Raw genomic sequence first — 55,716 nt, 5'->3', positions numbered from 1 at the left:
GGATGGCCCGGGCGGAGACCAAGATCGCCGGCTACGAGCGGCTCCGCGCCCGGCTCCTGGACGGCCGGTTCGAAGACGACTACCTCGCCGAGGCGGAGCGGATCGGCCCGTACCTGACGCTGATGCGCGGCCTGTCGTTCGAGCGCGAGAACCTGCGCTGGTGTGAACAGTCGCTGAAGGCACTGGACCGGCGGAGCTGAGCTGTCCGATGTGGACCGGTTGTACGGCTCTTGTACGACCGGGTCCCACCATGGTTCCCATGTCACTGCACCGTCTCGCCCAGGCCGCGCTGGCCGCCGGCGTGCTCGCGGGCCTGGTCGCCGCTCCGGCGGCCGCCGCCGCGGCTGCCCCGGCCACCCTGCCTGCCGACCAATACACCCTGACCGCCAACTACAACCAGTTCGACGCGGTGAACAGCGCCCTGGTGTCGACGCTGGGCACCGCCGCCGTCCACACCGTGATGGAGAACGCGAACCACGACCGCGCCGCGCTGCCCTCGTCGTTCTCCGTCGCCGGGCTCTCCACGGGGTTCCGCTTCGACAGCGACGACAACTCCGACTGCGCCAACTACCCGCAGGGGATCACCACCAGCCGCGACGCCGTGGGCACGGCGAACGGCGGCAACTACGACGGGCACCAGCTCGTCGCGGTCAGCTGGTACACCAAGGACGGCTGCAGCGGTGACCAGTCGCGCAGCCGGATCACCCTGGCCGACTGGGACGCCGACTACCCCAACAAGTACCGCAAGATCCTGCTCGTCGAGCCCACCGGCACCGCGGACGCCCCGGACTTCAAGGACATCCCGATCCACGCCGGCGGCATGTCCTGGTACGGCGACTACCTCTACGTCGCCGACACCGGCAAGGGCATGCGCGTGTTCGACATGCGCAAGATCCTCAAGACCAACAACGGCGGCACCGCCGACCAGATCGGCCACCAGAGCGGCAGCACGTACTACGCCCACAACTACGCCTACGTCCTGCCCCAGGTCGGCACGATCTCCTCGAAGACGACCTCGGGGACGAACCTCGCGTGGTCGTCGATCTCGCTCGACCGCGTCAGCAAGTCGATCGTGATGACCGAGTACACCTGCTCCTCGGGCTGCACGGACTACCCGAACCGGGCGCCGCGGGCGATCCGCTACCCGTTCGCCGCCACCGGCACCTTCGCCGCCACGACCACGGCGAGCCAGGCGCTGCAGCTGCCCTGGTACAAGCTCAACGGCGTGGCCTCGCACAACGGCCGCTGGTGGTTCAACTCCTCCGGCTCGAAGCAGCTCTACTACTGGAAGCCCTCGGCCGCCGCGCAGACGTTCTCGTGGGTGGGCAGCGGCGAGAGCATTTCGTACTGGGAGGACGACACCAGCGCCGACCTGCTGTGGTCGCTGCAGGAAGGCGCGGGCAGCCGCAACGTCTTCGCGGTCACCCAGGCCACCTACGGCGGCGGCTGAGCCGGCCCGATCGCGAACGGCCCGTCCGGGACACCCCGGGCGGGCCTTTTCGTGACCCTGCGAGGGTGTGGTTGCCACCCCGCTCGCCTGCCCATACTGGCTCCATGGAGGCCAGACGAGGACTCGGCGAGTTCCTCAAGACCCGCCGATCCCGGCTGCGGCCCGAAGACGTCGGCCTGGCCACCTACGGCGACCGGCGCCGGGGACCGGGCCTGCGCCGCGACCCGGCCACGCGCTGTTCGCCGGGCACAGCGCGCTGGAGGTCGAGCGCCGCGGCGGCGCCTTCGCGGTCAACCGGTGGGGCCCGTTCCCGCGGCGATGACCACCCGGTGAGATCCGGATCACGTCGGCGTGGCTCGGCGCGCCTCCGGGGCCGGTGCCTGCCATCCTGTGCCGTCAAGAGGTAGCGGACGAGAGGACAACCCCGTGGGCATCATCGCCTGGATCGTGCTGGGTCTCATCGCCGGGGTGATCGCGAAAGCCCTCATGCCGGGCAAGGACCCGGGCGGCTGCATCATCACGATCCTGCTGGGCATCGCCGGCGCGTTCGTCGGCGGCTGGATCGGCAAGACGCTGTTCCACACCCAGCTCGGCACGTTCTTCGACCTGCGCACCTGGGGCCTGGCCATCCTCGGCGCCCTGATCATCCTGGCCGGCTACCGGCTCATCTTCAACCGCCGCGACTGACGCGGGCGGTGGGGGCGCCCGCGCGGCGCCCCCACCGGTCCCGGCTCAGTTCAAGGTGACGCCGTACGCGCTCAGCGCCTCGCCGACCGGCTGGAAGTACGAGCTCCCGCCGCCCTTGCCGGACGTGATGCCCAGGCCGACGCTGCCGGCGAACAGGCAGCCACCGGAGTCGCCGGGGTTGACCAGCGCGCTGGTCTGGATCAGCTGGTACACCGAGCCTTCGGCGTAGTTCACCGTCACGTTGGTCCGCTGCACCGAGCCCGAGGTGAGCTGGGTGGTGCTGCCGCTCTTGCTGATCCGCTGCCCGACGGTCGCGGTGCCGGCGGAGGTGATCCGCTGGGTGGCGCCGTTCCACAGGGTGACCGCGCCGGGCGCGCTGCCGGTGGTGTTGCGGATGAGCCCGTAGTCGTTGGTCGGGAAGCTGGCGCCCTGCGACGGGCCGACGTTCCACTGCGACACCGCACGGGTGCAGTGGCCGGCGTCGATCAGGTAGTTCTGGCCGCCGCGGTTGGTGTTGAAGCCCGCCGAGCACCGGGTGCCGCCGCCGGTGATGGCTTCGCCGTTGTAGATCGCGGTGTGCATCTCGCCGGCGACCCGCTCCACGCGGACCAGGTCACCGAGCGAGGCGGCCGCCTTCACCAGGGCGTCGGTGCCCTTGGCCGCGTCGGCCAGGGTCAGCACGACCTGGTTCGCCTTCGGGTCGAGCCCGATCGAGGTGTGTGCCACCGCGGGCAGCGCCTGCAGGGCGTCCTGCGCGCTCGCGAGCGCGGTGCTGGAGTGCTTGACCAGCCGGGCCTGGGCGCCGGCGCGTTCGACCTGGTCGGCGGTGGCCTGGTCGAGCACGTTGACGACGGGCTTGGCGGCAGCGTCGAGGTAGCCGTCGGCGGCGCGGGCCCCGAGGGACGCGGTGACGCGCTGCAGAGTGTCGACGCTGGCTGCCTGAGTACGCAGCAACGCGACGGCGGCGGACTCGCTGATCCCGGCTTCCGCGGCGAGGGAAGCGACGGCTTCGCTCTGCACGGTGGCGGAGTAGCCGTCGATGGTGGCGGCGGAGACGGGCGTGAAGAAGCCGATGGCCGCGGCGGCGGCCACCAGTGCGGCGGCGGAGCGGGCGAGGAGGTGGTGTCCCGGGGACGTTCTGCGCATGCCGGTAACTCCCTTTCGCGATCGCGGGCGAAGCCGGCGCGAGGGGTGGCCGCGCCGGACGAGCCGGCGCACGTGGCCGGCACCGGGTGATCCGGTGGGTCGAGGGTGAGCTGTGGCCTCGAGGGGCGGTAGCGACTTTCGTCGTATGGGACAAAAGATAGGTACCGGGCAATTCGCCCAGAGCCGGTTCGCGCAGAGCACCCGGACAGTCCCCAGCGCCCGGCCCGGGCAGCGGAGATGTTGGCGCGCAGTGGTTTTTGAGCTGACGTGAACGAGAATCCACTGTTCGCACGAAGGTGCCGGCGGCCTCGCGTGTCTATGCTGGATCGCGGCCAGGCTCTCGGTTCCGGGAAGACGCGCGACATGAACGACCAGCGGCAGGTGCTCGTCCGGGCGGAGTCCCGGCACGTCGTCGTCTCCGACCTCGACGGTGATCCCGAGACACTCACCTACCCGGGTGTCACGCTCACCCGGGTCAACGCCGGGATCCCGGACGAAGGCCTTTGGCTCCCGATGGGCGACCGCCCGAGCGAGGTCGACGACGAAACCCTCATCGAGGCGCTGCGCGCGGCCTTCCTCTGGCGGATCGGGTCCCCACGGCGCTCCAGGCCGGAGGAGTAACGGCCGCTGCACCGGGTAGCCCCTCCTGCGAAGGAGGAGTCACACGGTGCGAGTGAACTGGGGCACGGCGCACGAGCCGGGGTGGCAGGTGCTGGACGTGGCCGGAGCCGGCCCTGCCGCGCTGACCTCCGCACGCCGGTGGGCGGAGGAGAAGCTGGCTTCCCTCGCGGAGGCCGATCGGGTCGACGCCGTGATCGTGGTCGGCGAGCTGCTGGAGAACGCCTACGTCCACGCCACCGGCCCCCACCAGCTGCGGCTCCACCTCGCCCACGACCCGTGCGTGCTGACGGTGGCCGTCTCCGACACCGGCACCGGAGAGCCGCAGCTGCGGGTACCGGGCCGCTCCGGCGGCCGAGGCCTGCTGCTCGTCGACGAACTGTCCCTCGCCTGGGGCGTGAGCCACCACGACGACGGGAAGGTCGTCTGGGCGCGCCTGCCCTGCGCGGGCTAGACGGGTAAATGCGTAATGCCTCAATCACGGAGCTGGGTGGTCATCCCGTCGCCTGAGGCCGTCAAATCACTTTGAGCCGGGCCCGCAACCCAATGACCAACACGAGATGACAGCGCAAGCTTGCGGGCCCGGCTCAAAGTGATAGGCCTCAATCAGGCGACGGGATGACCACCCAGCGGCCCACCTCCTCCGCGTGGGGTGGGAGCGTTAGCCGTGGTCATCCCGGAGCCTGCCCGTCCGGCGAGGACAATCTTTAGAGCCGCGGCAGCAGTGTCCCCCGCCCGCAGCCATCGCGCTGCGGAGGTGAACAGGATCGTTCACCAACCGGACTTACGCATCACCCGGCTAGCGGCCGTTCCAGTGCACCGTCGCCGGCGGCTCGAAGTACCTGCGCAGGTGCTGCTGCTCGGCGCGGTCCTGCACCGGCAGCCGGAAGACCGAGCCGTCCGGCCAGGTCAGTGTGCTCTTGCCGAAGCTGAGCTCCGGCGCCTGCGGCCTGCGTGCCTCCCAGACGATGCGCGGCGGCGGTGCGTCGGCCGGGTCCGTGTAGGTCGTTCCGGTGTCGACCACCGCCAGGCACGACGGCGAGCACGCCAGCCACGCACCCTTCACCGGCCCGAGGCGGTCGGCCAGGTCGAGCGCCATCGCGTTCGCCGGGCCCGAAACGCCGATCGTCCGCTGGAACGGCAGTCCCGGCCGTTCGCCGTGGGCCAGGGCGAAGACGCCGAACACCGCGGCGCCGATCCCCCGCAGCACGTTCCAGAAGAACCGCCGGACGAGCCGCTTCCCCACGACGGTGCCGTCCCGGCGGCGGCCGGGGACGTCGTAGCCCACGTCGGTGTCGCCGAAGTGCAGCACGATGACCGGCTCGCGCCACCGGTCGCGCACCAGCGCCTCGACCCGCTCGCGGTGCCCGGGCCGGACCCGGGTTTCCTGCGACCGGCGTTCGACGCGGTCGTGGAACTCGGCCGCGCGGACGTCTAGATGTCGAGGTCCTTGCGCGTGTCCTCCGGGCTCCGGTCCCCGCCGATCTCGCTCTTGTCGAACCACGGTTCGTCCCCCTCGGGTGTGACGGCTTCCTTGCCTTCGGCGAACGCGCCCTTGCCCGCCCCGATGCCGGCCTTGACGCCCGCCCCGGCGAGGAGCGGCTTGACGCCGGCCGAGGTGCCGAACATCGTCGTGAGCGCCCGGTTGCTCGGCTGCCAGCCCTGGGCGACCGCGCCGAAGCCGAACTTCGTCTCGCCCGGCATCACGCCGATGCGCAGCTTGCGGGCGAACACCTCGAGCTTCCCGGAGTACCTGACCAGGAACTCCATGAACTTGTCGAGCAGCTTGCCGAACTTGCCGAGGTAGCGCGTCACCTTCTGCAGCACGCTGGCCGCCTTGGCGATCGACGCGGTCATCGCGGCCGCCACCGAGCCGCCGAAGCTGATCACCGACGCGGCCAGCGCGGGCAGCCACAACGTGATCAGCCAGGACACCAGCTCGGTGATGATCCCCTTGATCACCTCTTCGATGACCACCATGACCATCGACCACATCTGCAGCACCTCGGCCACCGAACCGGCGGCCGAGCCGATCCCGCGGATCCCCGAGGAGAAGTCGCCGAGCGCTTCCTTCGCCGCGTTGCCGGCGTCGTCGACCCACTCGGCCAGCGCGGTGTCGCCGGTGCGCTCGAAGTCGTCGGCGAGCGCGACGAACCCCTGGGCGATCGTCACGAAGTTCTCGGAGGCGTGGCCGATCGCCGGGCCGTCACCGGTGACCTGGTGCAGCGCGTCCTGCAGCGGCTGGACCAGTTCGAGCAGCATGTTCAGGCCGTGGCTGACCAGCCAGCCGATCGGGTCCATGGCGAAGGTGACCATGTCCGCGGCCGCGGCGCCGACGAACGCCGCGCCGTCACCCACCAGCGCCGCCCCCGCGGACGCCAGCTCGGCCGGGCCGTCGGCCTCCGCGGCCTGCCGGGCGTGCTCGCCGATCTTCTTGCCCGCCTTGTAGGCGGTGCCGGCCACCGGCACGTAGCCGGCCGCGCGGTCGAGGTTGGCGCCCATGCTCTCGTCGTAGGCCCCGACGTCCAGCGCGTCGGCGATGCTCTTCTTCGGCTCGGTCATTCGCCCTGCCCGATCGCGTCGATTTCCGCCTCGTACCGGCCGAAGGCGACCTTCCCGGCGTCTTCGGTGCCCTGGTACATCTCCGCGGCTTTGGTGAGCTTCGTGGTGAACCCGTCCACGCCGTCCTTGAGGTCGGTCAGCAGCGACCGCAGTTCGGCGAGGCGGTCGGTGTAGCCCTGCTTGGCCCAGAGGCCGACGAGCCCCCAGGCTTCGTTCGTGACGTCGGCGGCGTCGATCTTGGCGCCGAACTTGTCCGCCTCCTGCTCGTAGAACGGCAGCTGCTTGGCGTAGGCGGAGATCGCCCCGATGTTCGTCTGGATTCCGTCTGGCATCGCGGGTTTCCCTAGGATCGGCGGAGGATGGGGCCCTGGTCGAAGTCGTCGTCGTCCCCGGCCGCGGGCCGGCGGACGGGCCGCGACGGCTGCCGCGGCTGAGGCTCCGACGCAGGCTCGGCCGCCGCGGTTCCGAACGCTTCCGCCTGGGCTTCGCGCACCTGCGCCGAGACGTCCACGCCGAACGCGTCGCCGAAGGTCTCGTCCACGATGCCGGCCTGCTGCTGCGCGGCCGCGGCGGCCGCCCGGCGGATGGTGGTCATGATGGTCGCGGCCAGCTGCCCCGCTTCGACGCGCGTGGCGCCGGCGGTGAGCCGCAGGTCGGTGATGGTCCCGCCGGCCCCGGCGGTGACGGTCACGGTCCCGTCCGGCGAGGTGACGGTGGTCTCCAGCCGGGCGATCCGCTCCTGCATGTCACCGACACCGGCGAAGCGGGCCTCGGCCTGGCGCACCTTGTTCTGGAAGTTCTGGAACTGGGCGATCAGCTCGTCCATCTGGGCGGACATCGTGTCTCCCTTTGTGCGGTTCAGGGCTGTGCGGTTCAGGGCTGTGCGGTTCGGGGCCTGTGTCCGCATCATGACAGATCCGGTTCGCCGCCGATCGCGTTTCGCGCCGATCGCGTGTCCGGAAGACGGCGAGCGCGCCCGCGGTGTCACGCCGGGCGCCGGCAGTTCCGGTCAGAGGCAGGGCGGCCGGTAGCCGTCGACGCGCAGGCCGCGGAACTCCAGCTCGTTCGGCGTCTTCCCGACGAACACCAGCCCCCGCGCCTCCTTCAGCGCCGAGGCGAACGAGTACGACGGCGTCCCCAGCTCCGGCAGCGACGTCCACTCCCGCGGCGAGAAGCCGAAGAACCTCGTCACCAGCCGCCCGCCCGTCGACGGCACCGGCGTCAGCCACTTGTCGCCACCGCTCCAGTGGGACGCCGGGCGCAGCTGGACGTACAGGTCGCCGGTCGCGCGGTAGGTCAGCAGGAAACCCGCCGACCGGGACAGGTCGGCCTGTGCCTCGAACCGGTTGCCCAGCCACACCACGGCCACGTGCCACTCGGCGTTCAGGAACGTCACCTTCGCCGTGTACCGGCGCCCGGCGGGGACGAGCAAGCTCCCGGTGGCCGGGACCGTCGTTCCTTCGCCGCTGGCCAGCCACTGCTGCAGCCGGTCGATCGACGGGGTCGCGCACTCGCGGCCCGGCGACGCGGTGGCCTGCGGCGTCCCGGTCAGCGGGACCACCAGCAGGACAGCCAGGGCGGAAAGTGTTCTGGCGAAAGGAAACCGGCCGCGCATTCCCGGCAAGCTAGCACCGACGCACGCCCAGCACCACCTACCCGGCCGGGCCGGCAGGCCGCCCGGCTAGGCTCTTCGTCGGCGAAAACGACCATTTTCGCCGAGGCAAGCGCACCACGACGCGGGGAGAACAACCCATGCTGGACCGAGCGGTCATCGATGCCCTCTTCCCTGCCGACCTGCCCGGACCCGAGCACTGGGAGCAGCAGTACCCCGCCCGGCAGCTGCCCGAGGGTGCACTGGTCACGCGCCTCGGCCCGTCCCCGACCGGGTCCCTCCACCTGGGTGGGGTCTACGTCGGCCTGATCGACCAGGACGTCGCCCGGCGCTCCGGCGGCCGCTACCTCGTGCGCATCGAGGACACCGACCAGTCCCGCGAGGTCGAGGGCGTCCTCGACCAGTTCGAGCGCGGCTTCTCCTACTTCCACCTCGCCGCCGACGAGGACATCCACCGCGGCGGGGACTACGGCCCGTACCAGCAGTCGGCCCGCGAGCGGATCTACCTCAGCTACGTGCGCGAGCTGCTCCGCCAGGGCAAGGCGTACCTCGACTTCGCCACCAAGGAGGAGCTGGCCGCCATCACCCAGCGGCAGCAGGCCACCAAGCTCCCCACCGGCTACTACGGCAGCTGGGCCATCTGGCGCGACGCCGACCCGGCCGACGTCCAGGCCAAGCTCGACGCCGGTGCCCCGTACGTCGTGCGGTTCCGCGCCCCGGACGACACCGGCGCCCGCGCCCGGTTCACCGACGCCATCCGCGGGCCGCTGGAAGCCGAGGCCAACCGCAACGACGTCGTCATCCTCAAGAGCTCCGACCAGAGCCCGCGGCTGCCGACCTACCACTTCGCGCACGCCGTCGACGACCACCTCATGCGGGTGAACCTGGTCATCCGCGGCGACGAGTGGATCTCGTCGGTCCCGGTGCACCAGCAGCTGTTCGACGCGCTCGGCTTCGAGCCGATCACCTACGCCCACATCGCGCCGCTGATGAAGCAGGAGGGCGGCAGCAAGCGCAAGCTGTCCAAGCGCAAGGACCCGGAAGCGTCGGTCGACTTCTTCATCGAGACCGGCTACCCCGCCGAAGCCGTCCTGTACTACCTGCGCGGCCTGGTCAACGGCCGGCTCGCGGAGATGCCGCTCGAGCAGGCGCTCGACGAGCCGATCAACCTCGACGAGTGCGGCGTCGCCGGCCCGCTGGTGGACCTGGTCAAGCTCGACGACATCGCCGCCGACCACATCGCCACCCTTCCGGGTGCCGCGATCCTCGACGCCGTCCGCGGCTGGGCCGAGCGGTTCGACCCCGAGCTGCGCCGGGTCCTCGACGAGGAGCCGGAGCTGGCCCTGCGCGCGCTGGCCGTCGAACGCGAGGGCGCGGAGAACCCCCGCAAGGACCTGAAGAAGTGGAGCGAGTTCCGGGCCGTGTACGGCTTCTTCTTCCCGCAGCTCCACGCCGCCGTCACCGGGCCGGAAGACGAGCGCATCGCCGCCCTCGGCGTCGACCCCGCGGTCGTCCGGGCCGTGGCGCACGACTTCGCCGCGGACTACCGCCAGCTCGACGACGGGAGCGAGTGGTTCGACCAGATCCGCGCGGTCGCGGCCAAGCACGGGTTCGCCCGCAACGCCAAGGAGTTCAAGAAGAACCCCGAGGGCTTCCCCGGCTCCATCCGGGAGGCCTCGCAGATCATCCGGATCGCCCTCACCGGGTCGACCCGCAGCCCCGACCTGCACGCGATCACGCAGGCGCTGGGGCAGGACGAAGTGCTCGGCCGGATCGCCGCGCTGACCAAGTAGGGCCCGCGGGGCTCCGGCGCGTCAGGCGCCGGAGCCCTCGTCCTCGAACGGCCGGAAACCGAAGCGCACCACGCTCGCCGGCTGGGTCCTGGCTCCGCTGTCGACCACCGCGGTGATCAGGCCGGCCGCGTCCTCCCGGTCCAGCCGGGCCAGCAGGCGGGCGAGCGCTTCCGGGGCGCCCACCGGTTCCGCCGGCGACTGGACCAGCGTGCGGTGGAGGATCCCCACGTCCCAGCCGTCCACACTGCCGCTGCCCGCCGGGACCCGGAGGGTCGCGTCGAACAGCCAGCGCGGCGGCTTCCCGGTCAGCGCCGGGGTCGCGTGCGCCGTGAGGCCGACGACCTGGTCGGCTCGGATCAGGCCATCGCTGAGCGTCGCGATCCACACGTTGGTCAACGCCATGGATCAACGGATAACAGCCCCGGCCCGGCTCGGCAAGCCCACCGGCTCACTCCGGCTGTTCGGTCTTCGTCTCCTCCATCATCAGCAGCGCGCCGTGGCTCTCCCCGTTCGAGCTGCGCAGGGCGCTGCACAGGAGCCGGACGACCGCGGCGCGGCCGCGCCGGTTGATCGCGTCGAGCACCAGCTCACCGTGGTAAGCCGGGTCCGAAAGCGCCTCGCGCACCACCGGGCGGACTTCCCCGACCGGCAGGCCGATGTCCAGGTTCAGCAGGTGGATGCCCTCGGCTTCCTCCCGCCGCACGCCCCACAGGTCCTCGGCGCCGCGGTTCCACGCCTTGATCCGCATCTCGGCGTCGATGACCACGATGCCGGCCCGGATCGAGGTGAGCACCGACTCGAGGAACTCGTTCACCTCGTCGAGGTCGAGGCTGCGCTCGCGCAGCGCGTCGTTGATCGTCTGCAGCTCGTCGTTGGTGGACTGCAGTTCCTCGTTCATCGTCTCCAGTTCCTCGTTGGTGGACTGGAGCTCCTCGTTGGTCGTCTCCAGTTCCTCCACGGTGGACTGGAGTTCCTCGTTGGTGGTCTCGAGCTCCTCGTTGGTCGACTGGAGCTCCTCGTAGGCCGACTCCAGCTGCCGGTTCGTGTGCTCCAGCTCGGTGAGCAGCTGGCGCGCCCAGCTGACGTCGTGGAACACGACCGAGACGCCGAGCAGCGCCTTGCTCTTGTTCACCAAGGGGTTGACGTGGACCTCGTACCACACGGTCTCCCCGGCCCGGCGCCACTCCACGTCCTTGATCCGCAGCGACCGGCGCTCCAGCCGGGCCTGCTCGACGTAGGCGCGCAGCGCCACCGGGCGGTAGGAGACGTCCAGATCGCGCAACGGCCGCCCGATGTCGCGTTCGGACAGTCCGAACGCGACTTCCGCCTGGGCGTTGATCAGCGCCGTCGTCTCCGCCTCGGTGACGACGATCTGCGCCACCGGGCTCGCCGAGAAGGCGTGCTCACGCAGTTCTTCGAGACCGGAGATGTCCTGCGCGCGCCGCTGCGGGTAGCTGTGGGAGACGAAGTGGTGGTAGCTCACGGGCGCGTCGACCGCCTTGCGGAACACCCGCCGCTTGAGGTTCACCGGCTCGAAGATCCGGGTGTGGGACAACAGCATCTCGGCCTTGCCGAGGAACAGCACCCCGCGGGGGGCGAGGGCGAAGTGCAACCGCTCGAGGATCTTGGTCTGGGTCTCGGCGTTGAAGTACATCAGCGTGTTGCGGCAGACGAGCAGGTCTATCCGGGAGATCGGCGCGTCCTGCACCAGGTCGTTGCGCCCGAAGATCACCGAACGCCGGAGGTCCTTGCGGAAGCAGTACCGGCTGCCCTGCAGCTCGAAGAACTGCTCGAGCTGCGCTTCGGTGAGCCCTTCGACCTCCGCCGGGGTGTAGGCCGCGAGCCGGGCCTGCGCCAGTGCTTCGTCGTCGACGTCGGTGGCGTAGATCTTGACCCGCTGCCGGAACGCTTCGACCCCGAGCGCTTCGGCGAAGAGCATCGCGAGGCTGAAGGCCTCCTGCCCGGCCGCGCAGCCGGCGCTCCACACGCGGATCGGCTCTTCGGGGCCGCGCTCGGCCAGCAGCGCAGGCAGCACGTGCTCGCGCAGGTGGTCCCACGCGTCGGGATCGCGGAAGAAGCCGGTCACGTTGATCAGGATCGTGTTGAACAGCGCGACGAACTCGTCGGCGTTGACCTGGAGCTGGTCGATGTAGTCCGCGTAGCTGTCGATCTCGACCTGGCTCATCCGGCGGCGGACCCGGCGCATCAGGCTGCTGCGCTTGTACCCGGTGAAGTCGAAGCCCCGCGACTCCTTGAGGTAGGTGAGCACGGACTCGAACTCACCGTTGGGTTCCTTGGGCTCGGTCACGGTCCGACACGCTACCCGGCCGGACGGTCACCGACGGTGCGGGCACCGGGAAGCAGCACCGCCCAGACCACCTTCCCGCCGGCCCACGACCGGCTGCAGCCCCACGTACGGGCGATCTGCGCGACCAGCTTCAGCCCCATGCCCGGCTCGAACGGGGACAGCCGTTCGAGCAGCACGGCCGGACGCGTGTCCTCATCGGCCACGGCCACCGTGCACACCCCGCGGCGCAGATCGAGCCGCAGCTTCGGTTCGGACGTGGTGTGCCGCAGCACGTTCTCGACCAGCTCGGTGGCGATCAGCCGGGCGTCTTCGGCGAGTTCGGGCACCTCCCACTCGCGCAGCCGGGCCGTGACGAACTCGCGGATCTGCGCCGAGGTGCCGTCGGCGCGCGGGAACACGCTTTCGCACCGGCGGCGCACCGGGTGACCCAGTGCCGCCACGGCCGCCGCCACGCCGGAGCAGACCGGCACGTACCGGTCGACGGCGTGGCGGCTGAGCACCTCCTGGTGGCCGGCCCCGGCCGCGAGCGTGAACGGGATGCCCGGCCAGTCACCGATCCGCATGGCGACCAGGGAGAAGACGCTCACCAGGGACGGGTCGGCGATGGTCAGCGCGCTGATGTCGGCCACCAAGCCGTCCGGCGCGTCGGTGGCGATCTTGAGCAGGCCGTCGCGCAACGTCGGGTAGGAACCGAGGTTCAGCTCACCCGTCGCCCGCACGACGGTCGCGTCCTCGTGACGGTCGACGGCCAGCCGGACCGCGGTGAAGCTCATGGCGACGACGCCTCCTCCGCCCGGCCGGGCTGCGGCGCGGGTTCCTTCTCGGCACGGCCGGTCGTCTCGAGCAGGAACCGGCGCAGCGTATCGGCGGCCGCGGTCGCTTCGGACTCGGACTCGGCGTAGCGCTTGGCCAGCCCTGCCGGTCGCCGCCCGGCGACCTGCGCGGCCAGCTTCCGGGCCAGGGTCGCCTTCTCGTCGAGCGAACGCAGCGCCGTCTCCAGCGCGGCCAGGAATTCGCTGTCGTGGGCGGTGAGCAGCGCCTGGGTCGACCAGGCGTGCCCGATCCGGCAGCGGTACCGGCCGGCCGGGTCCACCTCGGTCAGGGTGCCCCGGCAGTCGGGGCACGTGTAGACCGAACCGCTGTCACCTTCGGACGGGACGAACGTCCCGGCCCGCACGGTGTCGCGCGCAATCCGGTCTTCGAGCAGGAGCAGGTCCGACGGCGGCGGCACCTCCGCCGCCGCCACCGGTGTGCCGACCAGCTTGTCGAGCAGTGCGCCGACGTCGGCGGCCCGGACCACGTGCTCGGTGTCCACCAGGGACAGCGCGCTTTCCGGCATGCCGGTGTAGAGCGCGTCGGCGGGATCCTGGACCACGGCGACGCCGCCCTGGTCCACGATCGCGCGCAGCCCGGCAGCGCCGTCGTCCAGCACTCCGGAAAGCACGACTCCGATCACCTTGGGTCCGCCGGTCAGCGCGGCCGAGCGGAAGGTCGCGTTGATCGCCGGCCGGTGCCCGTTCTCCGTCGGCCCCCGGCTCAGCACCAGCAAGCCGTCCTCGGTGAGCAGGTGCCGGTCGGGGGGTGCGACGTGCACGGTGCCCGGCTCGATCGGCACGCCGTGCAGCGCCGTCCGGGCCGGCAGCGGGCCCGCCCGGTCGAGGATGCGGGCCAGCGCGCTCCCCGCCTCGGCGTGGAGGTGCATCGTGACGAGTACCGCGCCCGGGAAGTCCGGCGGCAGCGCCGACATCACCCTCCGCAGCGCCTCGACCCCGCCGGCCGAGGCGCCGACGACCACGAGGTCTCTCCGGAAGGGCGGCACCGCGCCCACCTCCTCACTCCTCACCTCACGGTAGTGGAGGCCGTCCACTACCTTGAGTAGCCCCCGCCGAGCGGGCTAAACCACGGCTGCGCCCGCGACCGGCGCCCACGTGGCCGACGATGGCCTCGGCGACTCGCGGCAGCGGGAGCACCGAGCCGGCCAGGCCCGTGCCGATGGCGGCGCCGGGCATGCCGAAGTGCCCGGACGTCGGCTCGTCCTGGGCGAACACGGTGCCGCCACAGACGACCACGACCACACCGGGCACGAGTTCGCCGCCGTCGACGGCTTCGGTCACCCGCAGTGCCGTGCGGCCGGCCAGGATCGACGTCAGGTGACTGAACCGGAGGGGATCCTGGTGCCGGGCGACGAGCACCGCCGCCGGGAGATCGGCGGGGAGCGGGCCGAGAACCCGGGTGAGGGCGTCCAGGCCGCCGGCCGAGGCGACCAGGGCGACGACCGGGAAGCGCGCCGCGGAGCCGATGGTCACCGGTGGTCACCGCCGACGACGACCGGCGAAGCCCGCCGCGCAGCCGGACGGTCCCGCACGGGGTTCATCGTGGCACGGGAGGAGCCCCGCCGACCAGCGAACCGGCTTCGGCGCGGACGTGAGATGCTCGACGGCGCAGGCAGGCCGAAGGCGGGAGGCGCAGCGGGTGACCACCTGGATCGACGTGATCAACTTTGTCCGGACGCGGTACGAGGTCCTCGAGGAATCGGAGGACTGGCTGCGGTTCCGGCTCGAGGGCCCGCGGGACCGGACCCAGCAGGTGACGGTGCACCACCTCGCCGAGCTCGACGGCGGCTCGTGGATCGAGATCTCCTCGCCGGTCGGCTGGGCCGACAAGCTCGACCTGCGCCGGCTGCTCGAGCTGGCCGGCGGCTCGGCCGTCGGCGGCGCCGCGGTGGTGGACGGCGTCGCGCTGCTCAAGCACACCGTGCCGCTGGAGGAGCTCAGCATCCAGGAGGAGTTCGAGCGCCCGCTCAAGGCGGTCGTCGCCCGCGCGGACGCCTTCGAACACGAGCTCACCGGCACCGACGAGTTCTGAGGCGTCCGCACCGGACGCGTCAGCCGGACCGCCGGGCCCGGTCGGTCCGGCGCCGGTTCTCCTTCTCCAGCGCGGCGACGAGCTCCTCTTTGGACATCCGCGACCGGCCGGGGATGCCGAGCTGCTTGGCGCGCTGGTAGAGGTGCTGCCGGCTCGCGGTGGCGTTGACGCCCCCGTGGGTCGGCTTTTCGGGCTGCCCGGCACCCCCGGCGGCCTGTTCGTCGGACGGGCCGCGTTCGGGCTTGGGTTCCCAGTGGTCGCCGACCTTCTCGAAGGTGTGCTTGAGGGCCGAGTAGGCGGTCTGCTGGGCCCGCCGGCCGGGGCCGTAGGTGTCGAGCGCGGAGTCGTGCGCGGCCACCCAGGTGTCCTGGGCCTTGCGCGGCGACCGCAGCAGGGTGCTGGGCAAGTCTTCGCGTCCGGGCATGTCGCCTCGGCTACCCGGGCCACCACCCGCCGAAACGCCCACCGCCCCGATGCCCCACCAGTCACGCATGATGCCCCGTCAATCACGCGAGATGCCCGAACCGACCCTCCAGGCAAGCGCCCCGGCGGGACCTGTCCGGGAGGACCGGAGCCTCGTGCGCGGGCGATCCCGGGGTCGGGCATGCTGGTGACCACTGTTTTCGGGGTCGAGGGGACGAGAGGGCGAAAATGGGTGTTTCACCCGATTTGACGATTCCGGCGAGCGTCGAAAGCCCGGCACCGCCGCAGCCACCCGCGTCGCCCGTGGCCCGGTGGCTGCTGGAGCACCGGGTCGCGCCGGTCGGCCGCGCGGGCGGTGAAGACCACGGCACGCCGCAGGCCTGGTGGAAGGTCATGTGCCTGACCGGCGTCGACTACTTCTCGACCCTCTCCTACCTGCCCGGCATCGCCGCGCTCGCCGCCGGGGCGCTTTCGCCGCTGGCGACCCTCCTGATCGTCGCGCTGACGCTGCTCGGCATGCTCCCCATGTACCGCCGGGTGGCCCGCGAAAGCCCGCACGGCCAGGGTTCGGTCGCGATGCTGGAGAACCTCCTGCCGTTCTGGCGCGGCAAGCTCTTCGTCCTCACCCTGCTCGGGTTCGTGGCGACGTCGTGGATCATCACGATCACGCTGTCCTCGGCGGACGCCACCGTGCACATGCTGGAGAACCCGTACCTGCCGGGCTTCCTGCACGGCCACGCGGTGCTCATCACCGTCGTGCTGCTGCTGATCCTCGGCGGGGTGTTCCTGCTCGGCTTCAGCGAGGCCGTCGGGGTCGCCATCCCGCTCGTCGCGGTCTTCCTGCTGCTCAACGCCGTGGTGACGGTGGCGGGCGTGATCGACCTGCTCGGCGACCCCGCCGCCCTCTCCCACTGGACCGACGCGCTGACCGCCGGCGGCGGCGGGTTCTCCGGCGTCATCGGGCCCGCCGTCATCGCGTTCCCGATGCTGGTGCTGGGGCTCTCCGGGTTCGAGACGGGCGTCAGCATGATGCCGCTGGTCGCGGCCGACGGGAAGTCCGCCGAGGAGAAGCTGGAATCCCGGATCCGCAACACGCGGAAGCTGCTCACCGCCGCCGCGCTCATCATGTCGGTGTTCCTGATCGCGACGAGCTTCGTCACCACCGTGCTGATCCCGGCCGACGCGTTCAAGGACGGCGGCGAGGCCAACGGCCGCGCGATGGCCTACCTGGCCCACCGCGAACTCGGCGAAATCTTCGGGACCGTCTACGACGTCAGCAGCGTGCTGATCCTGTGGTTCGCCGGCGCCTCGGCGATGGCCGGGCTGATCAACATCGTCCCGCGGTACCTGCCCTCCTACGGCATGGCGCCGGAGTGGGGCCGCGCGGTCCGGCCGGTGGTCGTCGTCTACACGGTGATCAGCATCCTCATCACGATCGCGTTCGGCGCCGACGTCAACGCCCAGGCCGGTGCCTACGCGACCGGCATCCTCGCGATGATGGTCTCCGGCGCGGTGGCGGTCAGCATCTCGGCGATCCGGCACCGGCAGCGCGGGGCGGCGGCGGGCTTCGTCGTCCTGACGCTCGTCCTGCTGTACGCGCTCGTCGAGAACGTCATCGAAAAGCCCGACGGGATCGCCATCTCGGCCCTGTTCATCCTCGGCATCATCGTGGTCTCGCTGGTCTCCCGCGTGTCGCGGACGACGGAGCTGCGCGCCGACCGCATCGAGTTCGACGACGAGGCCCGCCGCTTCATCGCCGATTCGCTGGCCCACGACGGCGCCCTGAACCTGATCGCGAACAAGCGCCAGGGCGGCGACCACGCGGAGTACTCCGCCAAGGAAGCCGAACAGCGCGGGATGAACCCGGTGCCGGGCGCCGCGGACATCCTGTTCCTGGAGATCGACGTCGTGGACCCGTCGGAGTTCAGCAACGTCCTGCAGGTGCGGGGCGTGGAGGTCGACGGCCACCGGATCCTCCGCACGGACAGCCCCGCGGCACCCAACGCGATCGCCGCGATCCTGCTCACCCTGCGCGACGTGACGGGTGTCCGCCCCCACTGCTACTTCGAGTGGTCCGAGGGCAACCCGCTCGGGCACCTGTTCCGCTACCTGCTGCTCGGCCGCGGTGACACGGCACCGGTGGTCCGGGAGATCATCAGGAGCGTGGAGAAGGACCCGGAGCGCCGCCCGGGCATCCACGTCGGCGGCTGACGCGGCGGGCCGGTGGTTGCTCGACGCTCCGGCGTGCTCGCCGGAGCGTTCCGAGCCGGCTCACCGATCTGACGGCAGCACGCGGAGCACAGATCCCCCGCCGTCGGCTGACGATCGGGTGCGCTACCGGCGTCCCGCGGGTGGCGGGCCGGCCCGCCGGACCGGTGCCCGGGCCGGGCCGCGGCCGTCCTGCGGGCGTGGTCCCGGGGAGGTCGCCCTCCGGGGGACGTCACGGGGCCAGGAGCCGAAAAGATCAACCCGCGAACATGAGCCGTTCGTCCGGCGCAGTGCTCGCCGGAGCGTTCCGAGCCGGCTCACTGAGCCCGGGCGGGGACTCCGGGCCAGACCTGCCGGAGCAAAGTCTGCGGAGCACAGATCTCCGCCGTCGGCTGACGATCGGGTGCGCTACCGGCGTCCCGCGGGTGGCGGGCCGGCCCGCCGGACCGGTGCCCGGGCCGGGCCGCGGCCGTCCTGTGGGCGTGGTCCCCTGGCCGGTGCCCGGGCCGGTCCGCGCGCCGGTGGTGGGCCCGCCGGGCGGGGCGCCCGCGCCGGGCGTTCCGACTCCGGGACCGGACGCGGCCGGTTGACCCAGGAGTCGAACAAGAGGATCAACCCCGCGAACAGGGCGAAGCCGACCCCCAGCCCCCAGTGGATCAGCGCCCCGAGGATCCCGGCGACGAGCAGCACCGGCAGGACCGCCATCAGGCAGAACGGGTCGATCCGGCCGAATTTCGGGCGTGAGGCCCCATCGCGGGGACTCACCGTGCGGTCTCCGGGTTCCTGCGCGCCATTCCAGCAGTATGCAACGGCGCCGCCCGGCCCTGCCACCGGGGCGGCCAAGCGGGCCGGGTCATGATCACCCGCGGTGACCGAGCCGGACGTCGCAGTGGTGAACAACGCGGTGGCAGACAGAAACGGACAGGATCCGGGCGCATCCGGGGAAACACCGCCGGTCCGTGCTGCAATGGCGCCGTCGCGGAAAGGGGCAGGCATGAAAAACGGCTTCCCGCAGCGGTTCGGACACGCACTCCTGGCCATGGTGACGGCGTGCGGCGCGCTCGCCGGCGCCGCCCCGGCCACCGCGAGCCCGGCGCCTCCTTCGCTGGCGTTCGCGAACCCGGACAGCCAAGCGCTGTTCGGGGGCGCATACGCCGCCGCCCTGCAGAACCTGTTGCGCACCAACACGATCGGATACGACGCGCGCTACGACCGGAGCGGGCTGCTGGATCCGGCCACCGGCATCGTCCGCGCCGGCGGCGGCTACGCCCAGCCGTGGACGCGCGACGCGTCGGTCAACAGCTGGAACGCCACCAGCCTCCTCGACCCGGCCCTGGCGGAGAACACCCTGTGGGCGGTGGTCGACAAGGACGCCGGCGGCGCCCTGCGCGTGCAGCAGGACGACCAGCAGTGGGACCAGGTGGTCTGGGTCACGGCCGCCTGGCACCACTACCTCGTCACCGGCGACCAGGACTTCCTCCGGAACGCCTACCGGACCGCGACGAGCACGCTGACGATCCGCGAACACGCCACCACGGCCGGCTTCAACGCGGCCTACGGCCTGTTCACCGGGGCCTCCTTCTTCAACGACGGCATCGCCGGGTACCCCGCGCCGCCCGCCGACGCGACCGAGTCGGTCGGCACCGGGAGCATGCCGTGGCCCGGGGTGGCGACCGGGATGTACCTCAGCACGAACGAGCTCTACTACGCCGCCTACGTCAACGCCGCGAACATGGCCGCGAAGCTGGGCCGGCCAGCGCCGGAGATCGCCGGCTACCGCGGGAAAGCCACGGCGCTGCGAACCGCGATCAACCAGCGCTTCTGGAACCCCGCCACCGGGCTGTACGACTACCAGCTGCTCGCCGACGGCTCCCGCGGCGCCTTCCAGGAAGGCACCGGGCTGGCGTTCGCCCTGGTCTTCGGCATCGCGAACCCGGCGCAGGCGCGCTCGATCCTCGGCCACGCGCGGGAACTGCCCTGGGGCATGCCCGACACGTTCCCGAACTGGGCGCGCTACAGCGACGCGCAACCCGGACGGCACAACGCCATCGTCTGGCCGCTCGTCCAGGGCCTGTGGGCGAAAGCGCTGGCGGGGCAGGGCGAAGTGAACGCGTTCGCCTCCGAAACCGCGCGCCTGGCCAAGCTCGCCGCCGGCAACAGCGGTTTCTGGGAGATCTACCACGGGACGTCGGGGGTCGTCGACGGCGGCTGGCAGCGGCTGGGCGACACGGTGAAGTTCCACTGGGGTTCCGAACCCGACCAGACCTGGTCGGCCACGGCGTTCCTCGACATGGTCCACACCGGCCTGTTCGGGCTGACCTTCACCGAGCACGGCGTGTCGTTCGCACCGCACCTCCCGGCCGGCTGGGGTGAGGTCACCCTGCGGAACCTGCGCTACCGCGGCGCGAACCTCACCATCGCCCTGCACGGCGCGGGCAGCGCGATCGCGTCGTTCGAAGTCGACGGCCGGCAGGCCCCGGCCGCCATCCCGGACACGCTCACCGGCGACCACACGATCGACGTCACCCTGACCGGCGCATCCGCCGCCGACCGGGACGGCGACGGCGTGGCCGACGCCCAGGACCGCTGCGCCGACACCGCCGGGACGTCCGCACTGGGCGGCTGCCCCGACCCGGCGCACCTCGAAGCCGAGGACGCCCGCAACACCGGCGGCGTGAAGACGAACGTGAACCACACCGGCTACTCGGGCCGCGCGTTCCTCGACGGCCTCTGGGCGCAGGGCGCGGCGACGTCCTTCACCCTGCACCGCGCCACGACGGCGCCGGAGCGCGTCGCGCTCACCGTGCGGTACGCCAACGCCAACAACGACACCCGGACCATGACGCTCTCGGTGGACGGGCAGGCAGTGCGGCAGGTCGGCTTCCCGAAGGTCGCCGACAGCTGGGACGCCTGGGGCACGACGACCTTCGCCGACGTCCCGCTCACCGGCCGCGACCCGGTGGTGACCCTGTCCTACGCGGCGGGCGACACCGGCGCGATCAACCTCGACTGGCTCGAACTCCGCCGTTAGCGGACCGCGAACACCATCCCGATGTCGGCGGCCTCCTGGACGGGGTCCTGCACGGCCTCGACCGCGAACCCGCGCGCGGTGAAGACCTCCCGGACGGTCTCGCGGTGGCGCCGCCAGCCTTCGACCTCGACGACGGCTTGGCGGACCAGCGGCCAGTGCCGGTCTTCCAGTCCCCGCAGGACGTCGAGTTCGGCGCCTTCGACGTCGACCTTGAGCAGGTCGACGCGCTCGATCGCCTGCTCGTCGAGCACCGCCGACAGCGGCCGGACGCGGACGCGGTGCGTCTCGAGCTCCCGCATCGCCCGCAGCTGCCGTCCGACGATCCCCCGCAGGATCGGCGCGGGCACGCGACGCGGCCCGGCGCCCAGCCCGCCCCGGCGGATCATCTCGACGATGCTCGCGGTGACGCGCCGCCGCTCGGCCTCGATGTTCCCCGCGTCCCGCAGCGACGAGGAGAAGATGGTCGCGGCCGGGAAGTAGCTGAAGTCGAGCTCGTCTTCGTCGGCCGCCAGGCCGTAGGGCAACGCCGTCAGCCGGCCGCCGAAGAACTCTCGGCCGTTGCGCTCCAGCGTCGCGTGCAGGGGCGGGAGGGGCTCGAACGCGAGGATCCGCACGTCGCCGTCCAGCCGTTCGTACACGGCCGCGGAAAAGACGCCGACGTTGGCGCCGACGTCGAGCACGGTCGCGCCGGGGGCGAGCTCGACGCCGTGGGCGAAGTAGGCGCCGACTTCCTCGCGCAGGAAGGACACTTCCCAGGCGTTGACGCTGTGCAGGTCGATCGTGTCCATGGTCACGCGCAGAGACTTACCAGCAACGCCCGGTGCGGGGCACCCCCGTTCGGCGGCTACACCACCGGCCGGTCGATCACCGCCCGCCGGCAGCCCGGCGTTCGCCCTCGATGTGCAGCGCCGCCTGTTCCGGTCCCGACGCCGGGGCCGAACCCGCGTCCACGCCCACCTCGTCCGGCTCGGTGTCCACCGGCGGCCCGTCGCCCGCCACGGGTTCCAGCTGGACCGGCTGCTCCGGTGACTCGCCGGTGTCCTCGTCCACCGCCCCGCCCGCCCGGCTGTCGATCCCAGTCGTGGCCTCGGCCGCCGGGTCCGGGAGCTCCTCCGCGATCCGGTCGCCCAGGCCGCGCGGGTGGGCCTGCTCCCACGGCGTCATGCCGTACTTCGTCACGCCCGACCAGTGCTCCGGCGGGTCCATCCCCTCTTCGAGCGGATCGGTGCGGAGGCGGTCTTCGTCGAGGTCCTCGGCGCTGTTCAGGGCCGCCGGGTCCGTCTCGACGGCGTCCGGCCCGCCGGTGTCCTGCGGCGGGTCGTAGCTCTGGTCCGGTTCGGTCATGTTCCCCGGGCTTCCCACTGACGCGTCCGCGAAACACCGGCCGGGGCTTTGCGCACCGTCCCCCGGGGTAACCGCCTCCCATGAGTGAATCCGAGGAACGCCCCCTCACCCCCGACGCACCGGCCCCGCCGGGCACCCCCGAGCTCGACCTCGACGTCGAAATCCCCGAATCCGGCCGGCCGCGGAAGGAACCCGACACTCAGGACGCCGGCGAAACCGAACCGCCGAGCTGAACCGGGGGCCACGGCCGCGCCGCGGTCATCAGGCCGATCATGCCCGCGACCAGGCGCAGCTGGTCCACCGTCCGGATGTCCGCCTCGACCAGCCGGGGCGAACACACCAGCACGGCCAGCGCCTGCGCCCGCGACAGCGCCACGTTCAGCCGGTTGCGCGACAGCAGGAAGTCCAGCCCGCGCGGCAGGTCGACCGCCGACGACGACGTCATCGTCGCGATCACCACCGGAGCCTCCTGGCCCTGGAACCGGTCGACCGTGCCCACCCGGACGCCCGGGTACCCGGCCTCCTCCAGTGCCCTGGTCACCGTGCGGGCCTGCAGGTTGTACGGCGCGACGACGAGGATGTCGTGGTCTCCCAACGGCCGCGCGGAGCCGCGGTCCGTCCACATGCGACCGTGCACTTCGGACACGAGCTGCACGACCCCGGCCGCTTCCTCCACCGATCGGGTGGTGTTGCCCCGGTGGTCGACCTCGCTCAGGTACAGCCCGGCGTCGATGCCGTCCAGCGCGCGGTCCGCGGCCGACGGGTGGGCGTGCAGCCGCCCGGCGTAGGACAGGTTCGACACCGGTTCGCAGACCGCCGGGTGCATGCGCCGCGTCTCGTCGAGGAAGTACCCCAGTGCCGCGGGCATGATGTCGGCGTCGCCGATCAGGTGGCCGAGCGCCGAGGCCTCGGCGCCCGCCGGGTGCGTGCCCTGCACCACCTGCGGCAGCTGCTGCGGGTCGCCCAGCAGCAGGACGTTGCGGGCGCACATCGACACCGCGAGCGCGTCGGCCAGCGCGAACTGGCCGGCCTCGTCGATGATCAGCAGGTCGAAGGGCTCCTCGCGGACCGCCGCGTTGGCGAACGTCCACGCCGTGCCGCCGACCAGGTGCCCGGTGTCGTGCTCCTGCCGCCACTTCACCAGCGCCGGGTTGCTCTTCGGCTGCTCCCACGGCGCGGCCGGGTCCGGTGTCTTCTTCGCACGCTTGGCGCAGGGCAGCTCCGGCGCGCTCTTCATGGCCGCGCTCAGCACGTTCTCCACCGCCTTGTGGCTGGTCGAGGTGACCGCGACGGTGCGCCCGGCTCGCACCAGCCGGGCGATCAGCCGTCCGGCGAGGTAGGTCTTGCCCGCCCCCGGCGGCCCCTGCACCGCCAGCGCCGAACCGTCGAGCTCGTCGACCGCTTCGATCACCGTGGCGACCAGGTCCTCGCCGGGCGCGGGCAGCGCCGCGCCGCCGCGAAGCCGCGGCGGAGTGCGCCGGAGCAGGTCGACGCCGGGGTGCCGCGGCAGCTGCGGGAGGGCGTCGACGACCAGGCGCGCGAGGTCGGCGACCGCCTCGTCCTTGGGCGAGGGCCGCACCGGGCTGCCCGGCAGCACCGCGCTCGGCCGGTCGTTCGTGGTCGCGTCCGGCGGGCAGCTCTCTTCCAGCGTCAGCTCCACGGCCGACGCGGCGACGACCTTCGCGTCGCGGGCGGTGTCGCCGTAGCGCAGCCGCACGTCGTCACCGGGGGCGAACGGGTGCGGCCGGTCGGGGTCGCACGCCAGCTGCAGCGTCCGCTTCGCCGTGCGCGCCCGCCCGGCCGGGGGCACCCACTCCCCCGCTTCCAGCGAGACCGGCACCGCGCAGGCGGTGTCCACCTCGAGGTCGCCGAGGGGCGCGGCGAGCTGGCGGAAGTACTCCCACCACGCCGGGTTCGTCTCGCGGCGGTGGTAGCCGACGGACGCCGCCAGCAGCGCGCGGGCCCGTTCGTCGGGGGTGAACCGCCCCGGGTCGTCGGGCAGGCCGTCGAGCAGGGGGTCGACCAGCGCGGCCAGCTGCGCGGCCCGTTCGGCGCGCCGCTCGGCGGCGACGTCCTCTTCGGCCGCGCGCAGCAGCGCGTCCTCCGCGGATTCCGCCGCCGGCTCCGGGAGCTCGATGCCCGCGTCGGCGCGCACCCGGTGCAGGAACTCGAACAGCCGCTGCGCGGAGGCGCAGTCGTCCTCGGTGTTTTCGCCGATGCGGCGCAGCACCTCGTCGGCGCGTTCCGGCTCCCCGGACTGCGCGAGCGCCAGGTACTCCTCGTACGCCTCGACGTCGGACACCGCGGTCTTCCCGCGGGCACCGGGCTGGTAGAGCGGCTCGAGGTGCCGGATCGAGTACGACCGCTGCGACACGCGCAGCGCCTTGCGCACCACCGCGTGCAGGTCCACGACCGCGCCGCTGCGCAGCAGGTGGTCGACGGTCTCCTCGCGGGTGCCGTGCACCGCCGCCAGCCGCTTGATCGCGGTGACCTCGTACGGCGCGTAGTGGTAGACGTGCGAGCCCGGGTGCTCGGCGACGCGGGCGGCGGCGAAGTCGACGAACTCCTCGAACGCCCGGCGTTCCTGGGCGCGGCTGTGTGCCCAGAACGGCGTGAACTGCCGGTCGCCGAACGCGCCGAAGAGGTACTCCAGCCCTTCGCCGGCGAGGGCGTGCGGATCGCCCGCCAGGTCGACGAACACGTCACCCGGTGCCGGGGACGGCAGGGCGGCCAGCTCGTCCGGGTCGACGATCTCGTAGGCGACCTCGCCGGTGGCGTCCTGCCGGACCTGCAGCGCCGCCTGGGCGCGCAGGGTGGCGAAGGCCGTCGCGGACAGGTCCCGCGGCCGGTCGGCCGGGCCGGCCGCGGCCAGCGCGTCGATCGAACCGAGCCCGGCGGCCACCAGTTTGCGCCGCTGGTCGCCGCGCATCCCGGCCACGAGCGAGAGGTCCCGGTCGGCTTCCCGCGCCGACGTGCAGTGCTGGGCGAACCCGCAGCCGGCGCAGGCCGGGCGTTCGTCGGCCCACAACGGCACCGGCAGCCGCGGCGGCCGCCCGGCCAGCCGGGTCCGCAGCCGGGCCACCAGCGGCCGGAAGTCCTCGACGCGCAGCGTCCGGGTGCCGCCGTCGGTCAGCCGGAGGTGCAGGTGCGGCCCGGCGGGCCGGCCCGCCCGGGTGATCGCGTCGGCGCACGCCGTCAGCCGGACCACCGCGGCGGGCGTCGCCTGCCGGACCGGCTTCGCGTCGTGGACCTCGTAACGGCCTTCGGCGTCCTGGACCAGGAAGTCCGCCTGCGCCGTGAACTCGCCGTCGAGGAAGACGGCCCGGTGGACCACCGGCACGCCGGACCGCAGCGCCTCTTCCGTCGCCTTGGCGGCGAGCGCGGTGTCCTCGACGTCGATCTCGGCGACCTCGCGCCCGTCGGCGCGGAACCGCGCGAGCATCGCCGCCGCGTGCCCGCGGCGCGGGCCCGGTTCGGCGAGCGCGGGCCGTGGCGCTCCCGGCAGGTCCGCGGCCAGCGCCTGGACGAGGACGCTGCGGTGTTCGCAGTCGAGCAGGTCGGCGAGATCGTCGGGGGTGAGCATCGCCGCGCAGTCTGACACGGCGGATCACCCGGGCCGGAGCACGCCGTCCCGACACGCCGAAACTTTCGGGAATCCCCGCTATATCGCCAATTCTTGACAGTGCGGAACCCGCCCGCAATAGTGCGAGAAGCGAACTAAATACCCGGCGGACACGATGGGGGAAACCTTGTCTCTCAGCGACGAGAACGGTCTGCGGCGGCGATCCTTCCTGATCGGCAGCGGAGCTGCCGTGGCCACTTCGATGTTCGGTGGCGTTCCGGCGCAAGCGAACCCGCCGGGCGCCTTCCCGGGCGACTACGACGGCTCGGACCTGTGGCTGCGGTACGAGCCGGTCGACGATCCCGGCCTCCTCGCCCGGTACCGGGCCGCGCTCGGCGCGATCGTCGTGGAGAACGCCGGGCGGACCCCGGTCCACCGCCACACCGCGAACCTGGCCATGGCCCCCGGCTCCACCGAGCACCTGGTGCGGAGCACCCTGGAAGCGGCGCGGGACGAACTCGTCCGCGGCCTCGGCGGGTTGCTGGGGCGGCCGGTGCCGGTGCCGGGCGGCTGCCCCGACCGCGCGGTGGTCGTCGGCACCCCCGACAGCTCTCCGCTGGTGCGCGGGCTCGTCCCCGCGCGCGACCTGACGCCGCTCGGCACCGACGGCTACCTCATCCGCTCGCTCTCGCGCGGCGGCCGCCGGGTGGTCGCCATCGCCGGCAACACCGATCTCGCCGCCCTGTACGGGACGTTCGCCTTCCTCCGGCGGCTCCAGGCCCGGCAACCGGTGGCGGACCTGGACATCCGGTCGGTCCCGAAGATCAACCACCGGTACCTGAACCACTGGGAGACTGAGCGGCTCTACGCCGGGAACAACCCGGCCGGCACGGGCGGGCTGAACGGGGAAACCGGGGCGATGTTCGACTTCACCGCCACCGGCGCGTCCGCCGCGCTGAACCTGCCGGTGATCCTCGACCGGTACCTCGTGGCCGCACGGGCGATGGCTTCGGTGGGCATCAACGGCATCACGATCAACAACGTCAACGCCAACAGCTTCTACCTCACGCCGGCCGCCATCGAGCAGGAAGCCGCGCTGGCGGACGCGCTGCGCCCGTACGGGATCAGGCTGGCGGTCTCCATCAACTACGCGGCCCCGACCGACGCGCGGTTCGCGCCCGACACGCTCACCCGCGAGCAGCTGGATCCCTACAGCGCCGAGTTCCAGGGCTGGTGGACGCGCCGGGCCCGGCAGCTGCAGGCCGCGATCCCCGACTTCACGGGCTTCACCGTCAAAGCGAACTCCGAGGGCCAGCCGGGCCCCCAGGACCTGGGCTACGACCACGGCGACGGCGCCAACGGCATGGCGGCGGCGGTGGCCCCGCTCGGCATGCGGATCTTCTGGCGGACCTTCGTCTACAACGCCGACGTCGATCCGGACCGGCTCAAGCGCGCCTACCTGGAGTTCGGCCCCATCGACGACGAGCCCCAGCCCGACGGCACGATCGGCCGGTTCGCCGAAAACGTGTTCCTGCAGACCAAGAACGGGCCGCTCGACTACCAGGCCCGCGAGCCGGCCAACCCGCTGTTCGGCCGGATGGAACACACCAACCAGGCCATCGAACTGCAGGTCACCCAGGAGTACACCGGGCAGAACACGATGCTGTGCTACCTCGGCCCGTTGTGGGAAGAGGTGCTCAAGTCCGACACCCACGCGACCGGCCCGGACGGCAGGCTGCTGGCGAAGCGGCTGGTGGGCAACGTCGTGGACGGCACGGCCCAGGGCCACCCGGACAGCGCCATCGTCGGCGTGGCCAACTTCGGCAACGCCGACAACCTGACCGGGCACCACTTCGCGCAGGCGAACCTCTACGCCTTCGGCAGGCTGGCGTGGGACTGGACGCTGGACGCGCGCGGCATCGCCGAAGACTGGGTCCGGCTGACCTGGAGCAACCGCGACTTCGTCGTCGGGACGATCGTGGCGATGATGATGGGCTCGCGGGAGGCGCTGGTGAGCTACCAGACCCCGCTCGGCGTTGCCCACCAGTTCCGGTCCAGCGACCACTACGGCCCCAACCCCGCCGAACGGCTCGCGCGCGACGACTGGAGCCCGGTGTACTACAACAAGGCCGACCGCGCCGGGCTGGGCTACGACCGCTCCCCCACCGGCAGCGGGTTCACCGCGCAGTACTTCCCGGTGCTCGCGGCCCGGTACGCCGACATCGAGACCGTCCCCGAAAACCTGCTGATGTGGTTCCACCACGTGCCGTGGGACCGGCGGCTGCGCACCGGCCGGATCTTCTGGGACGAGCTGGTGTACCGCTACCAGACCGGCGTCCACTACGTGAGCTGGATGCGCCGGGCCTGGGACTCGCTCGAGCCCCACCTCGACGCGCGGCGCTTCGCCGAGGTCAAGGCCAAGCTCGCCGCGCACGAGGCCGACACGGGCACCTGGCGCGACACCTGTGTGCGCTACTGGCAGGAGTTCAGCGGCCGGGCGATCCCGACGGACGGGCCGCTCTCGATCCGGATCGTGGTCGGCGTCCGGACGATCGGCGGCTTCGACGCGGGCGCGCCGTCGTACACCGTCGCGGTACCGGCCGGGGCGTCACCGAGGATCACGAAGGTCGTTCCGGCCGACCCGGCGGCGAAGTGCCGGGTCCTTTCCCAGGCTCGTGACGTCCCCGGACAGGCTGTGGTGCGGGTCAGCGCGATGAGCTTCTTCGGGCCCCTCCTCAAGGACTACGTGTTCGACTTCACCCGGTGAACGCGTCCGGGGAACCTCCCGCCTGCCGCGTCCGTTGTCGTAGCCTACGGCACCGTAAGTTACGGTTGCGTAGGTACGGAAGGACGTTCCCCCATGCCGGTCCCCGAAACCACCCGCCTGCTGCACGAGCTGGAAGGCACGGTCGAAGAGAACCTCAACCGGCACCTCGCCGCCGCCCAGGAGTGGATGCCGCACGAGTACGTCCCCTGGAGCCAGGGCCGCGACTTCGCCGACCTCGGCGGTGAAGCGTGGGACCCGGAGCAGTCCCGGGTGAACCCGATCGCCCGGACCGCCCTGGAGGTCAACCTCCTCACCGAGGACAACCTGCCCAGCTACCACCGCGAGATCGAGCGCGCGTTCGGCCGCGACGGGGCGTGGGGCACCTGGGTGCACCGGTGGACCGCCGAAGAGGGCCGCCACGGCATCTGCATCCGCGACTACCTGCTGGTCACCCGCGCCGTCGACCCGGTCGAGCTGGAGCGGATGCGGATGGAGACCATGCAGGCGGGTTACGACACCGGCGACAAGCCGCTGCTCAACGTCTGCGCGTACGTCTCCTTCCAGGAGCTCGCAACCCGGCTTTCGCACCGCAACACCGGCCGCTACACCCAGGACCCGCTGGCCGAGCGGCTGCTCGCCCGGGTGTCCACGGACGAGAACCTCCACATGGTCTTCTACCGCAACCTGGTCAAGGCGGCGCTGGAGATCTCGCCCGACGCCATGATGCGCGCGATCACCGACGAGGTCCTGAACTTCGCGATGCCGGGCGCGGTGATCCCGAGCTTCCAGCGCAAGGCGGCGCTGATGGCCAAGGCCGGCATCTACGACCTGCGCATCCACCACGACGACGTCGTCCAGCCGCTGCTGCGGTACTGGAAGGTCTTCGACCTGACCGGCCTCGGCGCGGCCGGCGAAGCCGCCCGGGAGGAGCTCGCCACGTTCGTCAAGGGCCTCGACACGCAGGCGTCGCGGTTCGAGGAACGCCGGGACGCGGCCGCCGCGCGCCGGGCCGCGCGGGGCATAGTGGACCTCTGAGCCACACCGCCGGAGGTCGCCGTGCCGCACCGAGGTCGCGTTCCCGGCGCCACCGGGCCGGTGCTGGGACGCGCGCTGCGGGTGCTCGAGGCGTTCTCGCCGGACCGGCCGGCACTGCGGCTGACCGAGGTCGCCCGCCGGACCGGGTTGCCGGCCGCGACGGCCCACCGGCTGCTGCGGGAGTTCTGCGAGTGGGGCGCGCTGGAGCGCGACGAGGCCGGCGTCTACCGCGTCGGCCTGCGGCTGTGGGAGCTGGGTTCGCTCGCCCCGCGCGGCCTGGGCCTGCGGGAACTGGCTTTGCCGTTCCTGGAGGACCTTTCGCAGATCACGCGCGAGAACGTCCAGCTCGCCGTCCGCGAAGGCGCCGAGGTCGTGTACATCGAGCGGATCGCCGGCTCCGGGGCGGTGCCGGTGCTGACCCGCGTCGGCGGGCGGTTCGCCCTGACCGCGACCGGCGTCGGGCTCGTCCTGCTCGCCCACGCCCCGGCCGAGGTGCAGGAGGAGGTGCTCGGCAGCCCGATCGAGCGCTACACGAGCGAGACGGTGACCGACCCGGACCGGGTCCGGCACCTGCTGGCCGACGTCCGGACGCACGGGTTCTCGATCAGCGACCGGCAGGTCACCCTGGACGCGCTGTCGGTGGGCGCGCCGATCCACGACGCGCGTGGCCAGGTGGTGGCGGCGGTGTCGCTCGTGGTGCGGTACGGGAGCGTGGCACCGCACGCGCTCGCGCCGCTGGTGATGACGAGCGCTCGCGCGATTTCCCGCGCGCTTTCCGTCTTATGAAATAGCCCTTCGTGGCGCCCGGGCCGGTCCCCCACGCTGTGACCCGGCCCACCACGAAAGGACGACCCGATGAGCGCCATCCCCCGCGACCAGTGGTACGTCGCCGCCTACGGATCCGAGATCGGCACCGAACTGTTCAGCCGTACCGTCTGCGGGGAACCGATCCTGTTCTGGCGGACCCGCGACGGGAGCGTCACCGCGATGGCCGACCGGTGCGTGCACCGGCGGTTCCCGTTGTCGCAGGCGCCTTCGCGGCTGGTCGACGACCAGGTCGTCTGCGGCTACCACGGCTTCACCTACGGCGTGGACGGCAAGTGCGTGGCCGTGCCCGGGCAGACGCGGGTGCCGCGGACCGCGCGGCTGACGCGTTACCCGCTGGTGGAGCAGGATTCTTTCGTCTGGGTGTTCATCGGCGACCCCGCGAAGGCCGACGCGGCGGCCATTCCGCGGGCCCCCTGGCTCGACTCGCCGGACTACACCACGGTCCGCGGGATGGAACCGCTCAAGGCGCGGTACTCGCTGCTGGTGGACAACCTGCTGGACCTGTCCCACGAGACCTACCTGCACGGCGGCTACATCGGCACCCCGGAGGTCGCCGAAACGCCGATCACCACCGAGGTCGACGAGGACGCCGGCATCGTCTACGTCTCGCGGCACATGGCCGACGCGGCGTGCCCGCCGTTCTATTCGAAGTCGACCGGCCTCGAAGGCCGCATCACGCGCTGGCAGGACATCGAATACACCCCGCCGTGCCTGTACAAGCTGCACAGCCGCATCGCGCCGGTCGGGTCGGTGCCGAACCCGGACGGCAGCGACCCGGACGCCTTCCACGTCGAGGTCGTCTACGCCATCACGCCGGAAACCGAGCACTCGACGCACGACTTCTGGGCGGTGGCCCGGGACTTCGCGCTCGACGACGAAGGCGTGTCGGCGTTCCTCGCGGACAACAACCGCACGGTGGTGCTGCAGGACGTCGAAGCCCTCGACGTCCTGGAACGGGTGATCGCCACCGAGCCGGAGGGCTACCAGGAGCTGTCGATCAACATCGACACGGGCGGCCTGGCGGCGCGCCGGATGCTGCAGCGGCTGGCGGCGTCGTGACGCGCCCGATGCTCACCGGTGACCGCGTCAACCGCATCCACTGGGTGCTCGGCACCGACCGGCTGCGCGCGGTCTGCCACTGCGGCGCCGAGCGCGAGTTCGACGACCCGGTGCAGCTGTGGGACTGGCTGCTCGCCCACCCCGAAGGACACTGATGATTCTCAAGCTTTTGGTGGACGACAAGGAAAAGCTGGCCGACGGCGTCGTCCGCCTGACCCTGCGAGCTCCCGGTGGCGAGCCCTTGCCGCCGTGGGAACCGGGCGCGCACATCGACCTGGTGCTGCCGGGCTTCGTGCGGCAGTACTCGCTGTGCGGCGACCCCGCGGACGCGTCGTCGTACCAGGTCGCGGTGCTGCGCGAACCCGACGGCCGCGGCGGCTCGGCGTACGTGCACGACTCGCTTTCGGCCGGCGACCTGGTTTCGGTCGAGGGACCTCGCAACCACTTCGCGCTGGTGCAGGCCTCGCGGTACCTGTTCATCGCGGGCGGCATCGGCATCACGCCGATCCTGCCTATGGTGGAAAGCGTCGCCCGCGCGGGCCACGACTGGCAGCTGGTCTACGGCGGCCGGACCCGTTCCTCGATGGCCTTCACGGCCGACCTCGCTCGGCACGGCGACCGGGTCGTCTTCCGCCCGCAGGACGAGCACGGGCTCCTGGACCTGCCGACGTTGCTGGCCTCGGCCGGGGCGGGGACGGCGGTGTACTGCTGCGGCCCGGAACCGCTGCTGGCCGCGGTGGAGGCGCTCGGCCCGGACGACCTGCACGTCGAGCGGTTCGCGCCGCTTCCGGACGACGGCCCGCGCACGGGGTTCGAGGTCGAGCTGGCCGGCTCGGGGCGAGTGCTGCCGGTGCCCGCGGACCGGTCGATCCTCGAGGTGGTCGAGGAAGCCGGGGTCACGATCCTGTCGTCGTGCCGGGAAGGGACGTGCGGCACCTGCGAAACCGGGGTGCTGGGCGGGGAGCCGGACCACCGCGATTCGGTGCTGACGGCGGAGGAACGGCTGGAGAACGAGGTGATGATGCTCTGCGTGTCCCGCGCCCGTTCGCCGCGGCTGGTGCTCGACCTCTGACGCAGCGTCACTGCACGGCGAACCCGGCCGATCTGTAGTGACATGGGACGGGTGAAGACGTTTCACTCATTCGTGGACAAGGTGGACGAGCGGCTCGGCGACGGCCTGGAAGCCGTCCTGTGCGCACACCACCACCGGCGGCTGCGGCGGCTCGGCTGGGGCGAGGTGCTCGAACCCGGGGGCGCCCAGGACCCGCTCGGTGGCCGGGCGCCCGTCCGGGAGGGCAACCGGGTCGAGGTGCTGATCGACGGTGAGGAGTCGCTGCCCGCCGTTGCCGAGGCCATCCGGAGCGCGGAATCCCACGTGCACATCGCCAACTGGCACGCCAGTGCGGACTTCCGGCTCACCCGGGAGCCCGGGTCGCCCACCCTGCGCGAGCTGCTGGCCGAGGCCGCCGGGCGGGGGGTCGAGGTCCGGGTGCTGCTGTGGGCCGGGCCGCCCTTTCCCGCCTTCCAGCCGTCGCGGAAGCTCGCTCGGGACGAACAGCGGAAGTTCACCGACGGCACCGGTGTGCGCTGTGTGCTCGACGCCCGCGAGCGGACCCTGCACTGCCACCACGAGAAGCTGGTGATCGTCGACGACGCCGTCGCGTTCGTCGGCGGGGTCGACCTCACCGCGCTGGACGGCGACCGGCACGACAGCCCCGAGCACCCGCCGCGGCCGATCGGGTGGCACGACCTGATGGCGCGGCTCGGCGGGCCGGTGGTGGCCGACGTCGCCGGCCACTTCCGGCGGCGGTGGACGGAGGTGGCCGGCGAGGACCTGCCCGAGCCGGCGGTCCCGGCGCCGGCCGGCCGCAGCCGCGTCCAGGTGCAGCGGACCGTGCCGAACGACACCTACCGCTTCCTGCCCGAAGGCGAGTTCACCGTCCTCGACGGCTACCTGCGCGCACTGCGCTCGGCGCGGCGGCTGATCTACCTGGAGAACCAGTTCCTGTGGTCGCCGGAGATCGCCGAGGTGCTGCTCGACAAGCTCGAGAACCCGCCGGACGACGAGTTCCGCGTGGTCCTGCTGCTGCCGCGCAAGCCCAGCAACGGCTCGGACACCACCCGCGGGCAGCTCGGCAGGCTGCTCGACGCCGACGACGGCCACCGGCGGCTGCTGGCCACGACGATCAGCGCCCACGACGGCGGCTCGGGGGCCCCGGTGTACGTCCACGCGAAGCTCGGCATCGTCGACGACGAGTGGCTGACCGTGGGCTCGGCGAACCTCAACGAGCACTCGCTGTTCAACGACACCGAGGTCAACATCGCCACCGACGACCCGGAGGTGGCCAGGGCGACCCGGCTGCGGCTGTGGGCCGAGCACCTCGGGCACCCGGTCTCGGAGCTGGAAAAGAGAAGCCCGGCGGACATCGTCGACCACCTCTGGCGGCCGCTGGCCGAGGAGCAGGCCGAGCGGGAGCGCCGCGGCGAGCGGCGGACCCACCGGCTGGTGCTGCTGCCGGGCGTCTCCCGCCGGGTGGCCCGGCTGCAGGGGCCGCTGCGCGGGCTGCTCGTCGACGGTTGAGTCTCCCCCGGTGGGAGACGGCAGGCTGGGGGCATGGACGACGAAACCCTCCTCACGATCGGGGCACTGGCCGCACGGACCGGACTGTCGGTGAAGAAGATCCGGTTCTACGCCGACCGGGGGATCGTTCCGGCGACCGGCCACAGCCCGGCCGGCTACCGCCTGTACGACGTGGCCGCCGTAGCCCGGCTGGAACTGGTCCGCACGCTCCGTGCGCTGGACATCGATCTGGCCACCGTCCGGCGCGTGCTGGCCGGTGAGACCTCGCTGGCCGAGGTCGCCGCGGCGCACGCCGCCGCCCTCGACGTGCAGATCCGGTCACTGCGCCTGCGGCGTGCGGTGCTGACCGCGGTCGCGAACCGGGGATCAAGCCATCGGGAGATGGAGCTGATGCACAAACTGGTGAACCTGTCCGACGCCGAACGGCGCCGCTTCGTCCACGATTTCATCGACGACACCTTCGGCGGCGTCGACGCCAACCCGGCCATGGTGGAACTGCTGCGTTCGAGCATGCCGGAGCTCCCCGACGACGCCACTCCCGAACAGGTCGAGGCGTGGCTGGAGCTCGTCGAACTGGTGCAGGACACGGGATTCCGGGCCGCGGTGCGGCGGATGGCCGAGTACCAGGCGGCCCAGCGGGCCGACGGAGACACCACCGGCCTGCACCACGACCTGACCGAGACCGTGCGCGACGAGGTCGGGCGAGCCCTTTCCGCGGGCGTCGCCCCGGATTCCGGGCAGGCGGGCGGCATCGTCGCCACGCTCACCGCCCGCTACGCCGAGACGTTCGGCAAGGCCGACGACGACCGGCTGCAGCAGTGGATCCTCGACCGGCTCGAGATCGCCGGTGATCCGCGCGTCACGCGGTACTGGCAGCGGGTGGCCACCATCAACGGGTGGCCCCCGTTCCCGGACCTGCAGCCGGTGTTCAGCTGGTTCGGCCAGGCACTGCGCGCGCGGCTGAACAGCCCGCGCTGAGCGCTACCGGATCCGCAGCTTCCGCATCAGCTTCAGCCCGGAAAGCATGCTTTCGACGTACTTCTCGTAGCCCTGCCCCGGCCGCGGCCCCATCACCTGCTTCTTCAGCACGGCCAGGTTCTGCACGTCGGTGTACTTGAGCAGGCCCTGGTCCCCGTGCCGGGCCCCGACGCCCGAGTTCTTCACCCCGCCGGACGGCGTCCCCTTGGCCGCATAGGCGGTCGCGAGGACGTCGTTCACGTTCACGTTGCCGGATTCGATGCGGGCCGCCAGCGCCCGCGCCGCCGCGACGTCGGTGCTCCACACCGACGCGTTCAGCCCGTAGTCGGTGTCGTTGGCCAGCGCCACCGCTTCGTCGACCGTGCGGTACTTGTGCAGGGCCACGACCGGGCCGAACGTCTCGGTGACACCGCAGAGCATGTCCGGGGTGACGCCCTCGAGGATCGTCGGCTCGAAGAAGGCCGGGCCGAGGTCGGGGCGGGGCCTGCCGCCGCAGAGCACGGTGGCGCCCTTGGCGACCGCATCGTCCACATGGGACTTGACGCGGCGCAGGTGGTCGGGCGAGACCAGCGAGCCCATGTCGGGGCCGAAGTCGTAGGCCGCGCGGACGTCGAGGGCCGAGGCCGCCGCCACGAAGGCCGTCTTGAACTCCTCGTACCGGGACTCCGGCAGGTAGATCCGCTCGATGTGCATGCAGATCTGGCCCGTGTTGCCGAACGCGCCGAACACCGCGCCCTGGACGGCCTCCGCGATGTCGGCGTCCTCCAGCACGATCATCGGGTTCTTGCCGCCGAGTTCGAGGCAGCAGCCGATGAGGTTGCGGCCCGCCCGCTCGCCGATCACCCGGCCGGTGGCCGTCGAACCGGTGAACATCACGTAGTCGGCGTGGTCGATCAGCGTGGGGCCGACGTCGGGACCCTCGCCGCACACCACCTGGAACAGCCCCTCGGGCAGCCCCGCTTCCTCCAGCAGCCGGACGCCGTAGAGCGGCGAGAGCGCGGTCTTGTTGTCCGGCTTCAGCACCACCGCGTTGCCGGCCATCAGCGCCGGCACGGCGTCGGAAACCCCGGTGGCGAACGGGAAGTTCCACGGCGCGATGATGCCGACGACCCCCTTGGGCAGCCGGACTTCGGTCGACGTCGTCAGCAGCGGCACCGGGCCGCCGCGCTTGGTCGGCGCCAGCAACCGGGCGGCCCGCTTCAGGTAGTGGCTCATCACCATCGGCGGGTCGCAGGTCTCCTCGATCGCCATCCGCCGGTTCTTGCCGCTTTCGACCTGGATCAGGTCGGCGACGGTCCGCGCGTGTTCGACGAACAGCGCGTGCGCCCGCCGGAACACCGCCAGCCGCTCCTTGACCGGGGTGGCCGCCCACTTCCGCTGGGCTTCGCGCGCGACGGTGAACGCCCGCTCGATGTCCTCCGGTGTCGACTGCGGCAACTCGACGAGCAGGTCGCCGGTGTAGACCTCGGTCAGCTTCCAGGTCCCGCCCGCCGAGCCGGGCACCCGGGCGACCAATTGCTGCAGGAACGCGTCCGTGACCGACGCGGGGCGGGTGAGTTCAAGCGGGGTGAGCGTCATGACCGGCTCCCGAGGACGAGCTGGGCGCCCATTTCCCCGATCATGATGCAGGGCGCGTTGGTGTTGCCGCCGGTGATCGACGGCATGATCGAGGCGTCGCAGACCCGCAGGCCCTCGACACCGCGCACGCGCAGGTCGGGGCCGACGACGGCGAGCTCGTCGACGCCCATCCGGCAGGTGCCGACGCCGTGGTAGACCGACGTCGCGCGGTTGAGGATGGCATCGCGCAGGGCCTGGCCCTTGAGGTCCTTGCCCGGGTGGATCTCTTCCTTCACCGCGCCCTTGAACGCCTTGGACGCGAAGATCTCGCGCACCATCTCCGAGCCTTCGCCGAGCAGTTCGAGGTCGGCCGGGTCGGACAGGTACTGGAAGTCGATGACCGGCGCCGCGGCGGGATCGCCCGAGGCGAGGCGCAGCGTGCCGCGGCTCTTCGGGTAGATGAGCGTGGTCAGCACGGTGAGCGCGGGGCGCTTGTCGACGTCGTGCCGGATCGGCGCGTCCTGGTTCGGCGACACGTACGCCCACGGCAGGAGGTGCAGCTGGAGGTCCGGGATCGCGCCGGCCTGCGAGGTCCTCAGGAACGCGACGGCCTCGAAGACCGAGTTCGCCAGGAACGTGGTGCCGGGGCGGAGCAGCTCCCGGGCCAGGCCGCGGGCGAAGTACGGTGCCGTGCCCTTGTTCTTGCTGGTCGTCACGTGGAACGTCAGTGCGTGGAACATGTGGTCGTGCATGTTGTCGCCGACGGGCAGGTCGGCGACGACGTCGATGCCGTGTTCCTTGAGGTGCTCGGCGTGGCCGACACCGGACAGCATGAGCAGCTGGGCGGAGCCGATGACGCCGGCGGAGAGGATGACCTCCTTGCCGGCCCGGATGGTGCGACGGCGGCCGCGGTCGAGGACCTCGACGCCGGTGGCGCGGCCGTTCTCGATGAGCACCTTCTCGACCAGCACCCGATCCTGCAGCTCCAGCGTCGGGGGCGCGAGGTGGTGGAGGTAGCCGCGCGAGGCGCTGTAGCGCAGGCCGTCGGCGGCGTTCTGCTGCATCCGGCTGACGCCCTCTTGGGACTCGGCGTTGTAGTCGTCGAGGATCTTGCAGCCGAGCGCGTCGGCGGTGGCGTCGACGAACTGCAGCGAGCCTTCTTGGGGGTTCTTCGCGCGGGTGACCCGGATCGGGCCGCCGGCGCCGCGGAAGGCGTTCTCGCCGTCCTCGAAGTCCTCCATGCGCTTGTAGGCGGCGTTGACGCTGTCGGCGTCCCAGCCGGCGTTGCCCTCGGCGGCCCAGGAGTCGAAGTTGGCGCGGTTGCCGCGGACGTAGACCATGCCGTTGATGGAGCTGGAGCCGCCGACGACCCGCCCGCGCGGCACGGGCATCCGTCGATCGAGAACGTGTTTCTGCGGGACGCCGTAGAAGCCCCAGTCGAGCGGCTTCTTGAGCTGCGGCACGGCGTGCATCGGCCCGACGAGCCCGGGTTTCTTCACCAGCAGCTGTTCGTCGCTCTTGCCGGCTTCGAGGACGATCACGCTGGCCCCAGCCTGTGCCAGCCGCCCCGCAATCGCCGCGCCCGAGCTCCCCGACCCGACGACGACGTAGTCGGCCTCGTCGCCGCGCGCCGCCCTTTTCGCCATGTCCGCTCCTCGCTACGACCGGCCACTAGAATTGGAACGTGTTCTAGTTCGCAGCCAACCGTATAGCGCGGACCCCGGGAAGCGCAACGGCCCGGCGGGCGGACGGCCGCGGGCCGGCGCCGCTAAGGCCGCTTCCGGATCGCTTCGCTGACCCGCTCCCCGACCTCCGGAGTCAGCGGCCCCACCGCCTCGAACCCCAGCCGCTCGGCCACCTCCCGCCCGTGCAGGTCGACCGCCGCCTCGACAAGATCCGCGTACACCCCGACCGAGCGGCGGATCCGCCACCGCGAAACCAGCAGCAGCCACAGGGCCGGCACGAGCGCGGGCCACCAGTACACGCCGACCGCCAGGTACGCCAGGCCCCACACCGGCGTGCGCGCGGCCGAGGCGCACCGCTCCTGGACCGTCGTCAGCTCCACCCGCGCCGCGTCCGGCAGCAGCAGCCACAGCCGTGGCCAGGTCGTGGTGAGGTCGAGGCCGGTGCCACGGCGGACGCGGACGGCCACCGCGCGCAGCCGGTCACCCGCCCACGTCGGGGCCTCCGGCTCGACCTCGGAAATCGCGTCGCGGCGCAGCACCGCGCGTCGCGCCGCCGCCCTGGCCGGGCGGTTCTCGCGGTCCGCCAGGACCGCCAGGGTCGCGGCGTCCGCCTTCGCCGCCGCGCGGCGGCGGCGAAGGCGGCGCAGCGCGACGAAAGGCCGGCCGAGACCGGTGCCGCCCGCGCCCCACGCGGCGACGACCACGCCGCCCAGCGCCCTCACCGCGAGGCCCGCCAGCGTGGTCGCGGCCAGGAAGCCCGCCGCCGCCCACACCAGGGCCGGTCCCGTGGACACCGTCGTCACGCGGCTGCGCAGCAACGCGAAGTCCAGGGCGTGCGCGGGGCCGAGCACGGCCGCCACGACCCCAACGGCCACGAACACCGCGGCCGGCACCGCCAGCGCGGCGGCCCACCGGCCGGCCAGGTTCTTGCCGAGCTCGGTGAAGAAGGCGTTCACAGCTCGACCCGGATCTCCCGGAACGGCTGCCCGGTCAGCCGGCACGACGGCTGCTCGCCGGTCGCTGCGCGCGGGCACGCGCCGGTGGGGCACTCCCACGCCGTGACGACGACTTCCCGTGGTCCCCGCCAGGGTTCGAAGCTGCGGCTGTCCCGCGTCAGGTGGTCGATGCCGTGCTGGGCGAAGGCGCTGTCGAGCCGGTCGAGGTCCGGTTCGGCCACTTCGCCGCGGGAGGCCCCCGCGACGACTCTGGCCAGCACATCCGCCACGCCGTACCGCGCGGCTCGCTCCGCCAGTGCCTCCCCTGCCTGCTCGCACAGGATGCCGACGCGCGGACCGGTCGTTGGTGCCATGCCGTTCTCCGAACCCCCTTCGCCACCGTCCGGGACACGCTACCGTGACCGGGAGAGGGCAGGGGGCCGTACGTGTACGACGACGTCCGATCGGTGGTCGAGGGTTTCGAGTACTCCGGCGACGTGGGCGCCCTGCTCGCCGCCGCGCTCCCGCCGCGGTCGGAGTGCCCGCGGGAGCTGCTGCCGTACCTCGCGCGGGCGCACTGGCACCGGTATCGCGCGCAGAGCGGGTTCGACGGCCTGGTCGACCGAGAATTCTGGGCGTCCTCGGCCGGTGCGCAGGCCGATCCCGCGGTCGCCGCGGTCACCTCGTCGGAGCCGTACTGGGACATCATCGTGGCGCGCGCCGATTTCGACGAATATCAGGACACCGATGCGCTCATCGCCGTCGTGAACGCCTACACCGCAGCGGCGGACTCGACTGACGACGAGCGGATGAAGGCCGCGCTCCTCGTCGACCAGGCGGGGTTGCTGCTCCTGCTCGACGAGCTCGACGGCACGAACCGCCACGCCGGGAAGGCCGTCGGCACGCTGAACCGGGTGCTGGCGCGGACGCCCGGCGACGACCCGCAACGCGCCCGCCGACTGGTCGACCTCGCCCGCGCCGAGGTGGCGGCGGGCTGGCGGCGGGGCCAGGTGCTCGCCTCCTACCGGGCCGCCGCCCAGCTGGCGCTGCGGGAACGGCCGGTGTGGCGCGACATCCTGGTGGAGCTCGCGCAGTACGAGGCCGATCTCTACGCGGACGGCGCCGCGCCGATCCACCTCGCGGGTGCGCTCGTCACGTGCCGCGACCTCGCCGACGCCTTGGAGCGGGACTTCGGCGATACGGCCGCGGTGCCCGCGCTCGGGCAGCTCGAACACGAGCTCAGCTGCCGGATCGGGCCCGACGTCGCCCGGTTCCTGCGCTCTTGCCACCGCGACCCCGTCGTGCTGCAGGCGCAGCGGGACAAGGTCGACGCCCTGGGCCGGCAGGACATCGTGCCGGGCGTCCTGCTGGAACGGCGCGACCAGACGTGGCTGCTCGCCCTCGGCCTGCCGCTCGACCACGAGGACCGGCTGGAGGTCCTGCTCGACCTCTACGGCAGACATGTCGACCTGTGGGAACTCGGTGGTGACGACGCCGCGATCGGTCTCGCCTACGACGCGGTCACCGAAGCGCTGTACACCACGTTGCCCGACGACGCGGGGAAAGCCCGGCTGCAGCGGGCGCTCTCCCACGCCGCGTCGACCGTCGCCCTCCAGACCCGCTCGCCGGACGACGCGGGCATCGCCGTCGGCGCGGCCCGCGCCCTGGTGGAACTGCCCGCGCGGGACGACGCGCAGCGTGCCCTGTGGCTCGACACCCTCGCGTCCGCGCTGGAGCGGCAGTACGAACTGGACGCGAACCCGGCCGCGGGGCGGGAAGCCGTCGCCCTCATCGAAGAGGCCATCGCGCTGACCCCGCCCGGCGACGAGAACCTCCCGCTGCGCTGGTCGACGTTGTGCACCGCGGCCCGGCAGGTGGCCGAGGACGGGGACCACGAACTGTTCGCGAAGGCCGTGGAAGCAGGCGCACAGGCGGTGTCCACCATTCCCGCGGACGACGTGCGCCGCGTCGGGATGCTCTACAACTACGCCTCCGCCGTGCAGACCCAGGCGGTGACCATGAAGGTGACCGACGAAGAACCGTACCGGGAAGCCGAACAGGCCTACCGGGCCGCGCTGGCGTTGCTGCCGGCCGGCCACGCCGACCACCCGCGCATCGAGAGCACCATCGCGGACCTGCTCTACCACCGCTACCGGCACTGCGGCGACCTCGACGCGCTGGACGACTCGCTGGACCTGGCGGAGAAAGCCGTCCGCGAAACGCCGCAGGAGCACCACTGGTGGCCGCTGCGGGCGTTCGCCCTCGCCCGGTCGGCTCGCGAGCTCGCCACGTTCGGCGGGCCGCGGTCCGGTGAACTGCGCGAACTCGCCATCGTCCACTACCGGTCGGTCGGAGCGCACCCGGCGACCACCGCGCAGCGCCGGATGTCGTGTGAGCGCGCCCAGGCCGACATGCTGGCCGAGGCGGACCCGTCGACGTGGCTGGACGCCCAGGAACGGGTGATCGCCGCCATTCCCGCGACGGTCAGCCGGGCGCTGCCCCACACCCGGCGGCTCGGCGCCGTCCGGGTCGTCGACGGCCTCGCCGACCAGGTGGTGCACGCCGGCGTGCGATCGGGCGAACTGGACCGGGCGGTGGAGCTGCTCGAGCAGTGCCGGGCCGTGCTGTTCGGCGAGTCGTGGGGTATCCGCCGCGGCTGGGCGAAACTGCGCGAAGCCTCGCCGAAGCTCGCCGAGGAGCTCAGCGAGGTGGAGAAGGACCTGAACCAGGCCGACTCCTACGCCGACCTGACGTTCCACGTCGAGGTGAAGTACCAGGGCCGGACCTCCGTCCGTGACTGGGATCCGCGCCCGCAGACCGTCGAGCGGATCCGGCGGCTCGCCGCGCGGCGCGACGAGCTGCTCGAAACCGTCCGGACGCTGCCGGGGTTCGGGAATCTGCTGCGGCCGCCCTCCCTCGGTGACCTGCGGGCCCGCCTGGCCGGGCACACGGCGGTGGTGGTCAGCGCGACCGGCACCGCGTTCGTCGTCCCTGGCGACGGTGGCCCCGTCGATCCCGTGCCGCTGCGGCAGATGAGCGTGGTCACCGCCCGGACGCAGATCGCGAAGCTGCGGGCGGCGCTCGCCGCCGTGAAGGACCCGGCATCCTCGTTCGACCGGCGCGAGCAGGCCCAGCTCGACGTGCACGCCGTGTTGGAGTGGCTGTGGGACACCACGGCGGGCCCGGTGCTGGACCGGGTCGCCGACGGGCGGCTGTGGTGGTGCCCGATCGGCGTGGCGGCGGGCCTGCCGCTGCACGCCGCCGGGCGGCACCGCGAAGAAGCCGGCCGGACGGTGCTCGACCGGGTCGTCTCCTCGTACACGCCGTCGCTCGCCGCGTTGGCCGACACCGTCACCTCGCCCCCGCCTCCCGACACCCGCGCCACCGCGCTGGTCGTCGGGGTCGGCGAACGCGAGGGCGTCCCCGTGCTGCCCGGCGCCCGGGCCGAGGCGGCGGCGGTGGCCGCGGCCCTGCCCGGCTCCACCGTGCTCCTCGACGACGACGCCACGGCCGGCGCCATCAAGGAGGGGCTCCACGAGCACGCGATCGCGCACTTCGCCTGCCACGGCCGGGCCGTCGGCTGGGCCGGGCACCCGAACACCGGCGGGCTGGTGATCGCCCGCGGGATGTTCGCGCCGTCGTTCGTGCGCGACCTGCGCACCACTTGGGCCCGGCTGGCGTTCCTGTCCGCGTGCGACACCGCGGGCCCCGGCGCGTCCCTGCTGGACGAGCCGCTGAACCTGGCCTCGGCCTTCCACCTCGCGGGGTTCCGCCAGGTCGTCGGCACCCTGTGGCACATCGGGGACAGCTCGGAGACGGCCACCGCGGTGTACGCGGCGCTGACCGGGCACGGCCGCCGGCCCGCCGACACGACCCGGGCCGCGGCCGCGCTCACGGAAACGGTGCGCCGCCAGCGGGACGCCTACCCCGCGCTGCCGACGCGCTGGGCCGCCCACGTGCACGTCGGTGCCTGAGCCCGGGCCGTCAGCCCCAGGTCAGGAAGCGGTAGTGCAGGCCGGTCGAGGACTCCAGCCACTCCCCCACGGCGTCCGCCGGACGGCCGACCTCGGGTGCGTGCGTGTCCCCTTCGAAGGACTCCCGCAGCTCGGTGACGACGATCCGGTCCGCGAACGGCAGCGCCGCGCGGTACACCGCCGCGCCGCCGATCACCCACAGGTCGCCGGGCACCGCGGCCAGCGCCGACGGCAGGTCCACGAACGTCTCCACCCCGTCCTGCGGGGCCGACGACAGCACGAGGTTCCGCCGGCCCGGCAGCGGCCGGAACCGCGGCGGCAGCGACTCCCACGTCCGGCGGCCCATCACCACCGCCGCCCCGGCGGTCAGCTCCTTGAAGTGCTTGAGGTCCTCGGGCAGGTGCCACGGCAGCGAACCGTCCCGCCCGATGACGCCGTTCGCCGACTGGGCCCAGACCAGCCCGATCACACCGCCACCGGCGCCTTGATGCCCGGGTGCGGGTCGTAGCCCTCGACCGAGAAGTGCTCGTACGTGTAGCCGAAGAGGCTCTCCGCCGGCTTCAGCCCGAGCGTCGGGAACGGCCGGGCGTCGCGGGCCAGCTGCGTGCGGACCTGGTCGACGTGGTTGTCGTAGATGTGGCAGTCCCCGCCCGTCCAGACGAAGTCGCCGACGCGCAGCCCGACCTGCTCGGCGATCATGTGCGTGAGCAGCGCGTAGCTCGCGATGTTGAACGGCACGCCGAGGAACAGGTCCGCGCTGCGCTGGTAGAGCTGGCAGGACAGCTCGCCGTCGGCGACGTAGAACTGGAAGAAGGCGTGGCAGGGCGGCAGCGCCATCCGCGGGATGTCGGCGACGTTCCACGCCGACACGATGATCCGCCGCGAGTCCGGGTTCTCACGCAGCGTGCGCAGCACCTCGGCGATCTGGTCGACGTGCCCGCCGTCCGGGGTCGGCCACGACCGCCACTGCACCCCGTACACCGGACCCAGATCACCGTCGTCGGCCGCCCACTCGTCCCAGATCGTGACGCCGTGCTCCCGCAGCCACGAGACGTTCGCGTCGCCGCGCAGGAACCACAGCAGCTCGTAGGCGATCGAGCGGAAGTGGACTTTCTTGGTGGTGATCAGGGGAAAGCCTTCGGACAGGCGGTACCGCAGCTGGTGCCCGAAGATCGACCTGGTGCCCGTACCGGTACGGTCGCCCTTGCGGGCGCCCGCGTCGAGGACGTGGCGGAGGAGGTCTTCGTACTGCGTGTCCGGCATGCCCGGAGCCTAACCCGTGCCGCTGACTCAGCGTGAACCCCGGTTGCGCCACACGGATGGGCGGCAAAACTTGACCCATTCCAGAAAAGGCCCTAGGGTCGGCGGCGATGTCGGACTTCGAAGCACAGCTGCGGGCGGTTTCGCTGCGGGTCACCCGGCCCCGGCTGGCCGTGCTGGCCGCGCTGCGCGAGCATCCCCACGTCGACACCGAAACGGTGATCGAACTGGTGCGCGCCGAGCAACCGACGGTGTCGCACCAGACGATCTACGACGTGCTGCGGGCCCTCACCGAAACCGGGCTGATCCGGCGCATCCAGCCGGCCGGGGCGAACGCCCGGTACGAGGCCCGGGTGGGTGACAACCACCACCACGTCGTGTGCCGTTCGTGCGGGGCGATAGCCGACGTCGACTGCGCCGTCGGCCACACCCCCTGTCTCACCGCTTCGGACGACCACGGTTTCGTGATCGACCAGGCGGAGGTCGTCTACTGGGGCACCTGCCCCGGCTGCGCGGCCGAACGTCCCCGAAATGATTCGCCGCTCCCGGAAGGAAGTAAATGAGCTCCACCCAGGACAACCCGTCCTCCGCGCAGGGCGTGGACAAGAAGGCGGCGGCCGGTTGCCCGGTCGCGCACGACTCGGTGACTTCGCAGGGCAGCGAGAGCGAGAACCCGGCGATCGACTCGCCGTCCCCGAAGACGGGTGGCAGGCCGCGCACCCTCCAGGACTGGTGGCCGAACCAGCTCGACCTCACCCCGCTGCACGCGCACTCGTCGAAGAGCAACCCGCTCGGCGAGAAGTTCGAGTACGCCAAGGAGTTCGCGAAGCTCGACGTCGAGGCCCTCAAGCGGGACATCACCGACGTCCTCACCACCTCGCAGGACTGGTGGCCGGCGGACTTCGGCCACTACGGCGGCCTGATGATCCGGATGAGCTGGCACGCGGCGGGCACCTACCGCATCTACGACGGCCGCGGCGGCGCCGGTGACGGCGGCCAGCGCTTCGCCCCGCTGAACAGCTGGCCGGACAACGCCAACCTGGACAAGGCGCGCCGCCTGCTGTGGCCGGTCAAGCAGAAGTACGGCCAGAAGATCTCGTGGGCCGACCTGCTCGTCCTGGCCGGCAACGTCGCCCTGGAGTCGATGGGCTTCAAGACCTTCGGCTTCGGCTTCGGCCGCGTCGACACCTGGGAGCCGGAGGAGATCTTCTGGGGCCCCGAGGACGACTGGCTGGGCGACGAGCGCTACGCCAGCGACACCGAGATGGTGCCGGAGCTCGGCGCGACCGAGATGGGCCTCATCTACGTCAACCCCGAGGGTCCCCGCGGCAGCGCGGACTTCGAGGCCGCGGCGCACTTCATCCGCGAGACCTTCGCCCGGATGGCGATGAACGACGAGGAGACCGTCGCCCTCATCGCCGGTGGCCACACCTTCGGCAAGACCCACGGCGCCGGCGTGGCCGACGACCACGTCGGCCCGGAGCCCGAGGGTGCCCCGATCGAGGCGCAGGGCCTCGGCTGGCTGAACACGCTCGGCAGCGGCAAGGGCCCGGACCAGATCACCAGTGGTCTCGAGGTGACCTGGACCGACAAGCCGACCGAGTGGAGCAACCGCTTCTTCGAGATCCTCTTCGGCTACGAGTGGGAGCTCACCACGAGCCCCGGCGGCGGCAAGCAGTACGTCGCCAAGGACGCGCCGGAGATCATCCCGGACCCGTTCGACCCGAACAAGAAGCACAAGCCGACGATGCTCACGACGGACCTGTCGCTGCGCTTCGACCCGATCTACGGCCCGATCTCGCAGCGGTTCAAGGACAACCCGGACGAGTTCGCGCTGGCCTTCGCCAAGGCCTGGTACAAGCTGCTGCACCGTGACATGGGCCCGGTCAGCCGCTTCCTCGGCCCGTGGGTCGCCGAGCCGCAGCTGTGGCAGGACCCGGTCCCGGCCGTCGAGGGCGAGCTCGTCGGCGACGCCGACATCGCCGCCCTCAAGGCGAAGGTGCTGGAGTCCGGCCTGTCGGTGTCCGAGCTGGTTTCCACGGCGTGGGCGTCGGCCGCGAGCTTCCGCTCCACCGACAAGCGCGGTGGCGCGAACGGCGCCCGGATCCGCCTGGAGCCGCAGCGCAACTGGGAGGTCAACCAGCCCGAGCAGCTCGGCAAGGTCCTGGAGATCCTCGAGGGCGTCCAGCGCGAGTTCAACGAGGCGGGCGGCGCGCAGATCTCGCTGGCCGACCTGATCGTGCTGGCCGGTTCGGCGGCCGTCGAGAAGGCGGCGCGCGACGCCGGCGTCGAGACGACCGTGCCGTTCCACCCGGGCCGCACCGACGCCTCGCAGGAGCAGACCGACGTCGACACGTTCAAGGTCCTCGAGCCGCGCGCCGACGGCTTCCGCAACTACCTGCGGGCCGGCGAGAAGCGCCAGCCCGAGGTGCTGCTGGTCGACCGCGCGTACATGCTCGACCTGACCGCGCCGGAGATGACGGTCCTGGTCGGCGGCCTGCGCGCCCTCGGCGCGAACCACGCTGGTGCCGCGCACGGCGTCTTCACGGACAAGCCGGGCGTGCTCACCAACGACTTCTTCGCCAACCTGCTCGCGCCGGGCACCAAGTGGAAGGCGTCGGAGTCGGCGGAGAACGTCTACGAGATCCGCGACGTGACGACCGACGAGGTCAAGTGGACCGCCACCGCGGTCGACCTGATCTTCGGGTCGAACTCGCAGCTTCGCGCGCTGGCCGAGGTCTACGCCAGCGACGACGCCCGCGAGAAGTTCGTGGCGGACTTCGTGGCCGCGTGGACGAAGGTCATGGAGCTGGACCGCTTCGACCTCGCCTGATCCCGTTCGGCAAAACGGGCCCGGCCGACCTCGGCCGGGCCCGTTTTGCGTCTCCGGCGATCTTGACAAGGGGTGAGCGCCGACCTACCGTGAGTGCCACGCCGCCGGGTTGTCCAGACCATTTACCGTCTGAAAGGACACCCGACGATGCGTGTGCGCGCTTTGCTCACCCTCCTGGCGGTCCCGGCCCTGGCCGTGGCGACCGCGTCCCCCGCGCTGGCGGCGGACCCGTCCGTCGCCCCGGGCGGCAACTTCGACCTCTCGATCTGGCAGCTGCAGGAGCCGGTCGGCTCGCCGGGCAGCCCGACGACCATCTCCTCGTCCCGGCTACAGGGGCCGAACGGCTTCCAGGACAGCTACTTCTACACCGACACCCGCGACGGCGCGATGACCTTCTGGGCGCCGGAAAAGGGCGTCACCACGCCGAACTCGAACTACGCGCGGTCCGAGCTGCGCGAGATGAACCGCGACGGGTCGGCCGCGAACTGGTCCCTGAGCGGGTCGCACAAGCTGAGCGCGACCCTGCGCGTGGTCTCCGTGACGTCGAACGTGTGCGTCGGCCAGGTGCACCTCGGCACCGGCGGCTCGTCCACGAAACCGCTGCTGGAGCTGTACTACCGGGCGAGCGGGGACATCGTGCTGGGCACGGAGAACTCCCCCGACGGCGGACAGACGCCGCACACCGTCGGCCACGTCTCGCTCGGCAAGACGTGGACCTACACGATCGGCATCTCCGGCGGCAACACCATCGACCTCACGGTCAACGGCACCACCACGCACTACGGCATCCCGGCGTCGTTCAAGGCGTACAAGCAGTACTTCAAGGCGGGCTCGTACAACCAGTCCTCTTCGGACAGCACGACGAAGGGCGCCCGGGTCGCGTTCTACGGCCTGAAGGTCACCCACGGCTGACGAAGAGCGGCCCGGCCGCCACCGGGCCGCCGTTCGGTCAGCGCCAACCCAGCTCCGGGGCCACGTGCTCCAGGATGTTCTCCAGCACGTGCGCGTTGTAGTCCACCCCGAGCTGGTTCGGGATCGTCAGCAGCAGGGTGTCCGCGGCCTGGATCGCCTCGTCCTCCTTGAGCTGCCGCACGAGCTCGTCGGGCTCACCGGCGTAGGAGCGGCCGAAGATCGCCCGGGTGTTCTCGTCGATCATGCCGACCTGGTCGCGCGAGTGGCGGTCACGCCCGAAGTAGGCGCGGTCGGTGTCGTTCGTCAGCGCGAAGATGCTGCGGCTGACCGACACGCGCGGCTCGCGTTCGTGGCCGGCTTCGGTCCACGCCTCGCGGTAGGCCTCGATCTGCTTGCGCTGCTGGACGTGCAGCGGCTCGCCCGTCTCGTCGTCCTTGAGCGTCGAGCTCTGCAGGTTCATGCCCAGCTTCGCCGCCCACACGCTCGTCGCGTTCGAACCGGAACCCCACCAGATGCGCTCGCGCAGGCCCTCGGAGTGCGGCTCGAGGCGCAGCAGCCCCGGCGGGTTGGCGAACATCGGCCGCGGGTTCGGCTGCGCGAAGCCCTCGCCCTCCAGCAGCTTGAGGAACACCTCGGTGTGCTGGCGGGCCATGTCGGCGTCGGTCTCGCCCTCGCCCGGGGCGTACCCGAAGTAGCGCCAGCCGTCGATGACCTGCTCGGGGGATCCCCGGCTGATGCCGAGCTGGAGCCTGCCGCCCGAGATGAGGTCCGCGGAACCCGCGTCCTCGGTCATGTACAGCGGGTTCTCGTAGCGCATGTCGATCACGCCGGTGCCGATCTCGATCTTCGACGTCCGCGCGCCGATCGCCGCCAGCAGCGGGAACGGGCTGGCCGCCTGCCGCGCGAAGTGGTGCACGCGGAAGTAGGCGCCGTCCACGCCGAGCTCCTCGGCGGCCACCGCCAGGTCGATCGACTGGTGCAGGAAGTCGGCGGCCGACCTGGTCTCGGAGTGCGCGCCCGGCGACCAGTGGCCGAACGACAGGAAGCCAATCTTCTTCACGCCCCCTCAGACGTCCGGGAGCCGCGAATGATTCCCGGGTGTGACCGCCGTCGTTCGCTCGTTCCGGTGAATCACCGTCCGGGCGCGGCCGAGCCGGGTATCCCGCCGGAAACGAGGAGGAGACGCATGCCCGACAACGACCTCACCGGCTTCCTGCTCATCGGCCTGGTCTTCGTGGTGGCCGACGGCCAGGTGCTCTACCGCGGGGGCCGCCGCTACCTCAGCGGCCCGGACGGCGAGGAGGGGAGCGGCTCGCTGGCGTGGATGGTGGTGACCGTCTTCCACCTCGTGTCGTTCGGCGTGCTCGCCCTGCTCTCGGTGGTCGGCCCGCAGTGGTCGGGGTCGACGGCCGCGCTGGTCGGCAGGCTCGGCGTCTTCCTGCTGCTGATGGCCGTGGCCCACGTGCTCACCCTGGCCGTGCTCTCCCGCCGCCGTCAGGACCGGATCGTCGAAGAGCACTTCCAGGAGCGCGAACCCGAGCGGCCGGTGTCCGAAACCTACGTCCAGCCCGCCACCGAGGTGGTCGTCGAGCCGGCCTCGACGGACCCGGCGTGGCGGCCGGCCGTCACCCCGGTCCCGGGCCAGGAGGGCCCCCGGCCACGGGTGAGCCCGGATCTCGGCAACCACGGCCCGTACCGCACCTGACCTGCACCGCGGGGTTCACCGGATCGAAGGAACCATCCGGCGAGCCGCGGTTTTCGCGCTGCCACCGTCCCGTTCGCCGTGCTTTGATCTTGCCCGGCCGGTGCGCGAGGAAGGAAGACTGCGGTGCGAACGTCCCGAGCTGGGCTGGCGGTGGCGGTCTCGGTCCTGGTCGCGGCCACGGCACCCGCCGCCGCGACCACGCCCGACCCGTTCGCGCCGTACCGGAGCCAGGAAGTCTCCTGGGGCGCCTGCCCATTCAAGCAGCGGACGGCCCAGTGCGCGCGGATCAGCGTCCCGCGGGACTGGGCGGCGCCGTCGGCCGGGACCGACCTGCAGGTGGCGATCAGCCGCGCAGCCGCCACCGGCAGCAGGCAGGGCGCGATCCTGGTCAACCCCGGCGGCCCCGGCGGCCGGGGAACGTCGCTCGCCGGGGCGCTGGCCGGGCTGGAACCGTCGCTGAACGAGCACTACGACATCATCGGCATGGACCCGCGCGGCACCGGCCAGGAAGGCGGCCCGGACGACGGGTACGTGTGCCGGGTGCCGCTGGGCCGGCTGCCGCAGGACGACGACCTCGACGCCCGCGACCGCTCGGCGGCCAGCATCGCGGTGCACCAGCGGACCCCGCGGGTGCTGGCCGAGGCGTGCCAGAGCGACGCGCTCGCGCCGTTCATCACCACCTGGCAGACCGCGCACGACATGGACCTGATCCGCACCCTGCTGGGCGACGAGAAGCTGAACTACCTCGGCTTCTCCTACGGCACCTGGCTCGGCGCGAAGTACGCGTCGCTGTTCCCCGACCGCGCCGGGAAGCTGGTCCTCGACTCCAGCGTGAACTTCGAAGGGCGCCTGCAGGCCGCGTTCGAAGCGTTCCCGAAGATCGACCAGCGCCAGTTCGACCGCGTCTACGCGCCGTGGCTGGCCCGCCGGTTCCCGGAGCAGCTCGGCAAGACCGCCGGGGAGGTCCGGGCGAAGTGGGAACGGCTGCGGGCCTACTTCAAGGCCAAGGGCGTACCGCCCGACGTCTTCGACTCGGTCTTCGTCGGCAACGGCAGCACCCGGCAGTGGATGACCGGCGCCCTCGTCCTCACCAAGGGCGCGGCGGCGCTCGACGGCGAAGCCGCCAAGCCGCCGCCCGCCGCGCTGCGGGACGACCTCGACCGCGCCTCGCGGGCCGTCTTCGGCCGTCCGGCGGCCCGGCTGACCGCCGCGGACGTGGCGGCGGACCCGCCGGAACCCGACTACGCCGACGTCCCGGGCACGCGGCTGGCCGTGGCGTGCGGCGACCAGCCGACACGGCCCGCGAGCTGGTACAAGCTGCTCAGCGACCTGCAGGGCCCGGCCTACCCGTTGTTCGGCTGGGCGTACGGCCTCAGCGAGGCGTGCGGCTTCTGGTCCGACCCGCCGCGCCACGACCTGCCCACGCTCTCACCGCGCGCCGCGAAGAACATCCTCGTCGTCCAGGGCGAGTTCGACCCGCAGACCGGCTACGAACAGGCGGAGGCGGCGGCGCGGACCGCCGGGATCCCGATGATCTCGGTGGCGGATTCGCCGTTCCACGGCCAGTACGCGGTCAGCGGGAACTCGTGTGTGGACGATCTGGTGAACGGCTTCTACCTGGGTTCCGCCCGGCCGGCGGCCACCATCTGCCCCGGCGTCCCGCTGCCGGGCGAAGACCGGGTGTACCCGGTGGCGGGCCCGGCGGGCGAGCCGTCCCAGCGGCCGGTGCCCGCGCCGCGCGACGCCCGATCGAGCGTCCGGGAACGGCTTCAGGACGACATCAGCGCGGTCAACCGGGGTCGCTGATCCGGTAGGCCACGCCGAGCCGGTCGATGTCCTCGAGGTCTTCCGGGTACAGGCCCCGGCCGGTGAACCGCTCGACGGCGACCAGGCCCTTCTCGGTGCCGTCGCGGTGGTTCTCCAGATCGAGACCGGCGAGCGCCGCGATGACGTCTCCGTCCGGGGACGGCTCCCCCAGCCCCGGCTCGAACGAAGCGAGCACTTCGCCGGCGCGGGCGAAGGACAGGCGCGTCACCGCGTTGACGTTCCAGAACATGCTCGCCGCCCGGCCGGCGCGGGACGCGGCGGTGAGCACGGACTCGCGAGAGCCGTGGTAGCCGTTTTCCTCGATCGCCACCACGACGCCGTCGAGGTCGAGAACCGCCAGCCACGGATCCGCGTACGCCTCGCGCAGGTCCTCGAGCGGCTCGGGCCGGGCGGGGTCCGCGCCGAAGGCACGCACGACCTCGTCCACCGGGAGACCGGTGACCACGGTGACGGTCGCCGCCACCGTCAGGCGGGACCGCCCGATCCAGCGGTAGCGCACTTCGGGCCGGTCGACGACCGGCGGCTCGGGCTCGCCGCGCAGGCGGTGGCCGAGGCGGTCGGCCCGGGCGTGCACCACCGGCGGCCCGGGCGGCGCCGCCCAGATCCAGAGGTCGTAGCTCTCGGTCTCCGGGTCGTCGCGGCCGTAGGCGTGCACGCGGACGCGGTAGTCGCCCGGCCACGGCGGCGTCGTCACGCCCCCGCCGACGCCGGCCGAGCCGTGCTCCGCGTGCCAGCTGAGGTCGACGACTTCCTCCCAGCCCAGGGTTTCCACCGCGGCGGGCGGCTCGGCCAGCACCCGGACGCCGACGCGGACGTGCCCGTTTTCCGTGCCGGTGCGGACGACCACCCCGCCGTCGACGACCTCCGCGAGCCCGTTGTCCGCAAAGCCGTGGCGCACGGCCGGAGCATCGCCTTCGCTCAGGGCGAAGACGTGGTCGCGGACGTGCGCGGCCGTGCTTCCGTGCTGGGGCAGGCGGTACTCGGCACGTTCCTTCTCCCGCAGCGCCGCCGCGTAGCCCTCGGGCATCGGCCTCGAACGCAGCAGGACGGCGGCCGCCCCGAGCGCCGTCCCGACGATGCCCGCGACACCGGGGTGGCCGGTTTCGCGGGCGGCGATCGTCGTGACCACCAGCGCGGTCGCGAGGTGGTGGGCGCCGTGCGCGGCGGCGATCGCGGCTTCGTCGCCTTCGGCGGTCGTGCCGGCCGTCAGGTCGGCGGTCAGCTTCGCCACCAGCTCGAAGAGACCGGGCTGGGTGTGCACCAGCAACCGGGTTTCCCGTACGGCTTCGGTTTCCCCGTCGGTGGTGAGGAAGCCGAAGCTCCCGTCCGGCGGCGGCTTCAACGTCCCCGCGACCGGCGGCGCCGGAATCTCCAGCCGGGCCAGGGTCAGCTCCACGGCGCCGTGCACCCGCTCGACCACCCACGCCGGCAGGGCCCGGAGCGCGGCCGTCGGTTCCGGCTCGTCCGGGAACCGGCGCGGCTCGGGCTCGAACCGCAGCCGGCCCAGCACCGCGGCGGGCGCGGCCGGGATCACGGCCGCGACGACGGGCACGGCGGCCGCCACCACGGCGGCAAGGTCCTCCCCCATACGCCCACTGTGCCAGAAACACCTCGTGGGTGGGCGGGGATCGACGGCTCGGCCACTCCCCGGGCCGCCGCGAGTCCACAGTAGACGGCGTCAGCGGCCCTCGGCGAGTACCCGCAACGGATCCGGGTACCGCGGCCGCCAGTCCAGCTCCCGCTCGGCCTTGGCCGGGCGGAACTCCTGGTCGAGGGCGAACGCGTCCGCGACCGGCCCCATCGCCGCCCGCGCCTGCTCCAGCGTGATCGACACCGTCTTCCCTTCCAGGCCGGCGGCGTGCGCGCACGCCTCGGCCACCTGCTTCGCGGTCGGGTTCACCCCGCCCACACCGACGTAGACCGATCCCGGCTCCGCCGCCAACGCCGCCACGTACAGCCGGGCCAGGTCGTCGACGTGGACCAGGGCCCAGTGGTTGGCGCCGTCGCCGATGTACGGGATCGCGCCGCTCTCCCGGCCCGGCTGGACGAAGAACGCGTCGATCAGGCGGTTTTCGCCGCCGTACAGCAGACCGGGCCGCACGATCACCGGGTGGGCCGCGCGGGCCAGCACCGCCTCCTCCACCGGCCCGCGCCACGCCACCACCGCCGGCGGGTCCCACGGCGCCGTTTCGTCCCGCACCCCGCCGGTGTCGCCGTACACCCAGGTGCCGCCGGTGTGCACGTACGTCCCACCGCCGGCCATCGCCGTCGCCGCGGCGAGGTCCTCCTCGCCCGAGGTGGCCTGGGCCAGGTGGATCACCGCCGCCGCCCGGCCGGCGCCGCCCGCGAGGACGTCGAGGTCGGCGAGACCGCCCCGGACCGCGGTGGCCCCGGCCGCCACGACGGCCGCCGCCGCGCGGTCGCTGCGGGCGAGCGCCTCGACGGTGTGGCCCGCCCGCACCAGTTCCGCGATCGTGGCCCGGCCGATGTAGCCGGACCCGCCGGTCAGAAAGACCTTCATCACTGCTCCTTTCGCCTACCAGGCCACTTTCGCCCCGGCCGGGAGCCCGCGTCCAAGACCTCTTCCGGCGCCGGTGATACCCGCAGGGCATCAGCACGGGACCCTTTCTCAACCTTCAGGTTGACAATGCCCGGGTCGCCGCCTACGGTCGTCCTCAACCGAACAGTTGAGGACGAACCGGTGGACGAAGACAGCGAGCGGCTCAACCGGGTGTTCGCGGCATTGGCCGACCCGACGCGGCGCGATCTGGTGGCGCGGCTGGCCGGCGCGGACGCGACCGTGGGCGAGCTGGCCGAGCCCTACGACATGAGCCTCCAGGCGGTCTCCAAGCACGTGAAGGTGCTGGAGGAGGCCGGGCTGGTGACGCGCAGCAAGGACGCGCAGCGCCGTCCGGTCCACCTGGACGCGGAGGTGTTCGACCTGATGACCAAGTGGATCGAGCGGTACCGGCGGCAGGCCGAGGAGCGCTACCGGCGCCTCGACGCCCTGCTGGGCCGCATGAGCGGCGGGGAAACCCGGCCCCGGAAGGACGCGTCATGACCACGGCGAAGCACGAAACCGAAATCCTGGCCGACGAAAAGGTGCCGACGATCCGGCTCGTCCGGGACTTCGACGCCCCGCGGGAGCAGGTGTTCCGCGCCCACGTCGACCCCGAGCTGTACGCGCAGTGGGTCGGGCCGCACTCGGTCACCACCCGGATCACCCGCTGGGACGCGCGCACCGGCGGCGAATGGGCCTTCGCCAACGACCGCGACGGCGAGGAGATCGCCGCCTTCCACGGCAGTTTCCACGAGGTGCGGCCGGACGAGCGGATCGTGTGGACGTTCACCTACGACGGCGAACCCGACGGCGTGGCGCTGGAAACGCTGACCCTCGAAGAGCTCGAGGACGGCCGCACCCGGCTACAGGTGCTGAGCGTGGTGCCGGACTTCGCCACCCGCGACGGCATGCTGGCCAGCGGCATGGACGTCGGGGTCAACGAGGGGTACGCCAAGCTCGACGAACTGCTCGCCCGATGACCCCGGCCCGGCAGCACGCCGCCGACGCGGCCCGCTTCACCGAGCTGGTCGAATCGGCTTCGGACGGCGACTGGACGCGCCCGGCGCCGGTGGCGGGGTGGACGGCGCTCGACGTTGTGCGGCACCTGGTCGAGTGGCCGCGCGACTTCCTCCGCGGCGCGGGGATCGACCTCCCGGCACTGCCCGTCGACGCCGACCCGGCGGCAGCGTGGAAGCAGCACGTCGCCGACATCCAGGCCATCCTCGAGGACCCGGCCGGCCGCGTGCTCAGCAACCCGCACACCGGCGACCGGCCGGTGGACGAGGCGATCGCGCAGTTCTACACCGGCGACGTCTGGATGCACTCGTGGGATCTCGCGAAGGCGCTCGGGCGGGAGCCCGACCTCGGGCAGGAGCGCTGCGCGGAGGCGTTGACGGCGATGCGGCCGATGGAGCAGCTCCTGCGCGACAGCGGCCAGTTCGGCCCGGCGGTGCCGGTCGCCGAAGACGCTTCGGCGCAGGACCGGCTCATGGGATTCCTGGGCCGCGACCCGGCCTGGCACGCCTGAGCAAACCGCGACCGGAAGCGCGGGGGCGGGCGGCAATGGGCCGCCCCCCCCCCCCCCCCCCCGCAACAAACAGGGAAAAGGGG

General features: G+C 72.2%; 52 protein-coding genes (1 of these 52 only partly in view). 27 read left to right on the top strand and 25 right to left on the bottom strand.

The window, feature by feature from the left end:
• From ACWEGE_RS40700 to ACWEGE_RS40690, 3 genes are all read left to right on the top strand, one after another.
• Window positions 1–200: the end of a PadR family transcriptional regulator gene (locus ACWEGE_RS40700; RefSeq protein ID WP_449665861.1), read on the top strand. 352 nt of this gene lie to the left of the window's left edge; only the last 200 of its 552 coding nucleotides appear in the window; its start codon lies off the left edge, out of view; the stop codon is at window positions 198–200.
• 59 nt (window positions 201–259) lie between these two features.
• Window positions 260–1,450: a hypothetical protein gene (locus ACWEGE_RS40695; RefSeq protein WP_449665829.1), complete on the top strand. Its 1,191-nt coding sequence runs from the start codon at window positions 260–262 to the stop codon at window positions 1,448–1,450.
• Window positions 1,451–1,876: 426 nt separating this feature from the next.
• A complete protein-coding gene (locus ACWEGE_RS40690) occupies window positions 1,877–2,137 on the top strand; it encodes a GlsB/YeaQ/YmgE family stress response membrane protein (RefSeq protein ID WP_449665828.1) in 261 nt (86 codons plus the stop codon).
• 45 nt (window positions 2,138–2,182) lie between these two features.
• Here ACWEGE_RS40690 and ACWEGE_RS40685 read toward each other — a convergent pair whose 3' ends face one another.
• Window positions 2,183–3,283 (bottom strand): S1 family peptidase, encoded by a 1,101-nt coding sequence (locus ACWEGE_RS40685; protein WP_449665827.1) that lies wholly within the window; start codon window positions 3,281–3,283, stop codon window positions 2,183–2,185.
• Between the two features lie 318 nt (window positions 3,284–3,601).
• Here ACWEGE_RS40685 and ACWEGE_RS40680 point away from each other — a divergent pair, with 318 nt between their 5' ends.
• Both ACWEGE_RS40680 and ACWEGE_RS40675 read left to right on the top strand, forming a co-directional pair.
• Window positions 3,602–3,904 (top strand): hypothetical protein, encoded by a 303-nt coding sequence (locus tag ACWEGE_RS40680; protein WP_449665860.1) that lies wholly within the window; start codon window positions 3,602–3,604, stop codon window positions 3,902–3,904.
• A gap of 46 nt (window positions 3,905–3,950) precedes the next feature.
• A complete protein-coding gene (locus ACWEGE_RS40675; RefSeq protein ID WP_449665826.1) occupies window positions 3,951–4,355 on the top strand; it encodes an ATP-binding protein in 405 nt (134 codons plus the stop codon).
• Window positions 4,356–4,700: 345 nt separating this feature from the next.
• Here ACWEGE_RS40675 and ACWEGE_RS40670 read toward each other — a convergent pair whose 3' ends face one another.
• The 5 genes from ACWEGE_RS40670 to ACWEGE_RS40650 form a co-directional block, all read right to left on the bottom strand.
• The gene (locus ACWEGE_RS40670; RefSeq protein ID WP_449665825.1) at window positions 4,701–5,243 is read right to left on the bottom strand and encodes a hypothetical protein; all 543 of its coding nucleotides are present in this window, start codon (window positions 5,241–5,243) and stop codon (window positions 4,701–4,703) included.
• A 92-nt stretch (window positions 5,244–5,335) separates the two neighbouring features.
• On the bottom strand, window positions 5,336–6,463 hold the full coding sequence (locus ACWEGE_RS40665) for a hypothetical protein (RefSeq protein ID WP_449665824.1): 1,128 nt from the start codon (window positions 6,461–6,463) through the stop codon (window positions 5,336–5,338).
• Window positions 6,460–6,795, bottom strand: a complete 336-nt coding sequence (locus ACWEGE_RS40660) for a hypothetical protein (RefSeq protein WP_449665823.1) — start codon at window positions 6,793–6,795, stop codon at window positions 6,460–6,462. Before ACWEGE_RS40660 ends, ACWEGE_RS40665 begins: the two co-directional genes overlap by 4 nt.
• 11 nt (window positions 6,796–6,806) lie before the next feature.
• Window positions 6,807–7,301 (bottom strand): YbaB/EbfC family nucleoid-associated protein, encoded by a 495-nt coding sequence (locus tag ACWEGE_RS40655; RefSeq protein ID WP_449665822.1) that lies wholly within the window; start codon window positions 7,299–7,301, stop codon window positions 6,807–6,809.
• 171 nt (window positions 7,302–7,472) lie between these two features.
• Window positions 7,473–8,078 (bottom strand): hypothetical protein, encoded by a 606-nt coding sequence (locus tag ACWEGE_RS40650; RefSeq protein WP_449665821.1) that lies wholly within the window; start codon window positions 8,076–8,078, stop codon window positions 7,473–7,475.
• A 137-nt stretch (window positions 8,079–8,215) separates the two neighbouring features.
• Here ACWEGE_RS40650 and ACWEGE_RS40645 point away from each other — a divergent pair, with 137 nt between their 5' ends.
• On the top strand, window positions 8,216–9,868 hold the full coding sequence (locus ACWEGE_RS40645; protein ID WP_449665820.1) for a glutamate--tRNA ligase: 1,653 nt from the start codon (window positions 8,216–8,218) through the stop codon (window positions 9,866–9,868).
• A gap of 21 nt (window positions 9,869–9,889) precedes the next feature.
• Here the strand turns inward: ACWEGE_RS40645 and ACWEGE_RS40640 are convergent, their stop codons facing one another.
• Genes ACWEGE_RS40640 through ACWEGE_RS40620 form a run of 5 tightly spaced genes read right to left on the bottom strand, consistent with a single transcriptional unit; the run spans window position 9,890 to window position 14,482 of the window.
• The gene (locus tag ACWEGE_RS40640; protein WP_449665819.1) at window positions 9,890–10,270 is read right to left on the bottom strand and encodes a hypothetical protein; all 381 of its coding nucleotides are present in this window, start codon (window positions 10,268–10,270) and stop codon (window positions 9,890–9,892) included.
• A 46-nt stretch (window positions 10,271–10,316) separates the two neighbouring features.
• Window positions 10,317–12,176, bottom strand: a complete 1,860-nt coding sequence (locus ACWEGE_RS40635) for a CheR family methyltransferase (protein ID WP_449665818.1) — start codon at window positions 12,174–12,176, stop codon at window positions 10,317–10,319.
• Between the two features lie 11 nt (window positions 12,177–12,187).
• Window positions 12,188–12,949 carry an ATP-binding protein gene (locus ACWEGE_RS40630; RefSeq protein ID WP_449665817.1) on the bottom strand — a complete coding sequence of 254 codons (762 nt, stop codon included), beginning with the start codon at window positions 12,947–12,949 and terminating at the stop codon, window positions 12,188–12,190.
• On the bottom strand, window positions 12,946–13,995 hold the full coding sequence (locus tag ACWEGE_RS40625) for a chemotaxis protein CheB (RefSeq protein ID WP_449665816.1): 1,050 nt from the start codon (window positions 13,993–13,995) through the stop codon (window positions 12,946–12,948). Before ACWEGE_RS40625 ends, ACWEGE_RS40630 begins: the two co-directional genes overlap by 4 nt.
• Window positions 13,996–14,020: 25 nt before the next feature.
• The gene (locus tag ACWEGE_RS40620) at window positions 14,021–14,482 is read right to left on the bottom strand and encodes a chemotaxis protein CheB (RefSeq protein WP_449665815.1); all 462 of its coding nucleotides are present in this window, start codon (window positions 14,480–14,482) and stop codon (window positions 14,021–14,023) included.
• Window positions 14,483–14,648: 166 nt separating this feature from the next.
• Between ACWEGE_RS40620 and ACWEGE_RS40615 the strand changes: the two genes are divergently transcribed.
• Entirely contained in the window at window positions 14,649–15,041 is a 393-nt protein-coding gene (locus ACWEGE_RS40615) for a hypothetical protein (protein WP_449665814.1), read from the top strand.
• Between the two features lie 19 nt (window positions 15,042–15,060).
• Here ACWEGE_RS40615 and ACWEGE_RS40610 read toward each other — a convergent pair whose 3' ends face one another.
• Entirely contained in the window at window positions 15,061–15,465 is a 405-nt protein-coding gene (locus ACWEGE_RS40610; protein ID WP_449665813.1) for a ChaB family protein, read from the bottom strand.
• Between the two features lie 227 nt (window positions 15,466–15,692).
• On the opposite strand from ACWEGE_RS40610, the gene ACWEGE_RS40605 reads away from it, so the two are divergent.
• Window positions 15,693–17,675: an amino acid transporter gene (locus ACWEGE_RS40605; RefSeq protein WP_449665812.1), complete on the top strand. Its 1,983-nt coding sequence runs from the start codon at window positions 15,693–15,695 to the stop codon at window positions 17,673–17,675.
• 405 nt (window positions 17,676–18,080) lie between these two features.
• Here the strand turns inward: ACWEGE_RS40605 and ACWEGE_RS40600 are convergent, their stop codons facing one another.
• Entirely contained in the window at window positions 18,081–18,437 is a 357-nt protein-coding gene (locus ACWEGE_RS40600) for a hypothetical protein (RefSeq protein ID WP_449665811.1), read from the bottom strand.
• Window positions 18,438–18,666: 229 nt separating this feature from the next.
• Between ACWEGE_RS40600 and ACWEGE_RS40595 the strand changes: the two genes are divergently transcribed.
• Entirely contained in the window at window positions 18,667–20,703 is a 2,037-nt protein-coding gene (locus tag ACWEGE_RS40595; RefSeq protein ID WP_449665810.1) for an alpha-L-rhamnosidase-related protein, read from the top strand.
• Here the strand turns inward: ACWEGE_RS40595 and ACWEGE_RS40590 are convergent.
• Window positions 20,700–21,491: an FkbM family methyltransferase gene (locus tag ACWEGE_RS40590; RefSeq protein WP_449665859.1), complete on the bottom strand. Its 792-nt coding sequence runs from the start codon at window positions 21,489–21,491 to the stop codon at window positions 20,700–20,702. The genes ACWEGE_RS40595 and ACWEGE_RS40590 overlap by 4 nt on opposite strands.
• A 76-nt stretch (window positions 21,492–21,567) precedes the next feature.
• On the bottom strand, window positions 21,568–22,047 hold the full coding sequence (locus tag ACWEGE_RS40585; protein WP_449665809.1) for a hypothetical protein: 480 nt from the start codon (window positions 22,045–22,047) through the stop codon (window positions 21,568–21,570).
• Window positions 22,048–22,127: 80 nt separating this feature from the next.
• Between ACWEGE_RS40585 and ACWEGE_RS40580 the strand changes: the two genes are divergently transcribed.
• The gene (locus ACWEGE_RS40580; RefSeq protein WP_449665808.1) at window positions 22,128–22,280 is read left to right on the top strand and encodes a hypothetical protein; all 153 of its coding nucleotides are present in this window, start codon (window positions 22,128–22,130) and stop codon (window positions 22,278–22,280) included.
• Here ACWEGE_RS40580 and ACWEGE_RS40575 read toward each other — a convergent pair.
• Window positions 22,247–25,630, bottom strand: coding sequence for a TM0106 family RecB-like putative nuclease (locus tag ACWEGE_RS40575; RefSeq protein WP_449665807.1), 3,384 nt, complete (start codon window positions 25,628–25,630; stop codon window positions 22,247–22,249). The genes ACWEGE_RS40580 and ACWEGE_RS40575 overlap by 34 nt on opposite strands.
• A 166-nt stretch (window positions 25,631–25,796) precedes the next feature.
• Between ACWEGE_RS40575 and ACWEGE_RS40570 the strand changes: the two genes are divergently transcribed.
• From ACWEGE_RS40570 to ACWEGE_RS40535, 8 genes are all read left to right on the top strand, one after another.
• Window positions 25,797–28,376, top strand: a complete 2,580-nt coding sequence (locus ACWEGE_RS40570; RefSeq protein WP_449665806.1) for an alpha-glucuronidase family glycosyl hydrolase — start codon at window positions 25,797–25,799, stop codon at window positions 28,374–28,376.
• Between the two features lie 93 nt (window positions 28,377–28,469).
• A complete protein-coding gene (locus ACWEGE_RS40565; protein WP_449665805.1) occupies window positions 28,470–29,411 on the top strand; it encodes an acyl-ACP desaturase in 942 nt (313 codons plus the stop codon).
• Between the two features lie 21 nt (window positions 29,412–29,432).
• The gene (locus tag ACWEGE_RS40560; RefSeq protein ID WP_449665804.1) at window positions 29,433–30,197 is read left to right on the top strand and encodes an IclR family transcriptional regulator; all 765 of its coding nucleotides are present in this window, start codon (window positions 29,433–29,435) and stop codon (window positions 30,195–30,197) included.
• 69 nt (window positions 30,198–30,266) lie between these two features.
• Window positions 30,267–31,298, top strand: coding sequence for a Rieske 2Fe-2S domain-containing protein (locus ACWEGE_RS40555; protein ID WP_449665803.1), 1,032 nt, complete (start codon window positions 30,267–30,269; stop codon window positions 31,296–31,298).
• Entirely contained in the window at window positions 31,295–31,453 is a 159-nt protein-coding gene (locus ACWEGE_RS40550; RefSeq protein ID WP_449665802.1) for a hypothetical protein, read from the top strand. The genes ACWEGE_RS40555 and ACWEGE_RS40550 overlap by 4 nt, the downstream gene beginning before the upstream one ends.
• Complete coding sequence (locus ACWEGE_RS40545) at window positions 31,453–32,370, top strand: PDR/VanB family oxidoreductase (RefSeq protein ID WP_449665801.1); 918 nt, start codon at window positions 31,453–31,455, stop codon at window positions 32,368–32,370. The genes ACWEGE_RS40550 and ACWEGE_RS40545 overlap by 1 nt, the downstream gene beginning before the upstream one ends.
• A gap of 51 nt (window positions 32,371–32,421) precedes the next feature.
• Window positions 32,422–33,879: a phospholipase D-like domain-containing protein gene (locus tag ACWEGE_RS40540; RefSeq protein ID WP_449665800.1), complete on the top strand. Its 1,458-nt coding sequence runs from the start codon at window positions 32,422–32,424 to the stop codon at window positions 33,877–33,879.
• Window positions 33,880–33,912: 33 nt separating this feature from the next.
• Window positions 33,913–34,857, top strand: coding sequence for a MerR family transcriptional regulator (locus tag ACWEGE_RS40535; protein ID WP_449665799.1), 945 nt, complete (start codon window positions 33,913–33,915; stop codon window positions 34,855–34,857).
• 3 nt (window positions 34,858–34,860) lie between these two features.
• Here ACWEGE_RS40535 and ACWEGE_RS40530 read toward each other — a convergent pair whose 3' ends face one another.
• The 4 genes from ACWEGE_RS40530 to ACWEGE_RS40515 form a co-directional block, all read right to left on the bottom strand.
• On the bottom strand, window positions 34,861–36,435 hold the full coding sequence (locus ACWEGE_RS40530; RefSeq protein WP_449665798.1) for a succinic semialdehyde dehydrogenase: 1,575 nt from the start codon (window positions 36,433–36,435) through the stop codon (window positions 34,861–34,863).
• Window positions 36,432–38,060 (bottom strand): GMC family oxidoreductase, encoded by a 1,629-nt coding sequence (locus ACWEGE_RS40525; RefSeq protein WP_449665797.1) that lies wholly within the window; start codon window positions 38,058–38,060, stop codon window positions 36,432–36,434. The genes ACWEGE_RS40530 and ACWEGE_RS40525 overlap by 4 nt, the downstream gene beginning before the upstream one ends.
• Window positions 38,061–38,182: 122 nt before the next feature.
• The gene (locus tag ACWEGE_RS40520) at window positions 38,183–39,055 is read right to left on the bottom strand and encodes a hypothetical protein (RefSeq protein ID WP_449665796.1); all 873 of its coding nucleotides are present in this window, start codon (window positions 39,053–39,055) and stop codon (window positions 38,183–38,185) included.
• The gene (locus ACWEGE_RS40515; protein WP_449665795.1) at window positions 39,052–39,408 is read right to left on the bottom strand and encodes a hypothetical protein; all 357 of its coding nucleotides are present in this window, start codon (window positions 39,406–39,408) and stop codon (window positions 39,052–39,054) included. The genes ACWEGE_RS40520 and ACWEGE_RS40515 overlap by 4 nt, the downstream gene beginning before the upstream one ends.
• 72 nt (window positions 39,409–39,480) lie before the next feature.
• Between ACWEGE_RS40515 and ACWEGE_RS40510 the strand changes: the two genes are divergently transcribed.
• The gene (locus tag ACWEGE_RS40510) at window positions 39,481–43,008 is read left to right on the top strand and encodes a CHAT domain-containing protein (RefSeq protein WP_449665794.1); all 3,528 of its coding nucleotides are present in this window, start codon (window positions 39,481–39,483) and stop codon (window positions 43,006–43,008) included.
• Window positions 43,009–43,018: 10 nt separating this feature from the next.
• Here ACWEGE_RS40510 and ACWEGE_RS40505 read toward each other — a convergent pair whose 3' ends face one another.
• A complete protein-coding gene (locus ACWEGE_RS40505) occupies window positions 43,019–43,477 on the bottom strand; it encodes a dihydrofolate reductase (protein WP_449665793.1) in 459 nt (152 codons plus the stop codon).
• Window positions 43,474–44,271, bottom strand: a complete 798-nt coding sequence (locus tag ACWEGE_RS40500) for a thymidylate synthase (RefSeq protein WP_449665792.1) — start codon at window positions 44,269–44,271, stop codon at window positions 43,474–43,476. The genes ACWEGE_RS40505 and ACWEGE_RS40500 overlap by 4 nt, the downstream gene beginning before the upstream one ends.
• A gap of 107 nt (window positions 44,272–44,378) precedes the next feature.
• Here ACWEGE_RS40500 and ACWEGE_RS40495 point away from each other — a divergent pair, with 107 nt between their 5' ends.
• From ACWEGE_RS40495 to ACWEGE_RS40485, 3 genes are all read left to right on the top strand, one after another.
• Window positions 44,379–44,831, top strand: a complete 453-nt coding sequence (locus tag ACWEGE_RS40495; protein WP_449665791.1) for a Fur family transcriptional regulator — start codon at window positions 44,379–44,381, stop codon at window positions 44,829–44,831.
• Window positions 44,828–47,101 (top strand): catalase/peroxidase HPI, encoded by a 2,274-nt coding sequence (katG, locus tag ACWEGE_RS40490; protein WP_449665790.1) that lies wholly within the window; start codon window positions 44,828–44,830, stop codon window positions 47,099–47,101. Before ACWEGE_RS40495 ends, katG begins: the two co-directional genes overlap by 4 nt.
• A 147-nt stretch (window positions 47,102–47,248) precedes the next feature.
• Window positions 47,249–48,013 (top strand): polysaccharide lyase family 7 protein, encoded by a 765-nt coding sequence (locus ACWEGE_RS40485; RefSeq protein ID WP_449665789.1) that lies wholly within the window; start codon window positions 47,249–47,251, stop codon window positions 48,011–48,013.
• A gap of 37 nt (window positions 48,014–48,050) precedes the next feature.
• On the opposite strand, the gene ACWEGE_RS40480 is transcribed toward ACWEGE_RS40485, so the two are convergent.
• Window positions 48,051–49,073: an LLM class flavin-dependent oxidoreductase gene (locus ACWEGE_RS40480; protein ID WP_449665788.1), complete on the bottom strand. Its 1,023-nt coding sequence runs from the start codon at window positions 49,071–49,073 to the stop codon at window positions 48,051–48,053.
• Between the two features lie 126 nt (window positions 49,074–49,199).
• On the opposite strand from ACWEGE_RS40480, the gene ACWEGE_RS40475 reads away from it, so the two are divergent.
• Window positions 49,200–49,718, top strand: a complete 519-nt coding sequence (locus ACWEGE_RS40475) for a hypothetical protein (RefSeq protein ID WP_449665787.1) — start codon at window positions 49,200–49,202, stop codon at window positions 49,716–49,718.
• A gap of 150 nt (window positions 49,719–49,868) precedes the next feature.
• A complete protein-coding gene (locus ACWEGE_RS40470; protein WP_449665858.1) occupies window positions 49,869–51,524 on the top strand; it encodes an alpha/beta fold hydrolase in 1,656 nt (551 codons plus the stop codon).
• Here ACWEGE_RS40470 and ACWEGE_RS40465 read toward each other — a convergent pair.
• Window positions 51,508–53,133: a DUF6461 domain-containing protein gene (locus ACWEGE_RS40465; protein ID WP_449665786.1), complete on the bottom strand. Its 1,626-nt coding sequence runs from the start codon at window positions 53,131–53,133 to the stop codon at window positions 51,508–51,510. The genes ACWEGE_RS40470 and ACWEGE_RS40465 overlap by 17 nt on opposite strands.
• A gap of 90 nt (window positions 53,134–53,223) precedes the next feature.
• The gene (locus ACWEGE_RS40460) at window positions 53,224–54,066 is read right to left on the bottom strand and encodes an NAD-dependent epimerase/dehydratase family protein (RefSeq protein WP_449665785.1); all 843 of its coding nucleotides are present in this window, start codon (window positions 54,064–54,066) and stop codon (window positions 53,224–53,226) included.
• A gap of 180 nt (window positions 54,067–54,246) precedes the next feature.
• Here ACWEGE_RS40460 and ACWEGE_RS40455 point away from each other — a divergent pair, with 180 nt between their 5' ends.
• Genes ACWEGE_RS40455 through ACWEGE_RS40445 form a run of 3 tightly spaced genes read left to right on the top strand, consistent with a single transcriptional unit; the run spans window position 54,247 to window position 55,633 of the window.
• Window positions 54,247–54,606, top strand: a complete 360-nt coding sequence (locus ACWEGE_RS40455) for an ArsR/SmtB family transcription factor (protein WP_410613046.1) — start codon at window positions 54,247–54,249, stop codon at window positions 54,604–54,606.
• Window positions 54,603–55,085: an SRPBCC family protein gene (locus tag ACWEGE_RS40450; RefSeq protein WP_449665784.1), complete on the top strand. Its 483-nt coding sequence runs from the start codon at window positions 54,603–54,605 to the stop codon at window positions 55,083–55,085. Before ACWEGE_RS40455 ends, ACWEGE_RS40450 begins: the two co-directional genes overlap by 4 nt.
• On the top strand, window positions 55,082–55,633 hold the full coding sequence (locus tag ACWEGE_RS40445; protein ID WP_449665783.1) for a TIGR03086 family metal-binding protein: 552 nt from the start codon (window positions 55,082–55,084) through the stop codon (window positions 55,631–55,633). The genes ACWEGE_RS40450 and ACWEGE_RS40445 overlap by 4 nt, the downstream gene beginning before the upstream one ends.
• The last annotated feature ends 83 nt before the right edge of the window (window positions 55,634–55,716 follow it).

The organism is Amycolatopsis sp. NPDC004747, assembly GCF_053601335.1.
The sequence above is the reverse complement of the archived record's forward strand: the minus strand, read 5'-3'. Positions and strand labels throughout refer to the sequence as shown.

Excerpts from the sequence above, each read along its gene's own strand:
- ACWEGE_RS40610 (WP_449665813.1), bottom strand. The coding sequence starts at position 15,465 with ATGCCCGGACGCGAAGACTTGCCCAGCACCCTGCTGCGGTCGCCGCGC.
- ACWEGE_RS40680 (WP_449665860.1), top strand. The coding sequence starts at position 3,602 with ATGCTGGATCGCGGCCAGGCTCTCGGTTCCGGGAAGACGCGCGACATG.
- ACWEGE_RS40530 (WP_449665798.1), bottom strand. The coding sequence starts at position 36,435 with ATGACGCTCACCCCGCTTGAACTCACCCGCCCCGCGTCGGTCACGGAC.
- ACWEGE_RS40555 (WP_449665803.1), top strand. The coding sequence starts at position 30,267 with ATGAGCGCCATCCCCCGCGACCAGTGGTACGTCGCCGCCTACGGATCC.
- ACWEGE_RS40590 (WP_449665859.1), bottom strand. The coding sequence starts at position 21,491 with ATGGACACGATCGACCTGCACAGCGTCAACGCCTGGGAAGTGTCCTTC.
- ACWEGE_RS40685 (WP_449665827.1), bottom strand. The coding sequence starts at position 3,283 with ATGCGCAGAACGTCCCCGGGACACCACCTCCTCGCCCGCTCCGCCGCC.
- ACWEGE_RS40445 (WP_449665783.1), top strand. The coding sequence starts at position 55,082 with ATGACCCCGGCCCGGCAGCACGCCGCCGACGCGGCCCGCTTCACCGAG.
- ACWEGE_RS40495 (WP_449665791.1), top strand. The coding sequence starts at position 44,379 with ATGTCGGACTTCGAAGCACAGCTGCGGGCGGTTTCGCTGCGGGTCACC.
- ACWEGE_RS40580 (WP_449665808.1), top strand. The coding sequence starts at position 22,128 with ATGAGTGAATCCGAGGAACGCCCCCTCACCCCCGACGCACCGGCCCCG.
- ACWEGE_RS40640 (WP_449665819.1), bottom strand. The coding sequence starts at position 10,270 with ATGGCGTTGACCAACGTGTGGATCGCGACGCTCAGCGATGGCCTGATC.
- ACWEGE_RS40485 (WP_449665789.1), top strand. The coding sequence starts at position 47,249 with ATGCGTGTGCGCGCTTTGCTCACCCTCCTGGCGGTCCCGGCCCTGGCC.
- ACWEGE_RS40660 (WP_449665823.1), bottom strand. The coding sequence starts at position 6,795 with ATGCCAGACGGAATCCAGACGAACATCGGGGCGATCTCCGCCTACGCC.
- ACWEGE_RS40500 (WP_449665792.1), bottom strand. The coding sequence starts at position 44,271 with ATGCCGGACACGCAGTACGAAGACCTCCTCCGCCACGTCCTCGACGCG.
- ACWEGE_RS40515 (WP_449665795.1), bottom strand. The coding sequence starts at position 39,408 with ATGGCACCAACGACCGGTCCGCGCGTCGGCATCCTGTGCGAGCAGGCA.
- ACWEGE_RS40545 (WP_449665801.1), top strand. The coding sequence starts at position 31,453 with ATGATTCTCAAGCTTTTGGTGGACGACAAGGAAAAGCTGGCCGACGGC.
- ACWEGE_RS40450 (WP_449665784.1), top strand. The coding sequence starts at position 54,603 with ATGACCACGGCGAAGCACGAAACCGAAATCCTGGCCGACGAAAAGGTG.
- ACWEGE_RS40575 (WP_449665807.1), bottom strand. The coding sequence starts at position 25,630 with ATGCTCACCCCCGACGATCTCGCCGACCTGCTCGACTGCGAACACCGC.
- ACWEGE_RS40565 (WP_449665805.1), top strand. The coding sequence starts at position 28,470 with ATGCCGGTCCCCGAAACCACCCGCCTGCTGCACGAGCTGGAAGGCACG.
- ACWEGE_RS40665 (WP_449665824.1), bottom strand. The coding sequence starts at position 6,463 with ATGACCGAGCCGAAGAAGAGCATCGCCGACGCGCTGGACGTCGGGGCC.
- ACWEGE_RS40525 (WP_449665797.1), bottom strand. The coding sequence starts at position 38,060 with ATGGCGAAAAGGGCGGCGCGCGGCGACGAGGCCGACTACGTCGTCGTC.
- katG (WP_449665790.1), top strand. The coding sequence starts at position 44,828 with ATGAGCTCCACCCAGGACAACCCGTCCTCCGCGCAGGGCGTGGACAAG.
- ACWEGE_RS40630 (WP_449665817.1), bottom strand. The coding sequence starts at position 12,949 with ATGAGCTTCACCGCGGTCCGGCTGGCCGTCGACCGTCACGAGGACGCG.
- ACWEGE_RS40535 (WP_449665799.1), top strand. The coding sequence starts at position 33,913 with ATGGACGACGAAACCCTCCTCACGATCGGGGCACTGGCCGCACGGACC.
- ACWEGE_RS40605 (WP_449665812.1), top strand. The coding sequence starts at position 15,693 with ATGGGTGTTTCACCCGATTTGACGATTCCGGCGAGCGTCGAAAGCCCG.
- ACWEGE_RS40585 (WP_449665809.1), bottom strand. The coding sequence starts at position 22,047 with ATGACCGAACCGGACCAGAGCTACGACCCGCCGCAGGACACCGGCGGG.
- ACWEGE_RS40475 (WP_449665787.1), top strand. The coding sequence starts at position 49,200 with ATGCCCGACAACGACCTCACCGGCTTCCTGCTCATCGGCCTGGTCTTC.
- ACWEGE_RS40655 (WP_449665822.1), bottom strand. The coding sequence starts at position 7,301 with ATGTCCGCCCAGATGGACGAGCTGATCGCCCAGTTCCAGAACTTCCAG.
- ACWEGE_RS40595 (WP_449665810.1), top strand. The coding sequence starts at position 18,667 with ATGAAAAACGGCTTCCCGCAGCGGTTCGGACACGCACTCCTGGCCATG.
- ACWEGE_RS40645 (WP_449665820.1), top strand. The coding sequence starts at position 8,216 with ATGCTGGACCGAGCGGTCATCGATGCCCTCTTCCCTGCCGACCTGCCC.
- ACWEGE_RS40650 (WP_449665821.1), bottom strand. The coding sequence starts at position 8,078 with ATGCGCGGCCGGTTTCCTTTCGCCAGAACACTTTCCGCCCTGGCTGTC.
- ACWEGE_RS40460 (WP_449665785.1), bottom strand. The coding sequence starts at position 54,066 with ATGAAGGTCTTTCTGACCGGCGGGTCCGGCTACATCGGCCGGGCCACG.
- ACWEGE_RS40695 (WP_449665829.1), top strand. The coding sequence starts at position 260 with ATGTCACTGCACCGTCTCGCCCAGGCCGCGCTGGCCGCCGGCGTGCTC.
- ACWEGE_RS40465 (WP_449665786.1), bottom strand. The coding sequence starts at position 53,133 with ATGGGGGAGGACCTTGCCGCCGTGGTGGCGGCCGCCGTGCCCGTCGTC.